Annotated in this window: 55 protein-coding genes (2 of these 55 running past the window's edge); 40 read left to right on the plus strand and 15 right to left on the minus strand. The window is 62.7% G+C overall.

Features of this window, described 5'->3' with window-relative positions; genetic code table 11:
- The 7 genes from rpoB to tuf all read left to right on the plus strand — a co-directional run.
- A protein-coding gene (gene rpoB, locus ACOMDU_RS03700; protein WP_421129098.1) for a DNA-directed RNA polymerase subunit beta crosses the window boundary here: on the plus strand, positions 1–593 show its 3' end. Its footprint begins 3,085 nt before the window's first position; only the last 593 of its 3,678 coding nucleotides appear in the window; its start codon lies beyond the left edge, outside the window; the stop codon is at positions 591–593.
- Positions 594–613: 20 nt separating this feature from the next.
- The gene (rpoC, locus tag ACOMDU_RS03705; RefSeq protein WP_421129099.1) at positions 614–4,396 is read left to right on the plus strand and encodes a DNA-directed RNA polymerase subunit beta'; all 3,783 of its coding nucleotides are present in this window, start codon (positions 614–616) and stop codon (positions 4,394–4,396) included.
- Between the two features lie 237 nt (positions 4,397–4,633).
- Complete coding sequence (locus ACOMDU_RS03710) at positions 4,634–4,879, plus strand: ribosomal L7Ae/L30e/S12e/Gadd45 family protein (RefSeq protein WP_022135055.1); 246 nt, start codon at positions 4,634–4,636, stop codon at positions 4,877–4,879.
- Between the two features lie 88 nt (positions 4,880–4,967).
- Positions 4,968–5,384 (plus strand): 30S ribosomal protein S12, encoded by a 417-nt coding sequence (rpsL, locus tag ACOMDU_RS03715; RefSeq protein ID WP_022135056.1) that lies wholly within the window; start codon positions 4,968–4,970, stop codon positions 5,382–5,384.
- 136 nt (positions 5,385–5,520) lie between these two features.
- Positions 5,521–5,991, plus strand: a complete 471-nt coding sequence (gene rpsG / locus ACOMDU_RS03720) for a 30S ribosomal protein S7 (protein ID WP_421129100.1) — start codon at positions 5,521–5,523, stop codon at positions 5,989–5,991.
- A 30-nt stretch (positions 5,992–6,021) separates the two neighbouring features.
- Positions 6,022–8,130: an elongation factor G gene (gene fusA / locus ACOMDU_RS03725; RefSeq protein WP_421129101.1), complete on the plus strand. Its 2,109-nt coding sequence runs from the start codon at positions 6,022–6,024 to the stop codon at positions 8,128–8,130.
- Positions 8,131–8,238: 108 nt separating this feature from the next.
- A complete protein-coding gene (tuf, locus tag ACOMDU_RS03730; RefSeq protein ID WP_421129102.1) occupies positions 8,239–9,441 on the plus strand; it encodes an elongation factor Tu in 1,203 nt (400 codons plus the stop codon).
- A 126-nt stretch (positions 9,442–9,567) separates the two neighbouring features.
- On the opposite strand, the gene ACOMDU_RS03735 is transcribed toward tuf, so the two are convergent.
- A complete protein-coding gene (locus tag ACOMDU_RS03735) occupies positions 9,568–10,020 on the minus strand; it encodes a DUF4830 domain-containing protein (protein ID WP_421129104.1) in 453 nt (150 codons plus the stop codon).
- Positions 10,021–10,100: 80 nt separating this feature from the next.
- Between ACOMDU_RS03735 and ACOMDU_RS03740 the strand changes: the two genes are divergently transcribed.
- The 17 genes from ACOMDU_RS03740 (at position 10,101) to rnc (ending at position 28,002) form a co-directional block, all read left to right on the plus strand.
- Positions 10,101–10,814 carry a pseudouridine synthase gene (locus ACOMDU_RS03740; protein ID WP_421129105.1) on the plus strand — a complete coding sequence of 238 codons (714 nt, stop codon included), beginning with the start codon at positions 10,101–10,103 and terminating at the stop codon, positions 10,812–10,814.
- 151 nt (positions 10,815–10,965) lie between these two features.
- On the plus strand, positions 10,966–12,060 hold the full coding sequence (locus ACOMDU_RS03745; protein ID WP_022135730.1) for a PucR family transcriptional regulator: 1,095 nt from the start codon (positions 10,966–10,968) through the stop codon (positions 12,058–12,060).
- A gap of 242 nt (positions 12,061–12,302) precedes the next feature.
- On the plus strand, positions 12,303–12,980 hold the full coding sequence (gene ftsE / locus ACOMDU_RS03750) for a cell division ATP-binding protein FtsE (RefSeq protein ID WP_022135731.1): 678 nt from the start codon (positions 12,303–12,305) through the stop codon (positions 12,978–12,980).
- A 1-nt stretch (position 12,981) separates the two neighbouring features.
- On the plus strand, positions 12,982–13,866 hold the full coding sequence (ftsX, locus tag ACOMDU_RS03755) for a permease-like cell division protein FtsX (RefSeq protein ID WP_022135732.1): 885 nt from the start codon (positions 12,982–12,984) through the stop codon (positions 13,864–13,866).
- A gap of 16 nt (positions 13,867–13,882) precedes the next feature.
- A complete protein-coding gene (locus ACOMDU_RS03760) occupies positions 13,883–15,088 on the plus strand; it encodes a murein hydrolase activator EnvC family protein (RefSeq protein ID WP_421129106.1) in 1,206 nt (401 codons plus the stop codon).
- A gap of 80 nt (positions 15,089–15,168) precedes the next feature.
- Positions 15,169–15,873: a hypothetical protein gene (locus tag ACOMDU_RS03765; RefSeq protein ID WP_421129107.1), complete on the plus strand. Its 705-nt coding sequence runs from the start codon at positions 15,169–15,171 to the stop codon at positions 15,871–15,873.
- 57 nt (positions 15,874–15,930) lie between these two features.
- Complete coding sequence (greA, locus tag ACOMDU_RS03770) at positions 15,931–16,407, plus strand: transcription elongation factor GreA (protein ID WP_022135735.1); 477 nt, start codon at positions 15,931–15,933, stop codon at positions 16,405–16,407.
- Between the two features lie 45 nt (positions 16,408–16,452).
- Positions 16,453–17,967, plus strand: a complete 1,515-nt coding sequence (gene lysS, locus ACOMDU_RS03775) for a lysine--tRNA ligase (protein WP_421129108.1) — start codon at positions 16,453–16,455, stop codon at positions 17,965–17,967.
- A gap of 145 nt (positions 17,968–18,112) precedes the next feature.
- Positions 18,113–18,769, plus strand: a complete 657-nt coding sequence (locus ACOMDU_RS03780) for an acyltransferase (protein ID WP_421129109.1) — start codon at positions 18,113–18,115, stop codon at positions 18,767–18,769.
- Positions 18,770–18,784: 15 nt separating this feature from the next.
- On the plus strand, positions 18,785–20,170 hold the full coding sequence (gene glmM / locus ACOMDU_RS03785) for a phosphoglucosamine mutase (RefSeq protein WP_022135738.1): 1,386 nt from the start codon (positions 18,785–18,787) through the stop codon (positions 20,168–20,170).
- Positions 20,171–20,274: 104 nt separating this feature from the next.
- On the plus strand, positions 20,275–21,048 hold the full coding sequence (locus tag ACOMDU_RS03790; RefSeq protein WP_421129110.1) for a TrmH family RNA methyltransferase: 774 nt from the start codon (positions 20,275–20,277) through the stop codon (positions 21,046–21,048).
- A 1-nt stretch (position 21,049) separates the two neighbouring features.
- On the plus strand, positions 21,050–22,270 hold the full coding sequence (gene dprA / locus ACOMDU_RS03795; protein WP_421129112.1) for a DNA-processing protein DprA: 1,221 nt from the start codon (positions 21,050–21,052) through the stop codon (positions 22,268–22,270).
- 8 nt (positions 22,271–22,278) lie between these two features.
- Entirely contained in the window at positions 22,279–24,600 is a 2,322-nt protein-coding gene (gene topA / locus ACOMDU_RS03800) for a type I DNA topoisomerase (RefSeq protein ID WP_421129114.1), read from the plus strand.
- On the plus strand, positions 24,601–25,914 hold the full coding sequence (gene trmFO, locus ACOMDU_RS03805) for a methylenetetrahydrofolate--tRNA-(uracil(54)-C(5))-methyltransferase (FADH(2)-oxidizing) TrmFO (protein ID WP_421129115.1): 1,314 nt from the start codon (positions 24,601–24,603) through the stop codon (positions 25,912–25,914).
- A complete protein-coding gene (gene plsX, locus ACOMDU_RS03810) occupies positions 25,911–26,933 on the plus strand; it encodes a phosphate acyltransferase PlsX (protein ID WP_421129117.1) in 1,023 nt (340 codons plus the stop codon). Before trmFO ends, plsX begins: the two co-directional genes overlap by 4 nt.
- Before the next feature lie 86 nt (positions 26,934–27,019).
- Entirely contained in the window at positions 27,020–27,259 is a 240-nt protein-coding gene (gene acpP / locus ACOMDU_RS03815) for an acyl carrier protein (RefSeq protein ID WP_421129278.1), read from the plus strand.
- Between the two features lie 59 nt (positions 27,260–27,318).
- Positions 27,319–28,002 (plus strand): ribonuclease III, encoded by a 684-nt coding sequence (gene rnc / locus ACOMDU_RS03820; RefSeq protein WP_421129118.1) that lies wholly within the window; start codon positions 27,319–27,321, stop codon positions 28,000–28,002.
- 42 nt (positions 28,003–28,044) lie between these two features.
- Here rnc and ACOMDU_RS03825 read toward each other — a convergent pair whose 3' ends face one another.
- Genes ACOMDU_RS03825 through ACOMDU_RS03865 form a run of 9 tightly spaced genes read right to left on the minus strand, consistent with a single transcriptional unit; the run spans position 28,045 to position 36,515 of the window.
- Positions 28,045–28,695, minus strand: a complete 651-nt coding sequence (locus ACOMDU_RS03825; protein WP_421129119.1) for a V-type ATP synthase subunit D — start codon at positions 28,693–28,695, stop codon at positions 28,045–28,047.
- A gap of 5 nt (positions 28,696–28,700) precedes the next feature.
- Positions 28,701–30,077, minus strand: a complete 1,377-nt coding sequence (locus ACOMDU_RS03830) for a V-type ATP synthase subunit B (protein ID WP_421129120.1) — start codon at positions 30,075–30,077, stop codon at positions 28,701–28,703.
- The gene (locus tag ACOMDU_RS03835; protein WP_421129121.1) at positions 30,074–31,846 is read right to left on the minus strand and encodes a V-type ATP synthase subunit A; all 1,773 of its coding nucleotides are present in this window, start codon (positions 31,844–31,846) and stop codon (positions 30,074–30,076) included. The genes ACOMDU_RS03830 and ACOMDU_RS03835 overlap by 4 nt, the downstream gene beginning before the upstream one ends.
- 13 nt (positions 31,847–31,859) lie before the next feature.
- The gene (locus tag ACOMDU_RS03840; RefSeq protein WP_421129280.1) at positions 31,860–32,168 is read right to left on the minus strand and encodes a V-type ATP synthase subunit F; all 309 of its coding nucleotides are present in this window, start codon (positions 32,166–32,168) and stop codon (positions 31,860–31,862) included.
- Positions 32,161–33,144: a V-type ATPase subunit gene (locus ACOMDU_RS03845; protein ID WP_421129122.1), complete on the minus strand. Its 984-nt coding sequence runs from the start codon at positions 33,142–33,144 to the stop codon at positions 32,161–32,163. Before ACOMDU_RS03845 ends, ACOMDU_RS03840 begins: the two co-directional genes overlap by 8 nt.
- Positions 33,145–33,158: 14 nt before the next feature.
- Entirely contained in the window at positions 33,159–33,743 is a 585-nt protein-coding gene (locus ACOMDU_RS03850; protein ID WP_421129123.1) for a V-type ATP synthase subunit E, read from the minus strand.
- A 13-nt stretch (positions 33,744–33,756) separates the two neighbouring features.
- Entirely contained in the window at positions 33,757–34,248 is a 492-nt protein-coding gene (locus ACOMDU_RS03855; protein WP_022135753.1) for a V-type ATP synthase subunit K, read from the minus strand.
- Positions 34,242–36,191, minus strand: a complete 1,950-nt coding sequence (locus ACOMDU_RS03860) for a V-type ATP synthase subunit I (protein ID WP_421129124.1) — start codon at positions 36,189–36,191, stop codon at positions 34,242–34,244. Before ACOMDU_RS03860 ends, ACOMDU_RS03855 begins: the two co-directional genes overlap by 7 nt.
- On the minus strand, positions 36,192–36,515 hold the full coding sequence (locus ACOMDU_RS03865) for a V-type ATPase subunit subunit G family protein (RefSeq protein WP_022135755.1): 324 nt from the start codon (positions 36,513–36,515) through the stop codon (positions 36,192–36,194). It lies immediately after the preceding gene.
- A gap of 315 nt (positions 36,516–36,830) precedes the next feature.
- Between ACOMDU_RS03865 and ACOMDU_RS03870 the strand changes: the two genes are divergently transcribed.
- Together ACOMDU_RS03870 and ACOMDU_RS03875 are read left to right on the plus strand one after the other, a co-directional pair.
- The gene (locus tag ACOMDU_RS03870) at positions 36,831–37,664 is read left to right on the plus strand and encodes an undecaprenyl-diphosphate phosphatase (RefSeq protein WP_421129126.1); all 834 of its coding nucleotides are present in this window, start codon (positions 36,831–36,833) and stop codon (positions 37,662–37,664) included.
- Between the two features lie 12 nt (positions 37,665–37,676).
- A complete protein-coding gene (locus tag ACOMDU_RS03875) occupies positions 37,677–40,214 on the plus strand; it encodes a DNA translocase FtsK (RefSeq protein ID WP_421129127.1) in 2,538 nt (845 codons plus the stop codon).
- A 40-nt stretch (positions 40,215–40,254) separates the two neighbouring features.
- Here the strand turns inward: ACOMDU_RS03875 and ACOMDU_RS03880 are convergent, their stop codons facing one another.
- A complete protein-coding gene (locus ACOMDU_RS03880; RefSeq protein ID WP_421129128.1) occupies positions 40,255–41,109 on the minus strand; it encodes a CARDB domain-containing protein in 855 nt (284 codons plus the stop codon).
- A 165-nt stretch (positions 41,110–41,274) separates the two neighbouring features.
- Between ACOMDU_RS03880 and ACOMDU_RS03885 the strand changes: the two genes are divergently transcribed.
- Positions 41,275–41,586, plus strand: a complete 312-nt coding sequence (locus ACOMDU_RS03885) for a hypothetical protein (protein ID WP_022135022.1) — start codon at positions 41,275–41,277, stop codon at positions 41,584–41,586.
- Positions 41,587–41,628: 42 nt separating this feature from the next.
- On the opposite strand, the gene ACOMDU_RS03890 is transcribed toward ACOMDU_RS03885, so the two are convergent.
- Entirely contained in the window at positions 41,629–43,392 is a 1,764-nt protein-coding gene (locus ACOMDU_RS03890) for an aminopeptidase P family protein (RefSeq protein WP_421129129.1), read from the minus strand.
- 479 nt (positions 43,393–43,871) lie between these two features.
- On the opposite strand from ACOMDU_RS03890, the gene ACOMDU_RS03895 reads away from it, so the two are divergent.
- The 10 genes from ACOMDU_RS03895 (at position 43,872) to ACOMDU_RS03940 (ending at position 52,519) form a co-directional block, all read left to right on the plus strand.
- Entirely contained in the window at positions 43,872–44,417 is a 546-nt protein-coding gene (locus tag ACOMDU_RS03895) for a DUF6512 family protein (RefSeq protein ID WP_421129130.1), read from the plus strand.
- 148 nt (positions 44,418–44,565) lie between these two features.
- The gene (locus ACOMDU_RS03900) at positions 44,566–45,669 is read left to right on the plus strand and encodes a PfkB family carbohydrate kinase (protein ID WP_421129131.1); all 1,104 of its coding nucleotides are present in this window, start codon (positions 44,566–44,568) and stop codon (positions 45,667–45,669) included.
- Between the two features lie 32 nt (positions 45,670–45,701).
- Positions 45,702–46,622, plus strand: coding sequence for a pseudouridine-5'-phosphate glycosidase (locus tag ACOMDU_RS03905; protein WP_421129132.1), 921 nt, complete (start codon positions 45,702–45,704; stop codon positions 46,620–46,622).
- The gene (locus ACOMDU_RS03910; RefSeq protein ID WP_421129133.1) at positions 46,619–46,951 is read left to right on the plus strand and encodes a DUF1294 domain-containing protein; all 333 of its coding nucleotides are present in this window, start codon (positions 46,619–46,621) and stop codon (positions 46,949–46,951) included. Before ACOMDU_RS03905 ends, ACOMDU_RS03910 begins: the two co-directional genes overlap by 4 nt.
- A 12-nt stretch (positions 46,952–46,963) precedes the next feature.
- Positions 46,964–47,485, plus strand: coding sequence for a GNAT family N-acetyltransferase (locus tag ACOMDU_RS03915; RefSeq protein WP_421129134.1), 522 nt, complete (start codon positions 46,964–46,966; stop codon positions 47,483–47,485).
- Between the two features lie 25 nt (positions 47,486–47,510).
- Positions 47,511–47,819, plus strand: coding sequence for a thioredoxin (gene trxA / locus ACOMDU_RS03920; RefSeq protein WP_022135763.1), 309 nt, complete (start codon positions 47,511–47,513; stop codon positions 47,817–47,819).
- A gap of 119 nt (positions 47,820–47,938) precedes the next feature.
- A complete protein-coding gene (locus ACOMDU_RS03925; protein WP_421129135.1) occupies positions 47,939–49,084 on the plus strand; it encodes a homoserine dehydrogenase in 1,146 nt (381 codons plus the stop codon).
- A gap of 64 nt (positions 49,085–49,148) precedes the next feature.
- On the plus strand, positions 49,149–50,171 hold the full coding sequence (locus ACOMDU_RS03930) for an alpha-hydroxy-acid oxidizing protein (protein WP_421129136.1): 1,023 nt from the start codon (positions 49,149–49,151) through the stop codon (positions 50,169–50,171).
- A gap of 16 nt (positions 50,172–50,187) precedes the next feature.
- Positions 50,188–50,805: a flavodoxin family protein gene (locus ACOMDU_RS03935; RefSeq protein ID WP_421129137.1), complete on the plus strand. Its 618-nt coding sequence runs from the start codon at positions 50,188–50,190 to the stop codon at positions 50,803–50,805.
- A 793-nt stretch (positions 50,806–51,598) separates the two neighbouring features.
- Positions 51,599–52,519: a carbon-nitrogen hydrolase family protein gene (locus ACOMDU_RS03940; RefSeq protein ID WP_022135767.1), complete on the plus strand. Its 921-nt coding sequence runs from the start codon at positions 51,599–51,601 to the stop codon at positions 52,517–52,519.
- Positions 52,520–52,556: 37 nt separating this feature from the next.
- Here ACOMDU_RS03940 and ACOMDU_RS03945 read toward each other — a convergent pair whose 3' ends face one another.
- The gene (locus tag ACOMDU_RS03945) at positions 52,557–53,378 is read right to left on the minus strand and encodes a purine-nucleoside phosphorylase (RefSeq protein ID WP_022135768.1); all 822 of its coding nucleotides are present in this window, start codon (positions 53,376–53,378) and stop codon (positions 52,557–52,559) included.
- 283 nt (positions 53,379–53,661) lie between these two features.
- Between ACOMDU_RS03945 and ACOMDU_RS03950 the strand changes: the two genes are divergently transcribed.
- Together ACOMDU_RS03950 and ACOMDU_RS03955 are read left to right on the plus strand one after the other, a co-directional pair.
- Entirely contained in the window at positions 53,662–54,102 is a 441-nt protein-coding gene (locus ACOMDU_RS03950; protein ID WP_421129138.1) for an Hsp20/alpha crystallin family protein, read from the plus strand.
- Positions 54,103–54,233: 131 nt separating this feature from the next.
- Positions 54,234–54,458 carry a Lar family restriction alleviation protein gene (locus ACOMDU_RS03955; protein WP_022135770.1) on the plus strand — a complete coding sequence of 75 codons (225 nt, stop codon included), beginning with the start codon at positions 54,234–54,236 and terminating at the stop codon, positions 54,456–54,458.
- A 53-nt stretch (positions 54,459–54,511) separates the two neighbouring features.
- Here the strand turns inward: ACOMDU_RS03955 and ACOMDU_RS03960 are convergent, their stop codons facing one another.
- Entirely contained in the window at positions 54,512–54,841 is a 330-nt protein-coding gene (locus ACOMDU_RS03960; protein WP_421129139.1) for a hypothetical protein, read from the minus strand.
- Positions 54,842–54,866: 25 nt separating this feature from the next.
- On the opposite strand from ACOMDU_RS03960, the gene ACOMDU_RS03965 reads away from it, so the two are divergent.
- Positions 54,867–56,249 (plus strand): tripartite tricarboxylate transporter permease, encoded by a 1,383-nt coding sequence (locus tag ACOMDU_RS03965; RefSeq protein WP_421129140.1) that lies wholly within the window; start codon positions 54,867–54,869, stop codon positions 56,247–56,249.
- A gap of 154 nt (positions 56,250–56,403) precedes the next feature.
- On the opposite strand, the gene ACOMDU_RS03970 is transcribed toward ACOMDU_RS03965, so the two are convergent.
- A protein-coding gene (locus ACOMDU_RS03970; RefSeq protein WP_421129141.1) for a nucleotide-binding domain containing protein crosses the window boundary here: on the minus strand, positions 56,404–57,296 show its 3' portion. 148 nt of this gene lie beyond the right edge of the window; 893 of the gene's 1,041 nt are visible here — the last part of the coding sequence; its start codon lies off the right edge, out of view; its stop codon occupies positions 56,404–56,406.

The raw sequence follows: 57,296 nt of genomic DNA on the forward strand, positions 1-57,296 counted from the left end.
GCAAGAGCTGGCTGTACGACGGCCGTACCGGCGAGCGCTTTGACAACAAGGTCACCGTGGGCTATGTCTACTTCCTGAAGCTGCACCACCTGGTGGATGATAAGATCCACGCCCGTTCCACCGGCCCCTACTCCCTGGTCACCCAGCAGCCTCTGGGCGGCAAGGCGCAGTTCGGCGGCCAGCGCTTCGGCGAGATGGAAGTCTGGGCGCTGGAGGCCTACGGCGCCAGCTACACCCTGCAGGAGATCCTGACCGTCAAGTCCGACGATGTGACCGGACGTGTCCGCACCTACGAGTCCATCGTCAAGGGCCACAACGTGCCCACGCCCGGTGTGCCGGAGTCCTTCAAGGTGCTGGTCAAGGAGCTGCAGTCCCTGTGCCTGGATATCCAGGTGCTGGATGCCGACGGCAACCAGATCGAGCTGAAGGAGGACGAGGACGCCCTGGATACCTTCAACCTGGCCCGTATGGATGCCGACAACGAAAGACAGAACCGCTACGCCGACGAGGATGAGCTGGCGGATGCGGGCTTCGACTACGTCGCCGACGAGGAAGTGGACGCTTCCTATGACGACGAAGGCGACGAGTTTTAAGGAAAGGGAGGAGCTGAATTATGAGTTACGCAACCTTTGATGCCATCAAGATCGGCATTGCTTCTCCGGAAATGATCCGCGAGTGGTCCTACGGCGAGGTAAAGAAGCCCGAGACCATCAACTACCGTACTCTGAAGCCCGAGCGCGACGGCCTGTTCTGTGAGCGCATTTTCGGGCCGACGAAGGACTGGGAGTGCCACTGCGGTAAGTATAAGAAGATCCGCTATAAGGGCAAGATCTGCGACCGCTGCGGCGTGGAAGTCACCCGTGCCAAGGTCCGCCGCGAGCGTATGGGCCACATTGAGCTGGCTACCCCCGTCAGTCACATCTGGTACTTCAAGGGTATCCCCTCCCGCATGGGCCTGCTGCTGGACATCAGCCCCCGTATCCTGGAGAAGGTGCTGTACTTCGCCGCCTATATCGTCACCGATCCCGGCGAGACGCCTCTGGCCCAGAACCAGATCCTCTCCGAGAAGGAATACCGCGATATGCGCGAGAAGTACGAGGACGACTTCCGCGCCGGCATGGGCGCCGAGGCCGTGAAGGAGCTGCTGCAGCAGATCGACCTGGAGCAGCTGAGCGAGCAGCTGCACACCGAGCTGAAGACCACCTCCGGCCAGAAAAAGGCCCGCATCGTCAAGCGCCTTGAGGTGGTGGACGCCTTCCGCCTGTCCGGCAACAAGCCGGAGTGGATGGTCATCGATGTGCTGCCCGTCATCCCCCCGGAGATCCGTCCCATGGTGCAGCTGGACGGCGGCCGCTTCGCCACCAGCGACCTGAACGACCTGTACCGCCGGGTCATCAACCGCAACAACCGCCTGAAGCGCCTGATGGAGCTGAAGGCCCCCGATATCATCGTCCGCAACGAGAAGCGTATGCTTCAGGAGGCAGTGGACGCCCTGATCGACAACGGCCGCCGCGGCCGCCCTGTCACCGGCGCCAACAACCGCGCCCTCAAGTCCCTGAGCGATATGCTCAAGGGCAAGCAGGGCCGTTTCCGCCAGAACCTGCTGGGCAAGCGCGTGGACTACTCCGGCCGAAGCGTTATCGTGGTCGGTCCCGAGCTGAAGATCTACCAGTGCGGCGTGCCCAAGGAGATGGCTGTGGAGCTGTTCCGCCCCTTCATTATGAAGAAGCTGGTGGAGGATGGCAGCGCCAACAACATCAAGTCCGCCAAGAAGATGGTGGACAAGGGCCGCACCGAGGTGTGGGACGCGCTGGACGAGATCATCAAGGACCACCCCGTCATGCTGAACCGTGCGCCTACGCTGCACCGCCTGGGCATTCAGGCCTTTGAGCCGGTGCTGGTGGAGGGCCGCGCCCTGAAGCTGCATCCCCTGAACTGCACGGCCTTCAACGCCGACTTCGACGGCGACCAGATGGCTATCCACGTTCCCCTGTCCGCCGAAGCACAGGCCGAGGCGCGTCTGCTGATGCTGTCCGCCAACAACCTGCTGCGTCCCCAGGACGGCGGCCCCGTCACCGTGCCTACGCAGGATATGGTGCTGGGCTCCTACTACCTGACCTTCGAGCGCTTCGAAAACGGCTGCTGCCAGATGACCAATGACGAGTACTGGCCCGAGGGCGTGGACTTCGCCCTGGCCGGCAAGACCTACGATGAGCTTACCGAAGAGGAGAAAGCCTCCGTCCACATGAACATCTACCGCGATGAGGACGAGGCGCTGATGGCCTACAACGAGCACATCATCGGTATCCACCAGCCCATCTGGGTCCGCGTGACCAAGGAGCTGAACGGTGTGAAGGTCAGTCATGTGGTCCGCGCCACCGCCGGCCGCATCATCTTCAACCGCAACATCCCCCAGGACCTGGGCTTTGTCAAGCGCTTCAACGAGGACGGTACACCCTCCGACAAGTTCTTTGACTACGAGATCACCGAGACCTGCGGCAAGAAGCTGCTGGGCAAGATCGTCGACAAGACCATCAAGCAGTATGGCTTCACCATCGCTGCCGAGGTGCTGGACAACATCAAGGCCACCGGCTACAAGTACTCTACCCGCGGCTCCATCACCATCTCCATCGCGGATATGACGGTGCCCAAGGCCAAGTACGAGCTGATCGACGAGACCGAAAAGCGCGTGGTGGAGATCGAGGATCAGTACAACATGGGCTTCATCACCGACGAGGAGCGCTACAAGCTGGTGGTCCGCGAGTGGGAAAAGACCACCGCCGACGTTACTGACGCCCTGACCGCCAACATGAACAAGTACAACCCCATCTTCATGATGGCGGACTCCGGCGCCCGTGGTTCCATGAAGCAGATCCGTCAGCTGACCGGTATGCGCGGCCTGATGGCCAACACCGCCGGTAAGACTATCGAGATCCCCATCAAGGCCAACTTCCGTGAGGGCCTGTCCGTGCTGGAGTACTTCACCTCCAGCCGAGGCGCCCGTAAGGGCCTGGCCGATACGGCCCTCCGTACCGCCGACTCCGGCTATCTGACCCGCCGCATGGTGGATGTCTGCCAGGATGTCATCATCCGCGAGGCCGACTGCGGTGTGGAAAAGGGCATCGTGGTGTCTGAGATCAGCGAGGGCGGTCAGGTCATCGAGAAGTTCTCCGAGCGCATCAAGGGCCGCTTCCCGGTCCGCGATATCCTCAAGCCCGGCACCGACGAGGTACTCATCTCCAAGGATCACATGATGACCGAGGACGACGCCGCGCTGATGGAGTCCTTCGATATCCACTCCGCCGAGATCCGCACCGTGCTCACCTGCCGTGCCCACAGCGGTATCTGCGCCAAGTGCTACGGTATGAACCTGGCCACCAGCAAGCCCGTCGGCCCCGGCGAGGCGGTCGGCATCATTGCCGCCCAGTCCATCGGCGAGCCCGGTACCCAGCTGACCATGCGTACCTTCCACACCGGCGGCGTGGCCGGCGGCGACATCACCCAGGGTCTTCCCCGAGTGGAGGAGCTGTTCGAGGCCCGCAAGCCCAAGAAGATGGCCACCATCGCCGAGATCGGCGGCAAGGTCCGCTTCGAGGAGGCTACCAAGGGCAGCCTGCTGAATATCATCATCACCGCCGATGACGGCGATACCCGCACCTACGCGGTGCCCCACACCGGCCTGCTGGTGCAGGACGGCGAGGTCATCGAGAAGGGCCGTCAGCTGCAGGACGGCGCACTGAACCCCCACGACGTGCTGCGTATCCGCGGCGCCTCCGCGGTCCACAACTACCTGATCCAGGAGGTCCTGAAGGTCTACCGTCAGCAGGGCGTGGATATCAACGATAAGCACATCGAGGTCATCGTGCGCCAGATGATGCGTAAGGTCCGCGTGGAGGATGCCAACGACGCCGAGGGGCTGCTCTCCGGCGCTATGGCCGACGTGATGGAGGTGGAGGACGCCAACGCAGCGGTCCGCGCCCGTATCGCCGCCGGCGAGAAGCGTGAGGACGGCGAGGAGCTGCAGGAGGCCACCTACACCCAGCTGCTGATGGGTATCACCAAGGCCTCTCTGGCAACAGACTCCTTCCTGTCCGCCGCCTCGTTCCAGGAGACCACCAAGGTCCTGACCGAGGCCGCCATCAAGGGCAAGGTGGACCACCTGGTCGGCCTGAAGGAGAACGTCATCATCGGCAAGCTTATCCCCGCCGGCGCCGGCCTGACCGCTTACCGCCAGCTGGCGGAGGAGATGGTCCCCGAGACCGAGGCCGAGAAGAAGGACGAGGCCGAGGCCATGCACACGGAGGTCCCCGCACCTGTGGAGGCGCCGGCGGACATGGACGAGACGGAGCTCCCTGAGAGCGACGGTCCCGAGACGGACACCGGCGACGCGCTGTAAGCCGAAACCGAACATCTGAAAGAGGAGGCCCTCCGGCCTCCTCTTTTCACCGGACGCCGGAAGCGCATCCGGGGTAGCTTTTCGTGATATCTTCCGAAATTATCCGTGGAATTTCAGTGGAATTCACAAACTTTCCCGCGAAACACACTTGACGCTTCCGCGCAGCTATGCTATAATTTCAAATTGCGCGGGAATTGCCCGCGGGATTTGTTATGCGACGACAGGAGGAGAGCGCCTGTGCCCGGAGAACTGACCGCCAAGGGAAAAGTCGTGGGCTTGAAGCAGACCCGTCGTGCCCTTGTCCAGGGTGCTGCCGCCCACGTCTATCTGGCCTGTGACGCCGATCCCCGGCTCACCGATCCCCTGCGCGCCCTGTGCGCGGAAAAGGCCATCCCCTGTGACAGCAGCATGACGCTGCGGCAGCTGGGTACTGCCTGCGGTATCGCCGTGCCTGCCGCCGCTGTGGCCGTCCTGAACGGCTGAATAACGTTCCATCCGGAATAGATACCCTCTGTTCCGTGGAAAAATAAAGGGACATACGTCCCACAAATCTTACGAAAGGAGAAACCAAATGCCTACTTTTAACCAGCTGGTCAAGCAGGGCCGGAAGAAGAGCACCTACAAGTCCAATTCTCCCGCTATGCAGAAGGGCCTGAATACGCTGAAGAACAAGGAGACCGACCTGAGCTCTCCCCAGAAGCGTGGCGTCTGCACCGCCGTCAGAACTGCGACCCCCAAGAAGCCCAACTCCGCGCTCCGTAAGATCGCCCGTGTGCGTCTGACCAACGGCTACGAAGTCACCGCCTACATCCCCGGCGTGGGTCACTCCCTGCAGGAGCACTCCGTCGTGATGATCCGCGGCGGCCGTGTCAAGGACCTGCCCGGCGTCCGTTACCACATCATCCGTGGTACGCTGGATACCCAGGGTGTGTCCGGCCGTATGCAGGCCCGTTCCAAGTACGGCGCAAAGCGCCCCAAGAGCAAGTAAAACTTGCAGCATGAGCTTTGCCGAAAAGGTTTCTTATATACTATATATAAAAATACCTCTTTGGCAGGCCGTACAACAGCCTTCGCAAGCTGTTGAGTACCTGTGAAATCATATTTTTATGAAGGAGGGAAGCATAGTGCCCAGAAGAGGTAATGTTCCCAAGAGAGAGATCTTGCCCGATCCTATGTACAACTCCGTGCTGGTGACCAAGCTGGTCAACAGCATCATGTTGGACGGTAAAAAGGGCGTCGCCCAGAAGGTCGTTTACGGTGCCTTTGACATCATCAAGGACAAGACCGAGAAGGATCCTCTGGAAGTGTTCACCCAGGCGATGGAAAACATCATGCCCAGCCTGGAAGTCAAGGCCCGCCGTGTGGGCGGTGCCACCTATCAGGTCCCCATGGAGGTTCGTCCCGCCCGTCGTCAGACCCTGGGTCTGCGCTGGCTGACCAACTACTCCCGCGCCCGCGGTGAGCGTACCATGGCCGAGCGCCTGGCCGGCGAGATCATGGACGCCGCCAACAACACCGGCTCTGCCGTGAAGAAGCGCGAGGACACCCACAAGATGGCGGAGTCCAACAAGGCTTTCGCCCACTTCCGCTGGTAATCATACCAACGACACAAAAAGGAGAACGGTATGCCGAGAAAGGTTACACTGGAAAACACAAGAAATATCGGCATCATGGCACACATCGATGCAGGCAAGACCACGACCACAGAGCGTATTCTGTACTACACGGGCGTGAACTACAAGCTGGGTGAGACGCACGAGGGTACCGCTACCATGGACTGGATGGAGCAGGAGCAGGAGCGTGGTATCACCATCACCTCCGCCGCGACCACCTGCTACTGGAAGGGCTCCAAGGATCAGTTCCCCCAGACGCGTATCAACATCATTGACACCCCGGGCCACGTGGACTTCACTGTTGAGGTGGAACGTTCTCTGCGTGTGCTGGACGGGTCTGTCACCGTCATGTGTGCCAAGGGCGGTGTGGAACCCCAGTCCGAGACTGTGTGGCGTCAGGCCGATCACTACCATGTCCCCCGGATGATCTACGTCAACAAGATGGACATCACCGGCGCGGATTTCTATCACGTGCTGGACATGGTGCACGACCGGCTGAAGGCCAACGCCGTCCCCATCCAGCTGCCCATCGGGAAGGAGGATACCTTCAAGGGTATCATCGACCTGGTGGAGATGGATGCCGATATCTATTACGATCAGTTGGGCAAGGATATGCGCGTGGAGCCTATCCCCGAGGATATGGTCGACCTTGCCAACGAGTACCGCGAGAAGCTGCTGGATGCGGTCTCCATGTTCGATGATGAGATCATGGAGCTGTATCTGGAGGGGAAGGAGATCCCCACCGCCAAGATCCGTGCCGCCATCCGCCAGGCCACCTGTGCCGTGGAGATGGTGCCCGTGGTTTGCGGCTCCAGCTATCGCAACAAGGGCGTACAGAAGCTGCTGGACGCCATCGTGGATTATATGCCCGCTCCCACCGATGTCCCCGCCATCAAGGGTGTCAACCCCAAGACCGACGAGGAAGAGGAGCGCAAGTCCTCCGATGACGAGCCGTTTGCAGCCCTGGCGTTCAAGATCATGACCGACCCCTATGTGGGCCGCCTGAGCTTCTTCCGTGTCTACTCCGGCACGCTGACCACCGGTTCCTCGGTCCTCAATGCCACCAAGGGCAAGCGAGAGCGTATGGGCCGCATCCTGCAGATGCACGCCAACCACCGCGAGGATATCGAGTCCGTCTACTCCGGTGATATTGCCGCCGTGGTGGGTCTGAAGAATACCACCACCGGCGATACCCTGTGTGATGAGAAGCATCCCATCATCCTGGAGTCCATGGAGTTCCCGGAGCCTGTGATCCGCGTGGCCATCGAGCCGAAGACCAAGGCCGGTCAGGAGAAGATGAGCGTCGCTCTGGCCAAGCTGGCCGAGGAGGACCCCACCTTCCGCACCTACACCGACGAGGAGACGGGCCAGACCATCATCGCCGGTATGGGCGAGCTGCATCTGGAGATCATCGTGGACCGCCTGCTGCGCGAGTTCAAGGTGGAGGCCAATGTGGGCGCGCCCCAGGTGGCGTACAAGGAGACCATCCGCAAGGCTGTGGATCAGGATACCAAGTATGCCCGCCAGTCCGGCGGTAAGGGCCAGTACGGTCATGTGAAGATCCACGTGGAGCCCAACGAGTCCGGTAAGGGCTACGAGTTTGTCAACGCCGTGGTGGGCGGCGCCATCCCCAAGGAGTATATCCCCGCTATCGATGCCGGTATCCAGGGCGCCATGCTCTCCGGTACCGTGGCCGGCTATCCCGTGGTGGATGTCAAGGTCACCCTGTTCGACGGTTCCTATCACGAGGTGGACTCCTCCGAGATGGCGTTCAAGATCGCCGGTTCCATGGCCTTCAAAGAGGCTATGCGTAAGGCGGATCCCACGCTGCTGGAGCCCATTATGAAGGTCTGTGTCATCGTCCCCGACGAGTACATGGGCGATGTGATCGGCGACCTGAATGCCCGGCGCGGACAGATCCAGGGCTATGAGATGCGTTCCGGCGCACAGCAGATCGACGCGTTCGTGCCGCTGGCCGAGATGTTCGGCTATGCCACCGACCTGCGTTCCCGCACCCAGGGCCGTGGTCAGTACACCATGGAGCCCAGCCACTATATCGAGCTGCCCAAGGGCCTGCAGGAGAAGCTGATCGCCAAGCGCACCGGCCGGGAAAATTTCTAAAACCGTATTTTACGATTGATTTTCCCACCAAAATACTGTAAAATGGCAGTGTTAGATTGTAACGCTGCCCCACACACGATACAAAAATGTTAAGGAGGATCATTTCAAATGGCTAAGCAGAAATTTGAGAGAACTAAGCCCCACGTTAACATCGGCACCATCGGTCACATCGACCATGGTAAGACCACCCTGACCGCGGCCATCACCAAGTATCTGGCTCTGCAGGGCGGTGCTGAGTACACCGATTACGCTTCCATCGATAAGGCTCCCGAAGAGCGCGAGCGTGGTATTACCATCAACACCGCTCACGTGGAGTATGAGACCGCCAAGCGTCACTATGCGCACGTTGACTGCCCGGGCCACGCCGACTATATCAAGAACATGATCACCGGTGCTGCCCAGATGGACGGCGCTATCCTGGTCATCGCCGCCTCCGACGGCCCCATGGCTCAGACTCGTGAGCACCTGCTGCTGGCCCGTCAGGTGAACGTGCCCTCCGTGCTGGTCTTCCTGAACAAGTGCGACCAGGTCGACGATGAGGAGCTGCTGGAGCTGGTGGAGATGGAAGTCCGCGAGCTGCTGGACTTCTACGGCTTCCCTGGCGACGAGACCCCCATCATCCGCGGCAGCGCTCTGAACGCTCTGGTTTCCGAGTCCACCGATCCCAACGCTCCCGAGTATGCCTGCATCAAGGAGCTGATGGACGCTGTTGACGAGTGGATCCCCACCCCCGACCGCAAGGAGGATATGCCCTTCCTGATGCCCGTCGAGGACGTGTTCACCATCTCCGGCCGTGGTACCGTGGCTACCGGCCGTGTGGAGCGTGGTAAGCTGAACCTGAACGAGAAGGTCGAGATCGTCGGTCTGTCCGATGAGAAGCGCGAGACCACCGTTACCGGTATCGAGATGTTCCACAAGCTGCTGGATTACGCTGAGGCCGGCGATAACATCGGCGCCCTGCTGCGTGGTGTTGCCAAGACCGAGATCGAGCGCGGCCAGGTCCTGTCCAAGCCCGGTTCCATTCATCCCCACACCAAGTTCGTTGGCCAGGTCTACGTTCTGACCAAGGACGAGGGCGGCCGTCACACCCCCTTCTTCAACAACTATCGTCCCCAGTTCTACTTCCGTACCACCGACGTGACCGGCGTCATCACCCTGCCCGAGGGCACCGAGATGTGCATGCCCGGCGATAACGTCGACATGAAGGTCGAGCTGATCACCCCCATCGCTATCGAGAACGGTCTGCGTTTCGCTATCCGTGAGGGTGGCCGTACCGTGGGTTCCGGCGTCGTCATCGAGATCGACGAGTAATCTGACCCCACAGGGACAAAGCCAATTAAAAAGAGGAAGCCGTAAGGCTTCCTCTTTTTTGCCAATGTTCGAAAACAATTTGTATAATTCTGACGAGATATGTCAAAATATATTCTGATTTGCGATCTATACCGCGGGATATGTCAGTCCGTGCTGGAAGCCGCCCTTCCCGGTGGCCACAACGTCCCCGCCGATAAGCGTATCACCGCACAGGTACAGGTTAGCCTGCACGCCCCCGTCCATTCCGGGATAGTTGGTGATGCGGAATGTGTAGCGCCGTATCGGCTGTCCCGCAAAGTCTGCAAAGGGGAGGCCCTGTTCGGTCTGCATGGCGGCGTAGTCGCCCCAGGTGTCGCCCAGGCTCTGGGGAAGCTGCAGGTCCAGCGTCTCGATCGGATCAGGCTCCACCTGCCAGCCCAACTGCTGTAAATAGTCCGCCATTTCTGCGGTGTCGGCAAGTGTAATGGTATTTTCCTTGTCAGAGAAGCACCCGGCTAACACCACGGTTACGGCAGCGATCACCATAAATGACACCGCCATAACGGCAATGCGCCGTTTGGATATATGTAATATCATCATATTCATCACCTCATAATTACCTATTTTCAATCTGATGAGAATATGCTATCATAGGGTAAAAATCCGAAAGGAGGCGGCCTATGGAGCGTCTCGACAAGCTGCTGGCGGGCACTGGGAAGTGGTCCCGCCGGGAGGTGAAAGCGTTGGTACGGCAGGGCCTGGTGCGTGTTGACGGCCGGCTGGCCGCCTCCGCCGAGGACAAGCTGGACCCGGCCGCGGCCATCATCACCGTGGCCGGCGAGACCATCTCCCTCTGCCGCTTTACCTATGTTATGCTGCATAAGCCCGCCGGCGTCCTCACCGCCACCGAGGACAGAAAGCAGCCCACGGTCCTGGACCTTCTGCCGCCGGAGCTGCGCCGCATTGGTCTTGCCCCGGTGGGCCGGCTGGACAAGGACACGGAGGGCTTGCTGCTGCTGACCAACGACGGCGAGCTGGCCCACCGGCTGCTGAGCCCTAAATACCACGTGGACAAACGCTACCTCGCCCGGGTGGACGGTGAACTGTCAGCGGCAGATACGGAGGCATTTGCCCGCGGGATGACGCTGGGGGACGGGCTGGAATGCCTGCCCGCCGGGCTGGAGGTTCTGCCTGACCGCGTGTGTATCGTGACGCTGCGGGAGGGGAAATTCCACCAAGTCAAGCGGATGCTGGCAGCCCGCGGCGCGCCGGTGCTGTATCTGAAGCGGCTGTCCATGGGGCCTCTGACATTGGATGACTCCTTGGCTGCCGGAGCGTACCGTTTGCTGCGCGCGGAGGAGATATTAGCGTTATACCGTGCATGTGGTCTGTGATTTTTTTGACATAACCGCAAAAAACGCAACAAGTTTTTTGTGGAAAAGAGAAAAAAACGCTTGCAAAATCGTGATTATGACGATATAATAGGAGCAACGACTGAGCAGATTGCACAAAGTACCGTCGCGGGATTTGCGGGAGGATCACGTTATGTCCGGCAGAATTTTTCAGAACTCTGTACTCCAATTCAAAGAGACCACCGACCGTACCATCGGCGTGATCGATGCCGAGGGCACCGTTATCGCTTGCAGTGAGCTGACGGCCATTGGCAAGCGATGGAGCAAATATGTGGAACCTATCGTTTCGGCGGACGGCACCTGCGTGGCGCTGGAGGGCAAGTGCTTCAAGGCGTTGCCCAGCTGGGGCAACACCTTTGACTATGCCGTGTTCGCCACCGGCGATGACAGCATGAGCCGCACGGTGTGCTCTATGGCCGCCGTGGCGCTGAACGCCGCCAAAAACTACTATGAGGAGAAGCACGACAAGGGCTCCTTCATCAAGAACATCATTTCCGATAACATCCTCATCAGTGACATCTATATGCGGGCCAAGGAGCTGCACGTGGATGCCGAGGTGGCCCGCGGCGTGTTCGTGGTGCGCCCGGTGGACGATCGGCTGGACACCGTGCCCGTGGATGTGGTGCAGGGCTTGTTCCCTGACCGGCAGAACGACTTTGTACTGAGCGTAGGTGAGCACGACGTGGCGCTGATCCACCAGATGGGGGAGGATGCCACCGCCAAGGATATGGAGGAGGTGGCTCTCCGCATCGAGGAGGCCCTGCGCGCCGATGGAGAGAGCCGCGTGTTCGTGGGCATCGGCACCCTGGCCCTGCATCTGCGTGACCTGGCCAAGAGCTACAAAGAGGCCCAGATCGCCATCGAGGTCGGCAAGGTGTTCGATACGGAGCGCTACGTCATCAACTACGAAAATCTGGGTATTGGCCGGCTGATCTATCAGCTGCCCACCACCCTGTGCGAGATGTTCCTGCAGGAGGTGTTCAAGAAGAACCCCATCGATGCACTGGACCAAGAGACGCTGTTCACCATCTACAAGTTCTTTGAGAACAACCTGAACGTATCCGAGACGGCGCGTAAGCTGTTTGTCCACCGGAACACGCTGGTCTATCGTCTGGAGAAGATCAAGAAGCTGACCGGCCTGGATCTGCGGGAGTTCGATGACGCCATCACCTTCAAGGTCGCCCTGATGGTCAAGAAGTATCTGACCAGCCGCGGCATCGACGCATAAGTACATATACAGAAAAAAGAGCGCCCTGTGGGGCGCTCTTTTTGCGCGATGCCGCAGAAACTTCCTTTTTTAGGAACTTTTGGGGTGGGAGGACCGTCTAAAGAACAAGCAATGCGCGGCGGGGCAAATTCAAAATATTTTCATATCTTTCCTGTTGCCATTTTGTAACTATTTATATATAATGGTATTTGTGGTCGTATTTGGCCACAATATGTTGCATTTTGACGGACAGGAGCGTTGCTATGATTCGTTTAATAGACGCTGAGAAGGTATACGACAACGGGACGCGCGCGTTAAAGGGCGTTTCCTTTACCGTGGACGACGGAGAATTCGTCTTTCTGGTGGGGCCCTCCGGCTCCGGTAAGTCCACCATCATCAAGCTGATGACCGGTGAGGTGGTGCCCACCGCCGGCCGCGTGATGGTCAACGGCTTTTCCATGAGCCGCATCGCTGAAAAACAGATCCCCTATATGCGCCGGACGATCGGCGTGATCTTCCAGGACTTCCGCCTGATCGGCAATAAGACCGTGCGGGACAACCTGGCGCTGGCCATGCGGGCGGTGGGGGCGTCTCCGCGAGAGCTGAAGAACCGCATTCCCTATGTGCTGGAGCTGGTGGGGCTGGCGGACAAGGAGAACAGCTATCCCGACCAGCTCTCCGGCGGTGAGCAGCAGCGTGTGGCCATTGCCCGGGCGCTGGTGAATAACCCCAGCACCATCGTGGCGGACGAGCCCACCGGCAACCTGGATCCGGGCCGGTCGCTGGAGATCATGACGCTGCTGGAGCGCATCAACGCCCTGGGAACCACGGTGATCGTGGTGACCCACGAGAGGGGCCTGGTCAACCACTTCAACAAGCGGATCATCCTGCTGAACGACGGGCAGGTCATCGGCGACGGCCTGGGCAGCTACGAGGTGTGATATGAAGCACGATTTTAAATTTTTCGTCAAAGAAGGCGCGGGCAATATGTTCTCCCACGGGTTCATGTCCTTCGCCGCCATCGGCGTTACCGTGGCGTGCCTGCTCATTATGGGCACATTCACGCTGGTGGCCTACAATGCCAACGAAAACCTGGCGGACCTACAGCAGGAGAACGCCATCGTGGCCTTCGTGGACGAGACGCTGGAGGAGAGCGAGGCCCGGGCCCTGCAAACACAGATCGAGAGCACGGAGAACGTGGCTGATTGTACCTTCGTCTCACGGACGGAGGCCCGGGACGCCTACGTGGAGAAGTACGATGACGGCGGTGTGTACGGCGACCTGGACGCCACGGTGTTCCGCCATCGGTTTGTGATACACGTCACGGATCCGAACCGAATCATGGAGACAAAGACCGCAGTGGACAATATCCCCGGCATTGACAAGGCCCGCGCTGACGAGGCTGTGGCCAACGGCTTTACCACAGTCCGCAACGTGGCCGGCGTCATCTCTGTCGCGCTGATCGCCATACTGCTGCTGGTGTCGGTGTTCATCATCAGCAACACCATCAAGCTGACGACATTCGACCGGCGGGACGAGATCGCCATCATGAAGATGGTGGGTGCCACCAACGGGTTCATCCGCTGGCCCTTTGTGTATGAGGGACTGCTGCTGGGCCTGTTCAGCGCGGTGATCGCCTTTGGCCTGCAATGGGGGCTGTATGCCGCCGTGGCGCAGGGCATCGCTAACTCCGACAGCCTGCAGATACTGAACGTGGTGCCGTTTACGAGAATATGGCAGTTCGTGGCCCTGGTGTTCCTGGGCACGGGTATTCTGGTGGGTGTGGGCGGCAGCCTGACCGCCATACGCCGGTTCCTCCGGGTGTAAAGAAAGGAGCGCTTGCATGAAGAAACCGAAACGTATTCTGTGCGCCGTGCTGGCACTGCTGATGCTGCTGGGTGCGGCCGCCGCCGTGTCCGTCCGACCGGCTTATGCGACCAAGACCGAGGCTGAGCTGGAGGAGGAGCAGCGCAAGGCGGCACAGGTGGCCGCATTGGAACAGAAAAAGAAGGAGCAGCAGGAAAAGCTGAAGGAACTGGAGAAGCAGATCGCTGAGGCCAAGGCCAAGAAGAACGACGTGATGGCCACCAAGAATTTGCTGGACCAGCGGAACCAGCTGCTGCTGGAGCAGATCGACGATACCCAGAACCAGATCGACGACGCCGCGGCGCAGATCGCCCGGTATGAGCTGCTGGAGGAGGAGCAGTACACACTGTTCTGCCAGCAGGTCCGTGAGGAGGAGGAGCGAGGCAGCCTGAGCTATCTGTCGGTGCTGTTCAAGGCCACCAGCATGGCCGACCTGCTGAACCGCATGGAGTTCGTCAACGAGGTGGCGGAGTACAACAAGAGAATTATCTCCGCCCTGCAGGAGACGCGGGAGAACATCAAGGCCGAGAAGGTGGAGATGGAGGCCAAGGAGACCCAGCTGAGTGAGCAGCAGGACGAGCTGCAGGGCAAGCTGGACGAGACCACCAAGCTGATGAACGAGTATGCCGCCGACCAGAAAGCGTTGGAGCAGCTGCATGACGCGGAGGCAAAGGCGGCTGATGAGATCGACGCGCAGCTCGAGCAGCTGATCGCCGACTCCGACGTGGTGCCCAGCAACGAGGGCTTTATCTGGCCCGTCAGCACCAGTAAAAAGATCAGCTCGCCCGTCGGCTCCCGCGTGGCCCCCGGCGGTTTCGGCAGCACCAACCACAAGGGTGTGGATATCTGCAACGTGTCCTATACCAGCAGCGTATATGCCGTCAAGAGCGGTAAGGTGATCCTCACCAATACCAGCGGTTGGGGCGGCGGTTACGGCAACTATGTGGTCATTGACCACGGCGGCGGCCTGACCACCCTGTACGCCCATTTGAGCGTGGTGAAGGTGTCACAGGGCCAGACTGTCTCGCAGGGTACCGTGATCGGCGTCACCGGCAACACCGGCGCCTCCACCGGCCCGCATCTGCATTATGAGGTCCGCACCACCACCGTGGTCAACGGTGTGAGCAAGATCGTGTACCAGAACCCGCTGAACTATCTGGCGGGCTACATCAAAGCCTGGTAAATAATGACATATTGAAAATGCTGTTCCATAGAATGGAACAGCATTTTTTTTGCATACCGCCGGGGGAGAAGGGAAACCGCATGATCGTTTACATGACGCAGGGCCAAAAGACAGTGCTTTCCCGCATAACGGTGGAGGGTCTGCCACTCCATTATCTTTCTGTGGGGAGGGACTATTTCGCCCGCCGCCGCGCGCTGCGCTGCCTGCGTCAGATGTATGACTCCGGTGTCCGCCGCTGTATCTGCGCCGATGTTTACCTCCTTTCGCTGGCGAAGCAGGCAGACATAACATCATACCCCGTTCTGCCGCTGCGCCTCGCCCTGCTGGGCAGTCTGCTGGATATTCTCTGCCCCGGCGGTCTGCAAAACGCCGCCGCGGTGCTGCGCTGCGGCCCCGGCGGAGAGGAGACGGCCCGGGCGGCGCTGACGGTGCTGGCCCGGCGGGCGCGGTATGTGCAGCTGGACATGGAGGACCCTGCGGCGCTGGCGGCGGAGCTGCTGTACCGCTGGGGGATCGCCGCCGGAGACGGGGGCCGGCGGGCGGCGCTGACGGTGGTGTGCGGCGATGTACGGGAAGATACGGAGGGCCCGGCGATATATCTGACGGAGGACTGCGGGGCGCGGCAGACGCCGGTATGGACATCGCCCCGGGCGGCGGCGCTGGCGGTGCCGGTGACGGAGCCTCTGGCCGCGGTGCTGACGGCGGCCGGAAAATGGCAGATATCCGACATTCATATCACAGACTTGCTTGACATACGCACGGAAAGTCACTATAATGCAACGTGACATATTGTTTATAGCCCTAAAAGGGTATCCTTATGGATAGAAAGGGAAGTGTGCAGCATGGCAAAGGAATTCAAAATGAGCCAGGCTCGGTATGACGAGCTGAAACAGGAACTGGATTACAGCAAGACCACCCGTGCCGACGAGGTGGCGGAGCTGATCAAGGAGGCCCGCGGCTTTGGCGACCTCAGCGAGAACAGCGAATATGACGAGGCGAAAAACGAGCAGGGCAAGCTCTACTCCCGCATTGCCGAGCTGGAGGACATTCTGCTCCATGCCGTGATCGTGGATGAGTCCGAGATGGACTCCGACAAGATATCCATCGGCTGTACCGTCACCGTTACCAATCTGGATATGCGAAAGCAGCTGCCCGCCTATAAGATCGTCGGCTCTCAGGAGGCCGACGTGATGAGCCGCGCCATCAGCGAGGACTCACCCTTTGGCAAGGCGCTGATGGGCCGCAAGGCGGGCGATGAAGTGACCGTGGAGGCGCCCAAGGGCGTGATCCACTACCGTATCGACAGTATTGAAAGATAAATACCGCCGGCAACGGCGGTACGGATAGACGAAGGAGGCTGCATTATGGCAGACGAGACCAACCGCAACGTGAACGAACAGCCCCAGGCCCAGGACATGGGCGAGCTGCTGCGCATCCGCCGCGACAAGCTGAAGGTGCTGCAGGACGAGGGACGCGATCCCTTTACCATCACCAGGTTTGATGTGACCCACCACACACAGGATATCAAGGATAACTTTGACGCCATGGAGGGGCAGGCTGTGTCCGTGGCAGGCCGCCTGATGAGCAAGCGCGGTATGGGCAAGGTGTCTTTCTGCGACCTGCAGGACAAGACCGGCCGTATCCAGATCTACGCCCGTAAGGACGAGATGGACGAGGACAACTATAACCACTTTAAGAAGTACGATATCGGCGACATCGTGGGCGTCAAGGGCGAGGTGTTCCGCACCCAGCGGGGCGAGATGTCCGTCCGTGCACACGACATCACGCTGCTGAGCAAGTCCCTGCGGCCCCTGCCGGAAAAGTTCCACGGCCTGACCGACAAGGAGATCCGCTACCGCCAGCGGTATGTGGATCTGATCATGAACCCGGAGAGCAAGCGGAATTTCGAGATCCGCAGCCAGTTCGTGGCGTTCCTGCGCCGCTATCTGGACGGTCTGGGCTTTATGGAGGTGGAGACGCCCGTCCTCAGCCCCATCGCCGGCGGCGCCAACGCCCGGCCCTTTATCACCCACCACAACGCGCAGGATATCGATATGTATATGCGTATCGCCACCGAGCTGCACCTGAAGCGGCTGATCGTGGGCGGCCTGGAGCGTGTGTACGAGGTGGGCCGTATCTTCCGCAACGAGGGCATGGACACCAAGCACAACCCCGAGTTCACTACCTGTGAGCTGTACCAGGCGTACACGAACCTGGACGGCATGATGGATATCCTGGAGGGCATCCTCACCGGTGCCGCCAAGGAGATCCTGGGTACCTACCATGTGCAGTGGCTGGGTCACGACATCGACCTGACCCCCTCCTGGCAGCGCGTCACCATGGCCGACGCGGTGAAGAACGTCACCGGCGCGGACTTCATGGCCTGCATCGGCGATGCCGACAAGGGCGTGGAGCTGGCCAAGAGCGTGGGCGTGGACATGGACGGCGTGGCCCATACCTGGGGCAACGCCCTGTATGAGACCTTTGACCAGAAGGTGGAGGAGACGCTGATCCAGCCTACCTTTATCACCATGTACCCCGTGGAGGTCAGCCCGCTGGCCAAGCGCAGCCCCGAGCAGCCCGCCCTCACCGAGCGGTACGAGATGTTCATCTGCGGCTGCGAGATGGGCAACGCCTTCTCCGAGCTGAACGACCCCATCGACCAGTACGAGCGCTTCAAGGCGCAGGCCGCTAAGCGCGCCAACGGCGACGAGGAGGCCGACATGATGGACGAGGACTTCGTCATGGCGCTGGAGTACGGTATGCCGCCCACCGGCGGCCTGGGCTTCGGCATCGACCGCTGCGCCATGATGCTCTGCGGCACCGACTCCATCCGCGACGTGATCCTGTTCCCCACAATGAAGCCGCTGGACAACTGAAATGGCTGAAAACGCCCCTGCGCCAAAAGCGGCGTGGGGGTGTTTTTTCTGTCCCCCACTTGCCAAATGCCGCACCGGATAGTATACTTAGCACATAACATCCCGTCGCGGTGCGTACAGTAGCACAGGCGCGAAGGAGGAGACTATGTACACCATCAACGACCTTTATGATCTGACACATACACTGGCGGGGGACTACCTGGCCCGCTTTACCTATCCCTGGGAGGCGCTCTCCGACCTGGCGGACTGCATCCGTGCGCTGGGTGCACAGCTGGATAGCGAATATCTGCCCTTTGGCCCGGAGGTGTGGGTGCACCGGACGGCGCACGTCGCGCCCACGGCGTCCATCACCGGGCCGTGCATCATCGGCCCGGAGGCGGAGGTGCGCCACTGCGCCTTTATCCGGGGCAGCGCGCTGGTGGGCGCCCATTGCGTGGTGGGCAACTCCGTGGAGCTGAAGAATGTCATCCTGTTCGACAACGTGCAGACGCCCCACTACAACTATGTGGGCGACAGCATTCTGGGCTACAAATCCCACATGGGCGCCGGTTCCATCACCTCCAATGTGAAGTCCGATAAGACCCATGTGGTGGTCACGGACGGCGCGGAGCGCATCGACACCGGACGCAAGAAGGTGGGCGCCATGTTGGGCGACGGCGTGGAGGTGGGCTGCAACAGTGTGCTGAACCCCGGCAGCGTCATCGGACGGGGCAGCCGGGTATATCCGCTGTCCTCGGTGCGGGGCACCGTGCCGGCGGCGAGCATCTACAAGCGCAGCGGCGACATTGCCGCCCAGCGCTGACAGGGAGGAAGAAAAATGGGTAAATATTTCGGCACGGACGGCTTCCGGGGCGAGGCCAATGTGACCCTGACGGCGGACCACGCCTATCAGGTGGGCCGCTTTTTGGGCTGGTACTGCGGTGAATGCAAGCGCCGCGGCGGCGACAGCGAGCCGGCAAAGGTGGTCATCGGTAAGGATACCCGCCGCAGCAGCTATATGTTTGAGTATGCCCTGGCCTCCGGACTGGTGGCCTCCGGCGCGGACGCCTATCTGCTGCACGTGACCACCACGCCCTCTGTGTCCTATGTGGCGCGGACGGAGGGCTTCGACTGCGGCATTATGATCTCCGCCAGCCACAATCCGTTCTATGACAACGGCATCAAGCTGATCGGGCGGTCCGGCGAGAAAATGGACGAGGACACCATCGCCCTGATCGAGGACTACCTGGACGGGAAGCTCAGCGTGTTCGGCCAGACCTGGGAGACGCTTCCCCTGGCGCAGCGGGACCATATCGGCCGCACGGTGGACTGGTCCGCGGGGCGTAACCGCTACGTGGGCTACCTCATCTCCCTGGGGATGTTCTCCTTCAAGGGGAAAAAGGTGGGGCTGGACTGTGCCAATGGCAGCGCCTGGATGATCGCCAGAAGCGTTTTTGACGCACTGGGTGCCACGACCTACGTCATGGGCGATGAGCCAGACGGCTTCAATATCAACAACGGCGTGGGCTCCACTCATATCGAGGCCCTGCAGCGCTTCGTGGTGGAGAAAGGCCTGGACGTGGGCTTTGCCTACGACGGCGACGCGGATCGGTGCCTGGCGGTGGACGAAAAGGGCCAGATCATCACCGGTGACCATATCCTGTATATCTGCGGCCGCCATATGAAGGAGCTGGGCGAGCTGCCCCACAACACAGTGGTGACCACGGTCATGTCCAACTTCGGACTGTACCGGGCCTTTGACCGGCTGGGGATCCGCTATGCCAAAACCGCTGTGGGCGACAAGTACGTATACGAGTATATGAGCAAAAACGGCTGCGCCCTGGGCGGCGAGCAGTCGGGGCATATCATCTTCTCCAAGTACGCCTCCACCGGCGACGGCATTTTGACCAGCCTGAAGCTGATGGAAGTCATGCTGGAGCGCAAGCAGCCCATGAGCAAGCTCACCGAGGGACTGACCATCTATCCCCAGGTGCTGGAGAATGTGCGGGTGCACGACAAGGCTGCCGCCCGTCAGGACCCGGCCGTGCAGAAGGCTGTGGACGACGTGGCCCGCCGTCTGGGCGATACGGGCCGTATTCTGGTGCGTGAATCCGGTACGGAGCCGGTGCTCCGCGTAATGGTGGAGGCGCCGGAGGATGCTATCTGCCGGGAGTGTGTGGCACAGGTGGCGGAGATCATCCGGGCGCAGGGACACGCGGTTTGAGTACGCAATAAGGGAACGCCGTACCGCGTTCCCTTATTTTTTGTTGACATTCGCAGAGGATACCTATATTATAAGGAATATTCTGAGAGGGGAGGGGCACCGTTATGACAGAGCGCATTACCAGCCGGCGCAATCCGCTGCTGGAACAGGTCCGCAGGCTGGATACGGCGGCGCTCCGGCGGAAGGCCGGGGTGTTTTTGTGCGACAGCCCCAAGCTGGTGGGCGAGGCGGTGCAGCACGGCGTGTCCGTGCAGTGTGTCATCGCCGCGGATGGTGTGGCCTTCCCGGAGGGACTGCCGGAGAATGTGCGGCGGGTGACGGTGCCGGCGGACGTGATGGCGTCTATTTCGCCCATGCCCACGCCCCAGGGAATGCTGGCCCTGTGTGCCCTGCCGGATATGGCGGCGCCTGCGCGCCTGTCGCCGGGCCGCTATGTGGTGCTGGACGGTGTGCAGGACCCGGGCAACGTGGGGGCGGTGCTGCGGACGGCGGACGCCTTCGGCTGCACTGGTGCGCTGCTGCTGCCGGGCTGCGCCGATCCCTATGGGCCAAAGACGCTGCGCGCCGCCATGGGCGCGGTGTTCCGCCTGCCGCTGTACGCGGTGGGGCTGGAGGCCCTGCCGGGCTTGTTGGCAGACGCAGGGCTGCCGCTGTACGGCACGGCCCTGCGCCACGACACGGTGGACGTGCGGCAGCGGGATCTGCGCCGCTGCGCGCTGGTCATTGGCAGCGAAGGCCGGGGCGTCAGCGCGGAGGTGCTGGCGCTGTGCCGCGAGACGCTGCGTATCCCCATGTCGCCCCACTGTGAGTCGCTGAACGCCGCGGCCGCGGCGGCGGTGCTGCTGTGGGAGGCCTATCGCGCGGAGGAGGGGAACTGAGATGGCGGCTTTGAAGTATTGGGTGTGGCTGACCACACTGCCGGGTCTGGGGGAACGGGCGAAATTGCAGCTGCTGGCGCATTTCGGCTCGCCGGAGGAGATCTATTTTGCCCCGGAGGGCGAGCTGCTGCTGGCAGAGGGCATTACGAAACTACAGGCCGCCCTGTTGGCGGACAAATCGCTGGACCGGGCGGAGAAGGTGCTGGAGGACTGCGCCAGAGACGGCCAGTTCCTGCTGACCATGGACGACGCGGGATACCCCGCGCGGCTGCGGAACATCTACGACCCGCCCCTGCTGCTGTATGGCAAGGGCAGCCTTCCCCTGTTCGATGATGAGGTGGCCGTCACGGTGGTGGGCACCCGGGACTGCACGCCCTACGGTGTGCGTGCGGCATCACAGCTGGGCTATGAGCTGGCCAGACAGGGGGCGCTGCTGGTGTCCGGCATGGCCAAGGGCATCGACGGCGAGGCGCTGAAGGGCGCCCTGCGCGCCGGCGGCTTTACCGCCGCGGTGCTGGGCGGCGGCGCGGACGTGGTGTATCCGGCGGCCAACCGCCGGCTGTATGAGGACATCGCCGCCACCGGCGTCATCCTGTCGGAGTACCCGCCCGGGACGGAGCCCAGGGGCGACCACTTCCCGGTGCGGAACCGATTGCTCAGTGCGCTGAGTCTTGCCACCGTGGTGGTGGAGGCCCCTGAGAAAAGCGGCGCGCTCATCACCGCCGCCACGGCACTGGAGCAGGGCCGCGAGGTCTTTGCCGTGCCGGGCCCCTTCGACGCGCCCAAGAGCCGGGGCTGCAACGCGCTGATACGCGAGGGCGCGGGCCTGGTGTGCGAGGCCTGGGACGTGCTGAGCTTTTATGAGAGCCGCTTCCCCCATAAGCTGCGGCCTCTGCGGGCCACGATCCCGCCTCTGCCCAAGGGCGCGGAGCCGGAGAGCGGCGCGCCTGCCGTTCCGGTGCAGGAGACGCCCGCGCCCACCACGCCGGTACTGCCGGTGCTGGATATTTCACAGGACACCGCCGGACTCACCGACGATCAGATCGCGGTGCTGTCCGTTCTGCAAGCGGATATACCCACCCTTACCGATGACGCGGCACTGCTGGCCGAACTGCCGGTGCGCCGTGTGCTGTCGGCGCTGACGGTGCTGGAGATCGACGGCTACGTCTGCCGTCAGGGAGCGCGGAGCTTCCTGCGGACGGTGGAACTCAAAAAGGAGTAAGTAACAATATGGCAGCAAAGAAGAACCTGGTCATCGTGGAGTCCCCGGCCAAGGCCAAGACCATCGGCAAATATCTGGGGCCGGACTATGTGGTCAAGGCCAGCATGGGTCACCTGCGTGACCTGCCCAAGAGCACCCTGGGCGTGGACGTGGAGGGTGACTTTACCCCCAACTACCGGCCCATCAAGGGCAAAGAGGATATCATCAAGGACCTGAAGACCACGGCGGACAAGAGCAAGACCGTGTACCTGGCCACCGACCCGGACCGCGAGGGCGAGGCCATCAGCTGGCATCTGCAGCACCTGCTGGACCTGCCGGATGACAAGGCCCGGCGCGTGACGTTCAACGAGATCACCAAGAAGGTGGTGCAGGAGTCCATCCAGCACCCCCGCGCCATCGACCAGGACCTGGTGGACGCCCAGCAGGCCCGCCGTGTGCTGGACCGCATCGTGGGCTATCAGCTCTCCCCTCTGCTGTGGAAGAAGATCCGCCGCGGCCTGTCCGCCGGCCGTGTGCAGTCGGTGGCGATCCGGCTGGTGGCCCAGCGTGAGCAGGAGATCGCGGCCTTCGTGCCCCAGGAGTACTGGACGTTGGACGTACACCTGCAAAACCACGCCGCCGCGTCCTTTACCGCCCACTACTACGGTGTGGACGGCAAGAAATACGAGCCTAAGGACGAGGCGGATACCCAGCGCATCGTGGAGGAGCTGAAAAAAGAGGCCTTCGCGGTCAAGACCGTGAAGCGTACCGACAAGCAGCGCAGCCCCACGCCGCCCTTTACCACCTCCAGCTTACAGCAGGAGGCCTCCCGCAAGCTGAATATGACGCCCCGTCGGACCATGGCCATTGCCCAGCAGCTGTATGAGGGCGTGGACATCACCGGCGAGGGCACCGTGGGTCTGATCACCTATATGCGTACCGACTCGCTGCGTATCTCCGACGAGGCTCAGGCCCAGGCCCGCGAGCTGATACAGTCCCGCTACGGCGCGGCGTATTGCCCTGCCGTACCCCGGAAGTACAAGACCAAGGCCGGGGCCCAGGACGCCCACGAGGCCATCCGTCCCTCCGACCCGGCGCTGACGCCGGAGCAGGTGAAGGGCGACCTGACGCCGGAGCAGTACCGCCTCTACCGACTGATCTGGAGCCGCTTCCTGGCCAGCCAGATGGCCAACGCCGTGTATGACAGCATCTCCGTGGAGATCGCCGCCGGTGCCCATGCCCTGCGGTGCTCCGCCAGCAACCTGAAATTCGCCGGCTATACCGCTGTATATGAGGAGAGCCGGGACGACGACAAGGAGGAGAAGGACTCTCCCCTGCCGCCGCTGGAGGAGGGCGAGCAGGTGACGGCGGTGGGCTTTGCGCCCCTGCAGCATTTCACCCAGCCCCCGGCCCGCTATACCGATGCCACCCTTATCCGCACCATGGAGGAGAACGGCATCGGCCGCCCCTCCACCTATGCGCCCACCGTGTCCACTATTCTGGACCGCGAGTACGTCATCAAGGAGGGCAAGTACCTGCGCCTGACACCGTTGGGCGGCGTGGTCAACGACCTGATGTGCCAGCGGTTCCCGGACATCGTGGATGTAAAGTTCACCGCCCGTATGGAGCAGAAGCTGGACGATGTGGAGGCCGGCCAGGTCAAGTGGAAGGACCTGATCCGCCAGTTCTACGTGCCGTTCCATGAGAACCTGGAAAAGGTCGAGAAGGACATGGAGGGCGTGTACCTGAAGGTCCCTGATGAGGTGACCGAGGAGAAGTGCGACCTGTGCGGCCGCAACATGGTGGTCAAGTCCGGTCGGTTCGGCCGGTTCCTGGCCTGCCCCGGCTACCCGGAGTGTAAGTTCACCAAGCCTCTGGTGGTGGAAATGCCCGGCCGCTGCCCCAAGTGCGGCGGACGCATCCTGAAAAAGACCAGCCGCAACGGCTACACCTACTACGGCTGCGATAAGTTCCCTACCTGCGATTTTATGACCTGGGACGTGCCGGTAAAGGACGACTGCCCTGTGTGCGGCAAGACCATGTTCAAGAAGGCCGGCAAGGGCTTCAACAAGCCCTTCTGCGCCAATCCCGAGTGCCCGAACTTCCTGCCGGAGGACAAGCGCGGCTATCGCCGCCGCAAGACCGATGACGCCGCGGCGTCTGCCGAGGACAGTGCGCCGGCCGCGGAGGAAAAGCCTGCGGCGCAGCCCGAGACGAAAAAGTCCGCTGCGAAAAAGACCACGGCGGCCAAGAAGCAGGCTGCTGCCAAGAAGACCACAGCGGCCAAGAAGCCTGCCGCGGCCAAGAAGACGACCACAAAAAAGACTACGACCAAGAAAGCGGAAGAATAAATGGAAAGCGTAACTGTGATCGGCGCGGGCCTGGCCGGGTCCGAATGTGCCTGGCAGCTGGCCCAGCGGGGCATCCCCGTGGTGCTGCGGGAGATGAAGCCGGAGAAGAAGACCCCCGCCCATGTGACCGGCTATTTTGCGGAGCTGTGCTGCTCCAATTCCCTGCGGGGCGCGGGGCTGGAGAACGCCGTGGGCCTGCTGAAGGAGGAACTGCGGCGGCTGGACAGTCTGATCCTCCGCTGCGCGGACGCCACGGCGGTGCCCGCCGGCGGCGCGCTGGCGGTGGACCGCGAGGGCTTTGCCCGCATGGTCACCGAGTCCGTGCTGGGCCACCCCAATATCACCATGGTCCCCGGCGAGGTGACCGCTATACCGGAGGGGAATGTGGTCATCGCCAGCGGCCCGCTGACCTCTGACGCGCTGGCGGATGCCATTGCGGAAAAGCTGGGCGGCGGCCATACGCTGAACTTCTTTGACGCGGCGGCCCCGCTGGTGACCTTCGACAGCGTGGACATGGACAGCGCGTATTTCGCCTCCCGCTACGATAAGGGCACCCCGGACTACATCAACTGCCCCATGACCAAAGAGGAATATCAGGCCTTCTGGGTGGAGTTGGTGAAGGCGGAGGAGGCCGAGGTCCACGGCTTTGAGGACAGCGGCGTGTTCGAGGGCTGTATGCCGGTGGAGGTCATGGCCCGCCGGGGCGAGGACACCCTGCGCTTCGGCCCTCTGAAGCCCCGGGGCCTGGTGGACCCTAAGACCGGCCGTGAGCCCTACGCCGTGGTGCAGCTGCGGCGTGACAACGCTGACGGCACCATCTACAATCTGGTGGGCTTTCAGACCCACCTGAAATGGGGCGAGCAGAAGCGGGTGTTCTCCATGATCCCCGCCCTGCACGACGCCCAGTACCTGCGCTACGGCGTCATGCACCGCAACACCTATCTGGACTCGCCCCGGCTGCTGGACCGCTACTACCGGCTGAAAAGCGATCCCCGTATCGCCTTCGCCGGTCAGATGACCGGCGTGGAGGGCTATGTGGAGTCCTGCGCCAGCGGTTTTCTGGCGGGTATAGAGTTGGCCCGGCGGCTGAAGGGACAGGCGCCCCTCGACCTTCCCCGAGAGACGGCCATCGGCGCCCTGGGCCTGTATGTCAGTAACGAGAGCGTGGCGGACTTTCAGCCCATGAACGTGAACTTCGGCATTATCCCGCCGCTGGACCACCGGGTCAAGGGTAAGCGCAACAAAAATGCCGAGCTGAGCCAGCGGTCGCTGGCCATTCTGGATACCATCAAAGAGGAGGTGCTCTCTCTGTGAAGATCATCATCGACGCCATGGGCGGCGACAACGCCCCGCTGGAGATCGTCAGGGGTGCGCTCAGCGCCCACAGCCGCTTTGGCTGTGACATCGTCCTCGCCGGAGACGAGGCGGCCATCCGGGCCGCGGCGGCCCGGTGCGGCGCGGCAACGCTGCCGCAGGGTGTGACCCTCCGCCCCACCACGGAGACGGTGGATATGTGCGACGACCCTGCCACGGTGTTCCGCCGGAAGAAGGATACCTCCATGGGCGCGGCGTTGACCATGCTGCGCGATGGAGAGGGCGACGCCGTGGTGTCCGCCGGCTCCACCGGTGCGCTGCTGACCGGTGCGACGCTGATCACCAAGCGTATCCATGGCATCCGCCGTGCGGCTATGGCGCCGGTCATCCCCACCACCACCGGCAGCGCCGTGCTTATCGACTGCGGCGCCAACGCCGAGTGTACCCCGGAGTATCTGCTCCAGTTCGCCTATCTGGGCAATTTCTATGCCCAGCGGGTGCTGGGGGTGGCGACGCCCCGCGTGGGCCTGCTGAATATCGGCGCGGAGGACAGCAAGGGCACCGACCTGCAAAAGCAGGCCCTGGCGCTGCTGCGCGCGGCGGACGCCCGGGGCGATCTGCACTTCATCGGCAATATCGAGGCCAAGGACGCCATCAAGGGCGGCTGTGACGTGATCGTTACCGACGGCTTTTCCGGCAACGTGATGCTCAAGTCCATTGAGGGCGTGGGCTCCTTCGCAGGCAGCGCCCTGAAGGGGATGTTCAAAAAGAACCTGCTGACGAAGCTTGCCGCCCTGCTGGTCATGCCGGGGCTGAACGCCTTTAAAGCGCGGCTGGACCCCAACAAGGTGGGCGGCACGGCCTTTATCGGCATCTCCAGGCCGGTCATCAAGGCCCACGGCGGCTCCAACGCCGAGGCCATCGAGAACGCGGTGGGGCAGGCCATTCAGGTGGCCGAAAGCGGTATTACCGGGGCCATCGCGGCGCACATAGACAAAATGCAGCTTCCCACCGTATAAATTTACCAAAAAGGTATTGACACTGTCACACGATTGCCGTATTATTTTCGGAGATAACAAGCAAAGAAGGAGGAATACCCTTGACTATGGAAGAGATCTTCAAGACGATGCAGGATCTGATCGCCGAGCAGTTCGCTATCGATGCCGACGAGATCAGCATGGACAGCTCTTTCGTGGACGACCTGGGTGCCGATTCTGTGGATCTGGTGGAATTGGTCATGGCGATGGAAGAGGAGTTTGACATCGGCGAGATCGACGAAGAAGACCTGGCCGGCCTCAAGACCGTCGGCGACTGCGTCCGCTATCTCAACAGCAAGCTGGGCTGATCCGACTATAACGACAGAAAATACGGCCCGGCAGGGCCGTATTTTTTCAGGAGGTTCCTATGGAAGAACTGGAAAGAAAGCTGGGCTACACCTTCCGCGACCCGGAGCTGCTCCGTGCCGCCCTGTACCACAGTTCCTACGCCAACGAGCACCGCAGCGAGGGCATACGCAGCAACGAGCGCTTGGAATTCCTGGGCGACGCCGTGTTGGGCTTTGTGTCCGCCGAGCACCTGTTCAAGAAGCACCCGGAGCTGCCGGAGGGCGACCTGACCCGCATCCGCGCCGCCCTGGTGTGTGAGGAGAGCCTGCACGAGGTGGCCCAGTCCCTGGACCTGGGCAGTCACCTGCTGCTGGGCAAGGGCGAGGAGCAGGGCGGCGGCCGCTGCCGGCCCTCCATACTGGCCGACGCCACCGAGTCGGTATTTGCCGCCGTGTATCTGGACGGCGGGATGGACGCCGCCAGTGACCTCATCCACCGCGTCCTGCTGGACAAGGAGCGTGAGGAGGTGGTGGAGGAGCGCCGCCGGGACTATAAGACGGAGCTGCAGGAGCTGGTCCAGCGCAGAAGCGGCCAGGTGCTGCACTATGAGCTGACGGGGACCTCCGGCCCCGACCATGCTAAGCAGTTCACCTTCCGGGTGACGCTGAACGGCAGAGAGCTTGGCCAGGGCACCGGCCGCAGTAAGAAGGAGGCGGAGCAGTCCGCCGCCCGCAGCGCCCTGGCACAGTGGAACGAGCAATAAGCAAAAATCAAAACCTCCGGCTTAGCCGGAGGTTTTGATTCATTACGGCTGGTAGTGGTGCGCGTCCTGCAATACCATCTCCTTGACCTTCATCAGCCGTGTGGTGTTGCCGCGCTCGTTCTCGTCCAGCTTCATGGTGATATAGCGGATGTTCTGCTCCGTCTCCGGGATCATCACATACTCCAGCGCGTTGACCCGCCGGCGGGTCTTTTCGATATCCTGGGCCAGCAGCTGCATGGTCTTTTCCACCTGCGCCAGCTCCAGCATATCGGCGAATACCGCCTGCATCTTCTCCAGCGCCGCGTCCAGCTCGCCGCTGGTCTGGGCGAAGCCGTAGGGCAGCAGCGCGTCGTCGCCGCTGTCGGTCTGGAAGGTGAACACCGGCACGTTGACGCTCATAACATTCCGAGTGGATACCTCCAGCGACACGCTGCGCCGCGGGCAGGACAGGGCCTCCTCCAGCACCTCCGGTCCCATCAGGGCGGCGGCCACGGTGAAGGCGGCGTTGGCCTCCTTCAGCCCCTGCTCCACCTTGGCGCGGAGCGCGCGGTTGCGCCGCACCACGTCCATAAACTGCTTCATCAGCTCGTCCCGCTTGTCCTTCAGCAGCTTGTGGCCCCGGCGTGCGGTCTTCAGCCGGCCCTTCAGCCGGGTCAGCTCCATCCGGGTGGGATTGACAGTCTTTCCCGCCATGGCGCTCACTCCTTCACCGGCAGATACTTGTTCAGCATCTCCGGCTTGATGCGCTTCAGCTCACTGCGGGGCAGCATACGCAGCAGCTCCCAGCCCAGGTCCAGTGTCTGCTCTATAGTGCGGTTCTCGTCGAACCCCTGCGAGACGTAGCGCTTCTCGAACTCGTCGGCGAACTTGGCGTACAGCAGGTCCGTGGGACTCAGGGCAGCCTCGCCCAGAATGGTCATCAGCTCCTTGGCCTCCTTACCGCTGGCGTAGGCGGCGAACAGCTGGTTCATGGTGGGCGCGTGATCCTCCCGGGTCTTGCCGGCGCCCACGCCCTTGTCCTTCAGACGGGACAGAGAGGGCAGCACGTCCACCGGCGGCAGGATGTTCTTGCGGTACAGGTCGCGGCTCAGAATGATCTGCCCCTCGGTGATGTAGCCGGTCAGGTCGGGGATGGGGTGGGTCTTGTCGTCCTCCGGCATGGTCAGGATGGGGATCATGGTGATGGAGCCCTTGCACCCCAGCTTGCGGCCGGCGCGCTCGTACATACTGGCCAGGTCGGTGTACAGATAGCCGGGATAGCCGCGGCGTCCGGGGACCTCCTTCTTGGCGGCGGAGACCTCACGCAGCGCCTCGGCGTAGTTGGTGATATCCGTCAGGATCACCAGCACGTGCATATCCTTCTCAAAGGCCAGATACTCCGCGGCGGTCAGCGCCATACGGGGTGTGGCGATACGCTCCACGGCGGGGTCGTTGGCCAGGTTGGTGAACAGCACCGTGCGCTCGATGGCGCCGGTGCGCTGGAACTCCCGCACAAAGAACTCCGATTCCTCAAAGGTGATGCCGATAGCGGCGAACACCACGGCGAAGTTGGAGCTGTCGTCCAGCACCCTGGCCTGTCGGGCGATCTGCGCCGCCAGATTGGCGTGGGGCAGACCGGAGCAGGAGAAGATGGGCAGCTTCTGGCCGCGGACCAGCGTGTTCAGTCCGTCGATGGTGCTGATGCCGGTCTGAATGAACTCGTTGGGATAGTCACGGGCCGCCGGGTTCATGGGCAGGCCGTTGATGTCCCGGTATTCCTCCGCCAGCAGGGCGGGGCCGCCGTCGATGGGCTCGCCCATGCCGTTGAACACGCGCCCCAGCATATCGGCGGATACGCCCAGCTGCAAGGGGTGGCCCAGGAAGCGGATGGTGGCATCCCGCAGGTTGATGCCGGCGGAGGAGTCGAACAGCTGGACCACGGCGCGGTCGCCGTTGACCTCCAGCACCTTGCAGCGGCGGACCTCGCCGCTGTGCAGCTGGATCTCCGCCAGCTCGTCATAGGTGACGCCCTCCACATGGTCCACCACCATCAGGGGACCGGACACCTCGTGGATGGTACGGTATTCCTTCATCATTCCTCTTCACCAGCCTTTCGGATCAGCTCGGCGATCTCGCGCTCCATATCAGCGCGGACGGCGGCGTAGTTGGCGGCGTATTCCTCTGCGGCGGCGTACTTGGCCCAGCCCAGCTTCTCCCGGGCGGGGATGGCGTACAGCGCGGATGGGGCCACGGCCTTGTCCACAGCGCCGCGGCACAGGGACTCGTAGTGCAGGATCAGCCTCAGCAGCTGCATCTGCCGGTCAAAGCTGGAGTAGGAGTCCACGTCCATAAAGGCATTCTGCTGCAGGAAGTCCTCCCGCAGCATCCGGGCGATCTCCAACGTCAGCTGGTCGTTGGCGGACAGGGAATCCTTGCCCACCAGCTGGACGATCTCGTTCAGCTCATTCTCCTCCTGCAAAAGGTGCATGGCGCGGTTGCGGTTCCGGATGAAGTCCTCGCCCATGTTCTCGTTGAACCAGGGCGTCACCGCGTCCAGATACAGGGAGTAGGAGTTCAGCCAGTTGATGGCCGGGAAGTGGCGGCGATAGGCCAGCGAGGCGTCCAGCGACCAGAAGACCTTGACGATACGCATGGTGGCCTGTGCCACCGGCTCACTCAGGTCGCCGCCGGGAGGCGACACCGCGCCCACGGCGGTCAGGGAGCCGGTGCGCTCGTCGCTGGCCAGGCACTGCACCACGCCGGCGCGCTCATAGAACTGCGCCAGACGGGAGGCCAGATAGGCGGGATATCCCTCCTCGCCGGGCATCTCCTCCAACCGGCCGGACATCTCGCGCAGGGCCTCGGCCCAGCGGGAGGTAGAGTCGGCGATGACGGCCACATCGTAGCCCATGTCGCGGAAATACTCCGCGATGGTGATGCCGGTGTAGACCGATGCCTCACGGGCGGCCACAGGCATATCCGAGGTGTTGGCGATCAGCACCGTACGCTTCATCAGGCTCTCGCCGGTGCGGGGGTCGGTCAGCTCCGGAAACTCCCGCAGTACGTCGGTCATCTCGTTGCCGCGCTCGCCGCAGCCGATATAGACCACGATGTCCACGTCGGCCCACTTGGCCAGCTGGTGCTGCACCACGGTCTTGCCGGAGCCGAAGGGCCCGGGCACGGCGGCGGTGCCGCCCTTGGCGATGGGGAACATGGTGTCGATGACACGCTGGCCGGACTGCAAAGGCTTTACCGGCGGGAATTTCTTTTTATAGGGGCGGCCCACGCGGACGGGCCACTTCTGCACCATGGTCAGCTCACGCACCTCACCGTTGGCCAGCTTCACCCGGGCGATGGGCTGGGTGATGTTATACTGTCCGGCCTCGGCCAGCCACGCCACCGTGCCCTCGGCGCCCTTGGGAACCATGATCTTGTGCAGCACGGACTCCGTCTCCGGCACGGTGCCCAGAATGTCGCCCACAGCCACGGTGTCGCCCACAGCGGCGGTGGGGGTAAAGTTCCACAGCCTGTCGCGGTCCAGCGGCGGCACCTGAATGCCGCGGGTGATGTTGCTGCCCACCCGGCGGACGATCTCCTCCAGCGGACGCTGGATGCCGTCATAGATATTCTCGATCAGGCCGGGGCCCAGCTCTACGCTCAGAGGTGCGCCGGTGGTGACCACATCGGCGCCGGGGCCCAGACCGGACGTCTCCTCATACACCTGTATGGAGGCCCGGTCGCCGGTCATATTCAGGATCTCTCCGATCAGCTGCTGGGGACCTACGCGCACCACGTCCGCCATGTTGGCGTCCGCCATGCCGTCCGCCACCACCAGCGGGCCGGAGACTTTGATGATCTTACCCATTCTCTTGCTCCTTTCAGGAAATGTCCGCGCCCACGGCGCGTTCCACCGCGTCGTGCAGGGCGGCCCCGGCGATGCCCAGCGAACCGGTCTTGCCGGGGATGAGTATAACGGCGGGCAGGGGTGCGTCTTTATACCGGGCGATCTCGGCGGTCAGCTGCTGCGCCAGCTGCTCGGTGATATAGATGACGGCGTAGTCCTCCTGCGCCAGGCGGTGCAGCGTTCTGCGCCCCGTGTCGGTATCCTCGGTGGGGAACACGTCCAGCCCCAGCGCACGGAAGCCCAGCACGCTGTCCCGGTCCCCAATAACGGCGATCTTATACATATTGCTCACGCAGCCTTTCCCGGAGCGCCTCCGCCGGCACACCGGCCATCCGGCCGGACAGCACGGTACGCACCGCCGTCCACTCCGCTTCCTTTGCTGCCAGATAGCCCAGCGCCACCTCTACGCCGAAGGGTACCCGGCGTGCCGCGCCGGCGGCGCGGAGCACCGCGTCGTCGCAGGCCTTTTCAAAGGCGGTCAGGCTGCCGCCCTTGGCGGCCTCGTCTCCCAGCTCCGCCTCCCGGGCGAAAGCCGTGCCCCGCCACAGCGCGGCAGCGCCGCTGCCGCTTCCGGCGCGGATCGCCTCCGGCGTCACGCTGCCGCCGGGGAACAGCACCTCCCGCAGGAAGCCGGCGTCCAGCCCCAGCCGCTGGGTGCGGATGAGTGAGCGCAGGTTCGCCGCGTCGATCATGGCGCGGACATAGTCCTGCAAATAGGGTATGTGGCTGTCCGCCGCCAGCTTTTCCAGCCGCGCGAAGTAGGCCCGATCCAGGATGCAGTCACTGCTGCGGGCGCTGCCCGTCTCGGCCAGCACCCGCTGGGCCTCATCGGCCGCGGCAGCCATGTCGGCGGGCAGAAAGTCCCAGCCGCCGTTTTCAGCGTGCTTTTTCCGCATCGTCTCTGCCGGTACGGTCCCGGCGTCGATCAGCAGACGCTCCGCATCCTGCGGTGCTTTCAGCAGCGTTTTGATGTTGTGGTAGTCGTATTTCAGCCGGAACACGTCCAGCACCTCCGCCTCCGGCATAAAGCGGGAAACGTCGGCGAACACCGCCTCGCGCTGCGCGCTCAGCGCCGCCTGCAGGGACGGCTCATCGTGTACGGGCGCGTAGCCCCACTCGCTCAGCAGCTGGGCGCACGCCTCGACGGAGGGTGCCGTCAGCAGCTGCTCCAGCCGCTGTGCCGTCAGCAGCCGGCGCTCCATGGCGCGTATGCGGGCGGACAGGAACAGATAGTCCGTGTCCTTTCTCCGTTTTGTCAAAGGGACGCCCCCTTTCAGTCAAACAGCACGGCGGCCACGGCGGAGGAGTCCTCCTGCCGTGCCCGGCGCAGCAGCTCGGCAAAGCCGCAGTTGATCTCCATGCGGCCCCGCTGCAGTACCACGCCGCCGCCCGTCTCCCGGGTGTCGGCAGCCAGGGTGAAGCCCGCGCCGGGCTTTTTGCCGTTGGCGGCGTCCACCACCGCCTGACCCACCGTGTCCCGGTCGGCGGCGGAGAACACCAGCGCTTCGCCGCCCTGCCCGTTTTCCGCGGCCAGCGATGCCAGCAGGTCGATATACTCCGGGCGCGGCAGCTTCAGCAGCGCGTCGGCGGCGCGGGCGAAGGCCTCGTCCAGCATCCGCTGCTTCTCCGCCAGCACCCGCTGGCGGCAGGCCAGACGGCTGCCGCCCTCCAGGCGCTCCACCTGCTCGTGCTCCAGCACCTTGCAGCGGGCCTCGCCCTCGCGGAGCAGCTTGTCCGCATCGGCGCGGTACTGGGCCAGAATGGCCTCGGCCTCCGCCGCCGCCTGGGCGGCGATGTCGGCGCACTCGGCCTGTGTGTCGGCCTCCATGCGTGCGATGATCTTGTCGATACCGTTCATAGGCGCACCCGCCTTACTTCATGATGTTCAGGGAGATCATAATGGTCGCCACCAGAGACAGGATGGCGTAGAACTCCACGATGCCGCAGTAGATGATGCCCTTGGTAGCGGCCTCCGGGTGCTTGGCCACGATGTTGATGGACGCGGCGGCCACGCGGCCCTGGAAGATGGCGCTCAGCCAGCCGCCCAGCATGATGGGCAGGCAGGCGGCGAAGAAGGACAGCCCCTGGGTCAGGGAGAGATCCAGCACGCTGCCGCTGAGCAGGCCGGTCTGGCCCAGCACCAGGAACAGCGCCACAAAGCCGTACAGGCCCTGGGTGCCGGGCAGTACCTGCAGGATCAGGCACTTGGTGGACTTATCGGGATCCTCGCTGGTCAATCCGGCGGCGGCCTCACCCACCATACCGGTGCCCTTGGCGGAGCCGATGCAGCACAGGCCGGCGGTCAGCGCCGCGCCCAGGATGGCGAAACCCAGTCCGCCCACAGATTCAAGAAAAGCTAACATGATTTAGTATCCTCCTTAATGATCTCTACGTGTTTGGCCCGGACGCGCAGGGGACGGTAGGCCTTGCCGCCGTCCTTGTAGAAGCGTCCGAAAAATTCCAGAAATTGCAGGCGCATATCGTGGACGTAGCAGCCCAGCAGGTTCAGCGCCAGGTTCAGCATATTGCCGACGAATGCGATGATGATGAAGGTGACCACGTTGCCGGTGGTGGCGCCCAGCATATTGAACACCTGGGCCAGCACTGCGCCGGACAGCATCAGCGCCATCAGCCGGACGTAGGACAGGATATCACTGAAGAAACCCGTCACGCCGTTGTACACCGCCGCCACGAAGCCCGTCACCTTGCCGAAGCCCTTTTTGCCCCGGCCCGCGCCGTATACCAGCATAAGAACGCCCGCGATCAGCACCACCGGCACGCCGGATACACTGCCGATGCCAAGCACCGCAAGACCCGTGCCCGCCAGAATGATCCACCAGGTGATCTCGTCAAACAGGGCATCCATAAAGCAGCCCTTTTTGCATTTTTCCACCACGCTGACGGTCATGCCGGTGAACACCTGCAAGGCGCCCAGGATCAGCGAGCCCACCATGATGGCCATGGTGTCGTCCAGGGGTGAGAACAGCGCCGGCAGGGCAAAGGTGCTCTCCGGGTCAAAGAACTTGAAGAGCTGCGGCAGGAAGTCGCCGAAGAAGCTGCCGGTCATGGCGCCGAAGGCCACGGTGGTCACGCCGCACCAGAAGATCATCTCCATAAAGCTGCGGTCGTCCGGCCGTTTTTTCTTCAGGAACAGCCATGAGCCGAGGAGCATCAGCAGCCCGTAGCCGATGTCCGCCATCATCATGCCGAAAAACAGGATGAAGAACGGTGCCATCACCGGGTTGGGGTCCACGCCGTCGTAGGCCGGCAGGGAGTACTGCTCGGTGATGCAGTTCATGGACCGCGCCACCGCGTTGTCCTCCAGCAGCACCGGCACCTCCGGTATCTGCTCCGTCGTGGGATCGGACAGGGTGTAGTCGCAGTCCGCCGTGTCCAGATACGCCGTCAGCCTTGCCGTCTTTTTCTCCGGCACCCAGCCGTCGAACGCCACGATGCACCCGTCGGTCAGCAGTCTGCGGCGGTTTTCCTCCCGCTGCAGGCGGGAGGCCAGCCGGTCGGCGCACAGATACAGCTCCGGCAGCCGTTCCGCCAGCTCATCCAGCTGCTTTCGCAGGGTCTCCTGCTGCCGCTTGACCTCTGCCAGCCGGTCTGTGTCCCGCCGCCGGTTTTCCTCCGGCGTGCCGGTGCGGCCCTTCAGGGGTGAGGCCGCGAAGCCCCGGCCCCGCAGCAGCTCCAGCACCTGTGCCGTCGCCGCCTTGTGGGTGATGAGCAGTACGCACTGCTGCTGCCGGTCGGCGGAGAGCAGATACAGCTCGCTCTCCGGATATTCGTTTTGTACCTGCCCACACAGTTCGTCCCAGGGGACGAAGGGCGGCAGTACGCCCAGGGTCACGTCGCAGCAGCGTGTCTCCGTCAGCTCCAGGGGCAGGTCCAGACTCAGCCAGGGCCCCAGGGTGATCCGGTCGGTCTCCAGCTGGGCGGCCAGCGCCGTCAGCTGCTGTAATTGTCCCGTTGCCTCGTTGACCTGGCGGGCCAGCGCCAGCCCGTCGGCCAGCCCCGTCTCGCTCAGGTATTCCGCCTCGCCGATGGCGGGGCGGGGCGCCAGCAGCGGCGCTTTCTTGGGCGGCGCAGCCCGCCGCAGGGCATCGATCGCCGTCTGTACCTGCCGCTGGCGGGCCAGGCAGTCCGCCGTCTCGCTGTCGCAGCGCCGCAGGCTCTCCGGCGCATCCGGCGCGTCCGGCTCACTGATCTCCACGCAGCCCATACGCTCCAGCTGCCGCAGCAGCGCGTCGTGGTCCCGCGCCAGCGCCAGCACCTGCAGGCGCTTCATTTTTACAATGGGCATTTACCGCTTCACCACCTTTTCCACGATGGCGCGGACAGCCGTGTCCATGCGCTGCTCCGCCTGCTGCCGTATGGCTGTGCAGGTGCGCTCGGCGTCGCTTCGCAGGGCGGCATCCGCCGCCTGTCCGGCTTCACCGGCCCGCTGCATGGCTTCGTTCTCCAGCACCTTCACGGCGTTCTGCGCCTCGCGCACCAAACCGTCGCCGTCCCGGCGGGCCTGCTCGGCCAGTGCCCGGGCGGCGCGCTGGGCCTCGGCCTTCTGCTCCAGAAGCCGCTGCTCCGCAGCCTGCAGCTGGTCTATTTTTTCACGGTACAGTTTACTCACCGCCTTTCTCTTGATACGAAACAGACAGGGGAAGACCCCGTTTCCGGAAGCCGTCCCCCTTTGAAGTATATTTTTCGCGGAGGAAACTCCCTTCGCCTGCCTCTGATCATACGTATTTTATCATACCACAAAAGCACGGGGGACAACAACAGGCAGAATGGCAAAAATAACCGGTTTCCTTTGTGCAGGGTGACAATAAGATGACAGACAGGTAAGAAATAAGTGGTGGCATTTTTTTGCCCGATGTGGTATACTCTTCCTATATTGGAACAGTATTCCCGTTTTGCGGGAGTGTATAATGACGTGAGGTGTGTCATGACCTATCTGAAAGCAATTCTGTTGGGACTGGTGCAGGGCATAGCGGAATTCCTGCCCATCTCCAGCTCCGGCCATCTGGCCATCGCCCGCAACCTGCTGAATATGGAGGGAGCGGGGAGCATCCCGGAGTTCTTCGACGTGCTGCTCCACCTGGGCACGCTCATTGCTGTGTTCGCCGCCTATTGGAGCGACATCCGCGACATGGTGGTGGAGCTCTTCCGGGGCATCGGCGACCTGGCGCACCGCAGCACCCCCACACCGGTGCCGCCCGCCCGCCGGCTCATCCTGCTGATCATCGTCGGTACGCTGCCGCTGTTTGCGGTGCTGCCCATCCGCAAGACAGTGCAGGGCCTGGGCGACAATATGTATTTCGTGGGCGCGGCGCTGATCTTCACCGGCTTCCTGCTGTTCCTGTGCGACCGGGTGCGCCGGGGCCGCAAGACCGAGCGCAGCGCCACCTGGTTGGACGCCCTGCTGGTGGGCGTGGGGCAGGCGGTGGCCACGCTGCCCGGCGTCTCCCGCTCCGGCATGACCATCACCGCCGGCTGCTTTGTGGGCTATGAGCGGCGGTTCGCCGTGCGCTTTTCCTTCCTGCTGAGCATCCCCGCCGTGCTGGGGGCCAATATCCTCTCCATCAAGGACGCGGTGCAGGCCGGCATCGTCGGCGCGGAGGTGCCCATGTATCTGGTGGGTGTGGCCGTGGCCGCCGTGACGGGCTATCTGTGCATCCGGCTTCTGAAGTATATCGCGGACAAGGGCCGTTTCGGCGCCTTCGCCTACTACTGCTGGGCGGCGGGCGTGCTGACCCTTGTTCTGCAGGGCATCAAGTGAGGTAGATAGACTATGGCATCGACACAAAAGAAAGGAAACAGCCGCAAAAAAACGCCTGCCCCGCCGCCCCCGCCGGCGTATAACGCCGCGGCGCGTATGGCCGGCGGCATCGTCTGCGCCCTGCTGGCGCTGTGCGTGCTGGTGAGCTATTTCAACGTGGACGCCCTCCTCCTGGTGTGGATCGCCAGGGTGCTCAAGGGTGCGCTGGGCTACGGCTATTACCTGACGGCCCCGGTGCTGGCGGCTATTGCCGTCATCCAGCTGGGCCATCGGGGCCGGCCCGTCGTCCTGCGTACCACCTGCGTGGCGCTGCTGCCCCTGCTGGTGGGCGTGCTGTGCCACCTGGCCCTGTGCCGCACGGCCTACACCCTCGGCCTGGACAGCGTCAAGACCCTCTGGGCCGACGGACAGGCCCTCAAGTGCGGCGGTGTGCTCTCCGGCGGTCTGGCCGTGGGCTGCGAGGCCCTGGTCAGCAAGGTGGTATCCATCATCGTGTTCGTGGTGGTGCTGCTGGCCGCCCTGTTGGGTGCCCTGCACCTGACGCCCCAGGAGGCCGCGGCGCGCGTCCGCAGCTATGGCGAGAGCCTGCGCCGTGACGACGAGGACGCGGATGACGAAGCCCTCCCGGAGGGTTTCACCCCCACCGCTGCTCCCGCCCCGGCAAAAAAGCCTGCCAAGGGCCGCAGGCGCCCCAATATCGACATCCCGCTGGACAGCGAGCGTGACGACACGGTCCTTCCGCCCGCCAGCTCCTTCTTCCCCCGCCGCAGTGACGATATCCGCACGCCGGATCAGGTGCTGCGGGGCGGCCCCGCCCCTGCGCCCCAGCCCCTCAGCGACGAACCTGCACCGCCCGCCACTCCGGCGGAGCCCCCCGCCCCGAAAAAGCCCCTCAGCGACAAGCAGAAAAAAGCCCAGCTGCAGCAGGAGGTGGAGAGCGCCGCCCAGGAGGTCAGCGACGCCATCGAGCAGGAGCTGGCCCAGGGGGAGGAGACCTACCGCTACCCGCCCATCACCCTGCTGGAGCAGAACCGCGGCGGCAACTACACCGAGGTGGGCGCCGAGCTGCGGAACAACTCCAAGCGCCTGGCGGACACCCTGCGCTCCTTCGGCGTGGACGCCCGCGCCGGCGAGGTCATCCATGGCCCATCCGTCACCCGCTACGAGTTCACCCTGGACCAGGGCGTCAAGCTCAGTAAGATCACGAACCTCCAGGACGATATCGCCCTGGCGCTGGGTGCCAGCGGCGTCCGCATCGCCCCGGTGCCCAACAAGATATCCGCCGTGGGCATCGAGGTCCCCAACCGCACCGTCACCGCCGTGCGGATCCGCGATGTCATTGAATCCCGTGAGTTCATCGACCATCCCTCCCCGGTGGCCTTTGCCGTGGGCAGGGATATCGGCGGCAGCAACATCGTGGGCAACATCGCCCGTCTGCCCCATGTACTCATCGCCGGCACCACCGGCTCCGGTAAATCCGTCTGCACCAACTCCCTCATCGTCAGCCTGCTCTACAAGTCCACGCCGGACGAGGTCCGTTTTATCATGGTGGACCCCAAGATGGTGGAGCTGGCGCCCTACAACGGTATCCCGCACCTGCTCATCCCCGTGGTCACCGACCCCAAAAAGGCCGCCGGCGCCCTGCAATGGGCGGTGTTCGAGATGATGAAGCGCTACAAGATGTTCTCTGAAAAGGGCGTCAAGGACCTGGCGGGCTATAACGCCCTGTCCGAGACGGACGAGGACGTGAAAAAGCTGCCCACCGTGGTGGTGGTCATTGACGAGCTGGCCGACCTGATGCTGGTGGCGGCCAAGGAGGTGGAGGAGTCCATCTGCCGTGTGGCCCAGATGGGCCGTGCCGCCGGTATGCACCTGGTCATCGCCACCCAGCGTCCCTCGGCGGACGTGATCACCGGTCTGATGAAGGCCAATATCCCCAGCCGCATCGCCTTCGCCGTGGCCAGCTCCATGGAGTCCCGCATCATTCTGGACACCACCGGCGCGGAGAAGCTGGTGGGCAAGGGCGATATGCTCTACTTCCCTCTGGGCGACACCAAGCCCACCCGTGTTCAGGGCTGCTTCATCACCCCGGAGGAGATCGACCGTGTGGTGAAGTTCGTCAAGGACGAGGCCGGCGAGGCCCATTACGACCAGGACGTGATCGAGAAGATCCAGCAGGCGGTGGACGCCAAGGCCGACAAGGGCGGCAAGGTCCCCTCCGGCGACGTGTCCGACGACGGCGACGATGCCGACGAGCTGCTCTCCGCCGCCGTAGAGGTGGTGCTGGAGACGGGTCAGGCCTCCGTGTCCATGCTCCAGCGCCGTCTGAAGCTGGGCTACTCCCGCGCCGCCCGCCTGGTGGACCAGATGGAGGAGCGCGGCTATGTGGGCCCCTTCGAGGGAAGTAAGCCCCGCCAGCTGCTCATCACCCGCGAGAAGTGGCAGGAGCTGCAAATGGCCAAGGGCGCATCTCCGGCGGAGGCGGACAAGCCCGCCGACCGTTACGGCAGCATCCACGACGTGTTCGAGAGCCACGACGCACTTGAATAATACATATCCCCCGGCCGAAGGCCGGGGGATATTTTCTTGCTTACACCGTGCCGGTGACGGTCAGCACCGCCGTGCCGGGGGTGGTGCTGTACGCGCCGGTGGCGGCGTCCTGCGTGAAGGTGGCCGCGGGCACCGTGACCACGCCGGCCACCGTGGCGAATACGCCGGTAGCCGCGTCATAGGTGTACTGGGTGGGGGCGGTCAGCGCCGTGCCGTTCAGCGTCACCGTCAGGTCCGTCAGCCGCGGGTCGAAGGTGTCGGTGATAACGATGGCCGCCGCGGCGTCCGCCGCCGTGTTGCCGGTGTTCTGGATGGTGAAGGTGTACGTCAGGCGGCTGTTCTCCGTCACCGTGGTGGGGGAGAGGGACTTGTTGATGGTCAGTGCCGGCGCCGCCTCCGGCGCCACCGTCTCCGTGGCGGTAACGGGGTTTGCCAGCCCCGCGCCGGTGATGGACGCGCTGTTGGTGACGGTGCCCTCCGCCGTCGGCGGCGCGAAGGCCGTGGGCGCGGCCTCATAGGCGATAACGGCATTGCCGCCCGCCGGCACGGTGATGCCGGTGAACGTCAGCGGCGGCCCGGCGGTGACGGCGGGTGCCGCCTGCAGAACGCCGTTCTGATAGTACCGCACAGACCCGGCGGTGTAGGACAGGGGATACACCGTCCCGGCGTTGAAGGTGTAGCCGCCCAGATCGTCGGTAATGGTCAGCCCCGTCAGCGGTGCGGTGCCGCTGTTGACCAGAGAGAGGATATACGTCACGCGGCCGTCGGTGCCGTAGGTGGGCACCACGGCGGTCTTGGCGGCGGTCAGCGTCTCCGTCAGCTCGCCCACCGTCACGTTGGAGGTGGTGGTCTGGCCGTTGTAGGTCAGCGTTGCCTGGTTGGTGAAAGTTGCCATGATAGGACCTCCTGTGTTTAATTTCGCGGGTCGTGCCCGCAGTCCAGTGTATGCGCCGCGGTCCCCGGCGGTCCGTACTTGCCAAGCGGCGGCCCGTCGGGTATAATAGAAGCAGAAATACGCGGCGGCCCGGTCCGCCCGGATACAGGAGGGTGTGATAGAAGCATGGAACTGAAAAAATTGCCCCATATCGAGATCGAGGTGGCGCCCCTGCCGGGCAAAAAGCTGCCGGCGGCGGTAAATACCCTGCGTAAGCTGGATGTAAAAAAGGTGGGCCTCATCGCCGGCGGTACGGCGGCGGTGCTGACCGTGGTCTCCGTGGCCGGCCGCTACGGTATCTACCGCGGCGCGGTGGCGGCGGAGCTGAAGCGCCAGCTGGCGCCGCTGCACCGCAAGCTGGACCAGCTCCAGGCGGAGAACCGTATGCTCCGTGCCGAGCTGGAGCAGCTGAAAAAAGAAAAGACCGACGAAAACTGAAAAAAAGGAAGCACCCGTCAGGGTGCTTCCTTTTTGCCATTGTCACAGCGCCGCGGTGACCTCCCGCAGCCATTGCCGGACCTCCGTCGGCACCAGCGGGGCGATCTGTGCATACACCCGCCTGTGATAGCCGTTCAGCCAGTCCCGTTCCGATGCCGTCAGCAGCGCCGGGTCCAGGGCGTCCCGGTCGAAGGGCGCCAGTGTCAGCGTCTCAAAGCGCAGAAAGCCCGCCGCCTCCGCCGGCTGCACCAGCAGCAGGTTCTCGTGCCGTATGCCGAAGCGTCCGGCGGCGTAGTATCCCGGCTCATCGGAGATGACCATGCCCGTCTCCAGTGCCGGGTGTGCCAGCCCCTCCGCAATGCGCCAGCGGAAGGAGGGCGGCGCCTCGTGTACGCTGAGCACGCACCCCACGCCGTGCCCGGTGCCGTGGTCATAGTCCAGGCCCTCCCGCCACAGCGGGCCCCGGGCCAGTGCGTCCAGATTTTCCCCCATGACCCCCTGGGGGAATTGTGCCATGGCCAGCTGTATGTGGCCCTGCAGCACCTGTGTGGACCTCCGGCGTTCCTCGTCCGTGATGGGGCCCAGCGCTATGGTACGGGTCACGTCCGTCGTGCCCCGGGCGTAGTGTCCGCCGCTGTCCACCAGCAGCAGGCCCTGCGCCTTCAGCGGCACGTCCGTCTCCGGTGCGGGGGCGTAGTGGACAACGGCGGCGTGGGGGCCATAGGCGGCGATGGTCTCGAAGCTGTCCTCCAGAAAATCCGCCTGTTCCGTCCGATACCGGCGCAGCAGCGCCGCGGCGGACAGCTCGGTGTACGCCTCCGGCCGTGTCTTCATCTCATACAGGAAGCGGCACAGCGCCGCGCCGTCCTGCAAATGCGCCTGCCGGAAGCCCGTCTGTTCGCTCCCGGCCTTCACCGCCTTGCGGCGGGCAGCGGGGCTGGGTGTGTCTGTCCACGCCGTGTGGGCCAGACATTCCGCGATGCGGCTGTTGGCCGTGGCGCTGTCCGCCAGCACCCGCGCGCCCTCCGGCAGCGCCCGCAGCGCGTCGTAGATATCCCCGTAGGGCCGCAGCGCTGCGCCGTCCGCCGCCAGCGCGGCGCGTATCTCCGGCGCGAAGCTCTCTGCCTGGGCATATAGCGCGGCGCTGTCCGTGCCCACCAGCAAAAAGCCCAGGAATACCGGCGTGCATGCCACGTCGCCGCCCCGCAACTCCAGTGCCCAGGCCACGTCCATCAGATCGGTCAGCAGCAGCCATTCCGCCTTCTGCGCCGCCATGTCCTGCCGCAGGGCCGTCAGCTTCTCCCGCCGCGTCACCCCGCTGTCGAAGGCCCATACCGGCGCGGTGGACAGACCGGGCCGGTCCGTCCAAACGCCCGCCGCCGGGTCGAAGCCGCCGTCCAGCCGGATGTGCTTGTCCGCCAGCGCCTTTTCCAGCGTCCGGTGCAGCCGTGTGCTGACGGTCCGGCCGTCAAAGCCCAGGGCTCCGCTCTCCGGCAGCTGCTCCGCCAGGAATTGGGACAGCGTCGGCACGCCCGGCTGGCCGGCGCGCATCAGCTGTATGCCGCTGCCCTCCAGCTGCCGTTCCGCCTGCAAAAAGTATCGCCCGTCCGTCCACAGGTATGCGCCCTCCCGCAGCACCGCCAGCGTTCCCGCTGAGCCGGTGAAGCCGGACAGGAACTCCCGGGCCTTGAAATGCGCCCCTACATACTCCGAGCCGTGAAAGTCGTCGGTGACGACGATGCAGCCCGCCAGTCCGCGCGCCTCCATATTCTGCCGCAGCGCGGCCAGCTTTTCCGTAACGGTCATGGTGCTCACCCTTTCTTACCATCGATTGACAAGAGCAAACACGCCTGACAGCGTGTCTTTCCGGTGCTTTTTGTCCTTTTCGTCTTGGCGGGCGTCAGCCCGCCTGCATCTCAAAAGCCAAAAATCACTCGAAAATACATCGCTGGCAGGTGCATAGCAGTTTTGTCGGAGCAGAAATGTGTCCAGACAAGAAAAGGCCCGCAGGTAATACTTGCCGTATTGCCAAGGGGTTTGACGCAGTATGGGCGCATTTCTGCCCGTCAAAACCGTGTCTGCCCTTGTCAATCGATGGTATGGAACAGTATAGCACACTTCCCGCAGAATTCCACCCCTGTCTGCGCAATTGTGCGCTCCGCCGCCCGAACATTCATATACCGCGTATAAACATATACCAAAGGTGTATATAATGCCGCGTAGAGGTGTATAAAACGTACACGATAGATATGTGAAAGAGAAAGGGAAAGAAAGGGGAATGTTCAATGAGAAAAGAACGGGAACGCCGTACCCTTGAGACGGCGGGAATGCTGTTTACTCTGCTTTTCGGCAACCTGCTGCACTTTGTCTACGACTGGACCGGTCAGGCCGGCTGGGCCGCGTATCTCTCCGCCGTCAACGAATCCACCTGGGAGCACATGAAGCTTTTGGCCGTTCCCTGGCTGGTGTGGACCGTCGTCACGATCGCCGCAAACCGTTGTGCCGCAAGCGCTTTGCCCAGGGCCATCGGCCTGCTCACCGGCCTCGCCGCCATCCCGGCCCTGTTCTATACCTACACCGGTATCCTGGGAAAAAGCGTGGGCGTGGTCAACATCCTGATCTTTCAGGCCGCCGTGCTGCTGGCATATTTTGTCAGTGTCTCCCTGCAAAAGAGCGCCCGCCTCTCGTCCGTTCCTTTCCAGATATTGGGCATTCTGCTCCACCTGCTCGCCGCCCTCGCCTTCCTTTTTTTCACGTCCTCGCCGCCCGCCCTTCCCCTGTTTGTGGACCCCACAAACGGCACCCGCGGCATACCGCCAAAAACGCTGTGATGCCAACGGTTTGCAGCTGAAAGAAGACGGCGTTTCCCTCGTGGAGAAGCGCCGCTTTTTTTGCGGAAATTTGCCTCTTGACAAACGTACAGCTGTTGATATAATAAGCTTGTGATTACAAAAATGCACTTGCTTAGGAGGTGGCTGTGTGACCCGAAGAGAACGGCAGCTGCTGGAGTGGATACGGGAAAACCCGTGTATTTCCCAGCAGGAGCTGGCCGACAAGGCCGGTATTACGCGGTCCAGCGCCGCGGTCCACATTTCCAACCTGATGCGGAAGGGCTACATTGCCGGCCGCGGCTATCTGCTGCGTGAGGCGCCCTACATCGCCGTGGTTGGCGGCGTGAATATGGATATCGGCGCGGTGTCTGACGCGCCGCTGGTGGCCCGGGACTCCAACCCCGGCCGGGTGACCACCTCTCTGGGCGGCGTGGGACGGAACATCGCCCACAACCTCTGCCTGCTGGGTGAGCAGGTGTCCATGATCACGGTACTGGGGCAGGATAGCTTTGCCCAGTCTGTGCGGGAGAACGCGGCGGATATCGGCCTTGACCTGAGCCACAGCGCCACCATTCCCGGCGGCCGGACGGGCACCTATCTGTTTATCGACGGCTGCGACGGCGACATGGCCCTGGCCGTGAACGACATGGCCATCTATGAGCACATCACGCCGGAGTTCCTGCGGCAGCGGCTGGATTATATCAACCATGCCGATCTGGTGGTGGTGGAGACGAACCTGCCGGAGGCGTCTATCCAGTGGCTGTGCAGCCACTGCACCGCGCCTGTCCTGGCCGATCCGGTCAGCACCATCAAGGCGCCGAAGCTGCTGCCGGTGCTGGATAAGCTGACGGCGCTGAAGCCCAACCGTATGGAGGCGGAGCTGCTCAGCGGCGTGACCATCCGCGATGAGGCAGACGTTCAAAAGGCCGCAAAGGCCCTGCTGGACAAGGGCGTTCAGCAGGTGTATATCTCCCTGGGGAGCGATGGCCTGTACGCCGAGGACCAGGCGGGGCGGCACGTGCGCCTGCCCTGTCCGAAGGTGCAGGTGGTGAACGCCACCGGCGGCGGGGACGCCATGGCGGCGGCGCTGGCCGCGTGCATCGCCCACGGGAAACCACTGGCGGAGTGCGCGCGGAAGGCCGCCGGGGCCGGTGCGCTGGCCTGCACGGCGGCGGAGACCATCCACCCCGGCATGAGCTGGGAGAATGTGGACTATATTTTGGACAATACAGGCATGAGCAAAAAAGCGTAAATAGAATTGCATGACATAAGGAGGTACAAGTTATGAACCGTTATCTGGACGTGGCCCCTGAGGTGCAGGAGGCTTTGAAGGCCGGCAAGCCCGTTGTGGCGCTGGAGAGCACCATCATCTCCCACGGTATGCCCTATCCCCAGAATGTGGAGACGGCACTGAACGTGGAGAAGATCATTCGTGACGGCGGTGCGGTGCCCGCCACCATCGCCATCATCGGCGGTCGGCTGAAGGCCGGATTGACCCCCGAGGAGATCGACTATCTGGGCAAGACCGGCGCCGGCGTCACCAAGGCCAGCCGCCGCGACCTGCCCATTCTGGTGGCGGAGGGCCGCGACGGCGCTACCACCGTGACCACCACCATGATGATCGCCGCCATGGCTGGCATCCAGGTGTTCGCCACCGGCGGAATCGGCGGCGTGCACCGCGGAGCCGAGACCACCATGGACATCTCCGCCGATCTGGAAGAGCTGGCCCATACCCCGGTGATGGTGGTGTGCGCCGGCGCCAAGTCCATCCTGGACCTGGGATTGACCCTGGAGTATCTGGAGACGCACGGTGTGCCGGTCATCGGCTATCAGACCGAGGAGCTGCCCGCGTTCTATACCCGCAAGTCCGGCTTTAAGGTGGACTACCGGCTGGACACCCCCAAGCAGCTGGCCGAGGCCTTCCATGTGAAGCGCGAGCTGGGACTGGAGGGCGGTATGCTGGTGACGAATCCCATCCCCGAGCAGTACTCCATGGACGCCGACGTGATCAACAAGGCCATCAACGAGGCGGTGGAGGAGGCCAAGGAGCAGGGCATCCACGGCAAGGCCACCACGCCCTTCCTGCTGGCCAAGATCAAGGACATCACCGGCGGCAGCAGCCTGGATGCCAACATTCAGCTGGTGTATAACAACGCGAAGCTTGCCACGGCCACGGCCTGCGAGCTGGCCAAGCTGGCCAAATGAGCCAGCCGTCGCTGGGCTTTGTCGGCGGCGCGGACGGGCCTGTGACGGTGTTTGCCTCCGGCGGCGGTACGGCGCTGCTTATCTATCTGGCGCTTATCAACCTGACGACGTTCATCATCTATGGTGCGGACAAGCGTCGGGCCAGACAGGGCAAATGGCGGGTGCCGGAAAAGACGCTGTTCCTGCTGCCGCTATTGGGCGGCAGTGTCGGTGCGCTGCTGGGTATGCGGGTGTTTCACCACAAGACGAAGCACTGGTATTTCGTCTGGGGCGTGCCCGCCATACTGCTGGCACAGCTGGCACTGGCGGTCTGGTTACTGACGAGGTAAGGAGGACATACTATGCTGGTACGAAAAGCGGTTCCGGCGGATATCCCCGCTGTGACCGCCATTTACGAGGCGCTTCTGGATCGTGAGGAGCGCGGCGAGCTGTCCACCGGCTGGACCCGGGGCGTATACCCCACGGAGCAGACGGCTCTGGACGCGCTGGCTGCCGGCACACTGTATGTGCTGGAGGACGGGGGACGTGTTGCGGCCGCCGCCAAGCTGGACCAGAACCAGATGGCGCAATACAGCCAGTGTACCTGGCGGCATGACGCGCCGCCGGAGCAGGTGCTGGTGCTGCACACACTGGTGGTGGACCCCACTGTGAAGGGTAAGGGGTACGGTACGGCTTTTGTGGCCTTCTATGAGCAGTTGGCCCGGGAAACGGATCGGCCGTACCTGCGGATCGACACCAACGCCCGCAACACGCCCGCCCGGGCGCTGTACAAAAAGCTGGGCTACACCGAGGCGGGCATCGTGGCTGGGACCTTTAACGGCATCCCGAACGTGCAGCTGGTGTGTCTGGAGAAAAAGGTATAAAACAAAGGACAAGGAGGTGCCGGAGATGGCATTGATCCATGTAAACGAGAGCGACTTCCGGGAGCAGGTCCTGGAAAACAGCGGCACGGTGCTGGTGGATTTCTGGGCCAACTGGTGCGGCCCCTGCCGTATGCTGGGCCCCGTGCTGGAGCAGCTGGCCGCTGACCGGCCGGACGTCACCGTGGCCAAGGTGGATGTGGACGAGAATATGTCCCTGGCCGCGGCCTACGGCGTGGAGAGCATCCCCATGCTGCTGGTGTTCAAGAACGGCCAACTGGTGAACAAGTCCATCGGTTTTGTCTCCCAGCCGGAGATCGAAAAGCTTATCGGATGAAAAAGGCCCGCAGGCCGTTGCCTGCGGGCTTTTTCCGGCTTGACAGGCAGCGCTCCGGCGGGTACAATGGGGCCAAAATGACGCCCGCGCAGGCGGGACGACCCAAGGAGGTAACGACTATGATGCATATCGGTCTGCTGGGCTTTGGCGTGGTAGGCGGCGGCGTGTGGGCGCTGTGCGCGCCGCGCGATGACCTGAATGTGAAGCGTGTGCTGCTCCGCAGTCCCAAAGAGGGCCTGCCGGAGGAGGTGGTCACCTTCAACGCCGATGACATCCTCAATGACCCGGAAATCGACACGGTGGTGGAGGTCATGGGCGGGCTGCACCCGGCCTATGAATATGTCTCCGCCGCGCTGGCGCGGGGCAAGAACGTGGTCACGGCCAACAAGGCACTGATCGCCGCCTATTACACGGAGCTGACGGCACTGGCCCGGGAGAAGGGCGCGGCCCTGCGCTGCACCGCCGCCGTGGGCGGCGGCATACCCTGGCTGACGAATTTGGAGCGCGTGAAGCGGCTGGATACGGTGTGCGCCGTGGGCGGTATTATGAACGGCACCACCAACTTTATCATGGACGCCATGCACAAGGCTCCGGTGGACTTCCCCGCTATTCTGAAGGAGGCCCAGGACCTGGGCTATGCCGAGGCGGATCCCTCCGCCGACATCGACGGCGACGATATCCGCCGCAAGCTGTGCATCTCCGCCAACATCGCCTTCGACGCGGCGCTGGAGGAGACAGCCATCCCCACCTTCGGCATCCGGACGGTGACGGCGGCGGATATTGCGGCCTTCCAGAGCCACGGCTTTGCCTGCAAGCTGCTGGCCCGGGCCGAGAGCACGGAAAACGGCGTGTGCGCCTATGTGGAGCCCACGCTGGTGGACGCCGGCGATCTGGAGGCGGCGGTGCCCGCCAACTTCAATCTCATCACCTATGAGGCCGAGCAGCTGGGCCGCCAGAGCTTCTACGGCCAGGGCGCGGGGCGCTTCCCCACGGCGGAGAACGTGGTGCAGGACTGCCTGACGGTGCTGTCCGGCAAGCGGGGCTTTTACACCGACAGGGCCGTGTCCATGCTCCTGACCAGCGGCGAGGCGCACCCCTACTACGTCCGCACCAGCACGCCGGATGCGTTCCTGCGGGGCCGCACCGCGGAGACGTGGGACAACGGCGCGGTCATCACCGGCGCGGTGGACGTGTACGAAATGCTGGCCTGGGCCAAGGCTCAGCGTGAGAAGGACCCCGGCGTGTTCATCGCCGGTATTCGATAAAAAACGACGCAATGCGACGCAGTTCGACATCCTGCGGCAGTTTTTCACAAGGAGGATACATACCATGACCTATCAGGAGATATTAGCCAACGCGCGGACCTGTATGGGACCCTACTGCAAGTCCTGTCCCGTGTGCAACGGCGTGGCCTGCAAGAACACCGTGCCCGGCCCCGGCGCCAAGGGGATCGGCACCGGCTTCATCCGCAACTATCAGAAGTGGCAGGAGCTGTGCGTCAACATGGACACCATCTGCGAGAACGTGCCCGTGGACACCAGCTATAATTTCTTCGGCAAGCAGGTGGCCCTGCCCGTGTTTGCCGCGCCGGTGGGCGCCATGCAGCTGCACTACGGCGACAAGTACGACGATCTGACCTATAACGACATTCTGGTGTCCGCCTGTGCCGGCGCGGGCATCGCCGCCTTTACCGGCGACGGCACCAATCCCGCCGTGATTCAGGCGGCGGCCGAGGCGCTGAAGAAGAATCACGGCTGCGGCGTGCCCACCATCAAGCCCTGGAATATCGACCTGGTCCGCGAGAAAGCGGAGCTGGTGGGCGCGGCGGACCCCATTGCCGTGGCCATGGACATCGACGCAGCGGGCCTGCCCTTCCTGAAGAACCTGACCCCACCCGCCGGCAGCAAGACTGTGGACGAGCTGAAGGAGATCGTGAAGCTGATGAACGGCAAGCCCTTCATCCTCAAGGGCATCATGACCGTGAACGGCGCGAAGAAGGCGCTGGAGGCCGGCGCCAGCGGCATCGTGGTCAGCAACCACGGCGGCCGCGTGCTGGACCAGTGCCCCGCCACGGCGGAGGTCCTGCCCGCCATCGTCGACGCGGTGGGCGGCAAGATGACGATTCTGGTGGACGGCGGTATCCGCACCGGCATGGACGTGTTCAAGACTCTGGCCCTGGGCGCGGACGCGGTGCTCATCGGCCGCCCCTTCGTGAATATGGTCTACGGCGGCGGCGCCGAGGGCGTGCAGGTCTACGTGGACAAGCTGAAGGCCGAGCTGGCCGATACCATGGCCATGTGCGGTGCCCATAAGCTCAGCGACATCAAGCGCTCCATGATCTTCGGCTATTGAGCCGGGAGGTGAGGATATGAAGGCATTGCTCATCAACGGCAGCCCCCACGAGCACGGCTGCACCTACACCGCCCTGCGTGAGCTGGCCGACACGCTGGAGGTCGAGGGCATCGAGACGGAGATCATCCAGGCGGGAAAGACCCCCCATGCCTGCAACGCCTGCGCCAGCTGCAAAAAGACCCACCGCTGCGTGTACGACGATCTGGTCAACGAGACAGCGCCCAAGCTCGCCGCGGCGGACGCGCTGGTCATCGGCTCGCCGGTGTACTACGCCTCCCCCGCCGGCGGGGCCATCTCGTTTATGGACCGGCTGTTTTTCAGCACGCCCCACATCGACAAGACCATGAAGGTGGGCGCGTCGGTGGTGTCCTGCCGCCGGGGCGGCAACACAGCCACCTTCGACGCGCTGAACAAGTACTTCACCATCTGCGGTATGCCCGTGGCCAGCAGCCAGTACTGGAACATGGTCTACGGCAACACGCCGGAGGAGGTCCGCCAGGACAAGGAGGGCCTGCAGACCATGCGGACCCTGGGCCGCAACATGGCCTTTCTGATGAAGTCCATCGCCCTGGGCAAGGCGCAGCTGGGCCTGCCGGAGAAGGAGCCGGTGCAGCAGACAAATTTCCATCATTAAGGAATTGGGCGACCCCCGCGGCGTCAGCCGCGGGGGTCGGTGTATATAAGCGGCAATGGGCCGTCGCTGCGTTTTCGTCGAATGTCGTTGACAAGTGGCGCTTTCTGGTGGTATACTACCACTGTTAAGTGAATAGGGTCCGGTGAAGTCGTGCGGCTGCCCGCTGCAAAGGCCAGGTCTGGTCAGGCGGCAGCCTAAAAGGAAATGGGTCAAAACCCACCGCGAACGGCACTGTGAGCGCAAGGATGCACCGAAACAGCGAGAGCTGTGTGACGAAAGTCAGCCATTGGGCGTGAGCCTGAGAAGGTAGGCGGCAGACGGGGAGCGAGAGCTCCGCGGCGCGAGGCAGAAGAATTGCACGTCGGAGGACCAGGCACAGCGGGCGTTTTCTCCGTGTGGCACCACAGGAAGGACCACGCTGTTTTTGCGATGCAGAAACGGCGTTTTTTCTTACCAAAACGCACCGCCTATCCCTGCAGAGGGATGGGCATTTCTGTTGCGGTCAAGTCGGGGCGGCGTCAGCCGTCTGCTTTCCATAGGGCGGGAGGGGTTTGCCGACCCCTTCCGCCCGTCTCTTTTCATGGCGAACAGAGAGAACTGGGCGTATGATGCACAGACGGAAACGATCCTGGCTTCCAGTGCGGTGCGTGCTGTTGGCGGCACGCACCGCCTGCACATGGAGGCGGAATTCGCCCCGCTGTACGACAGCTGCTGCATCTTGCGCCGAAACCTGTTGCGTTCCGGCGTGTCCGTCTGGTATAATCATGGTATCATTCTGCAAGGAGGTCGACCCATGCGAGATCTGAAGAACACCTGCCGCGTGGCGGTGGTGCAGGCCACCCCTGTGATGTTCCGCAAGGACAAATGTCTTGAGAAGGCCCTGCGGCTCATCGACGAGGCCGCCGGCGAGGGCGCGGAGCTCATTGTCTTTCCGGAGCTGTTCATCCCCGGCTACCCCTACGGCATGACCTTCGGCTTCACCGTGGGCAGCCGCAAGGCCGTGGGCCGCGAGGACTGGAAGATGTACTACGACAACTCCCTGCTGGCCGACGGGCCGGAGATGCGTAAGCTCCTCCGCCGCGCCAGGGAGCTGGGTGTCTATATCAGTATGGGCTATTCCGAGCGCGACGCCGTCACCGGTACGCTGTATAACGCTAACATGATGATCTCCCCGGAGGGCGAGGCCCTGAACCACCGCAAGCTCAAGCCAACCGGCAGCGAGCGCGTGGTCTGGGGCGATGCAGACCGGGATTACTTCCCTGTGATGGACACGCCCTGGGGCCCCATGGGCAATCTCATCTGCTGGGAGAGTTATATGCCCCTGGCCCGGGTGGCGCTGTACCAGAAGGGGATATCCCTGTACATCTCCCCCAATACCAACGACAATCCGGAGTGGCAGGACACCATCCGCCACATCGCCATCGAGGGTCACTGCTACTTTATCAACGCCGATCTGGTCTTCCGCCGCAGCGACTATCCCCAGACCGTCAGCGGCACCGCCGAGATCGCGGCCCTGCCGGACATCGCCTGCCGGGGCGGCAGCTGCGTCATCGACCCCTTCGGCCACGAGGCCTCCGTCACCGTCTGGGACAAGGAGGACATCATCTACGCCGACCTGGATATGCAGAAGGTCCCCGCCAGCCGTATGGAGCTGGACTGCGTGGGCCACTACGCCCGTCCCGACGTGCTGGAGCTGCGCGTCAACGAGAAATAAAAAGAAAACGCCCTCCCGCCGGGAGGGCGTTTTTGCGTTACAGCTCTCGCACGACGCGCTCTACCAGCGCGCAGAGCTTCTGGCTGCTCTCGTTGGCGATACGCAGCACCTCCTGATGGGAGTGCTTCTCCCTGGCGATGCCGGTGGCCATGTTGGTGATGCAGGCGATGCCCAGCACCGCCATGCCCAGATAGTTGGCGGCGATGACCTCCGGTACGGTGGACATACCGATGGCGTCAGCGCCCAGGTGCTCATAGGCCCGTATCTCCGCTGCCGTCTCATAGCACGGACCGGGGAAGATAGCGTACACACCCTCCTTGCACGCGAAGCCCAGCGCCCCGGCGGCCTGATGGGCCTTCTCCCGCAGGCGGTGGGGATAGGCCTCTGTCATATCCGGGAAGCGGGGGCCGAAGCGCTCGTCGTTGGGACCGATGAGGGAGTTGGCGCCCAGCATATTGATGTGGTCCGACAGCAGCATCAGGTCCCCGGGGACAAACGTCCGGTTGATGCCGCCGCAGGCGTTGGTGACGATCAGGGTCTTTACCCCCAGCAGTGCCAGCACATACACCGGATAGGTGACCTCCTTCATGCTGAAGCCCTCGTAGTAGTGAAACCGCCCCTGAAGCGCCGCCGCCACCTGACTGCCCAGCCGCCCGATGACCAGATTGCCCGCGTGGCCCGCCACGGTGGAGCAGGGGAAGTGGGGGATATCCCCGTAGGGGATGACGGTCTTGTCCGTCATGGCGTCCACCAGACCACCCAGCCCGCTGCCCAGAATGATGCCCACTGTGGGTGTCTGGGGGATGTGCGCCCGGATGTATGCGGCGGAGGCGCTGACCTTATCGTAAAACTGTTCCATAAACTGTCCTCCTGCATGGGATGTTGTGCCTATTGTATCACGGCGGACGGCACTGCGCCAGAGAAATCGCATATTTTGTGAACAAATATCGTGACTTCTGTGAACATTAGCACTCTCCTATTGACAGTGCTAAAATCGGCGTTATAATAAAGCCGAACCTTGAGGGAGGGAAACGGAAGCGAACCTCCGAGGGGCGATGAAATGTATACAAATCAGTGGTGACAGCCATGTGCCGGCGGCGTGAGCCGTAGCGCGTGGAGAGCTTCGAATGGAGGAATGACATATGTTGCCCAGCATTTTTGGTGAGAATTTGTTTGATGATTTCTTTGGCGATCCCTTCGGCATGATGCCCCGCGGCCGTGACCCGCTGTACGGCAAGCACGCCAGGAACCTGATGCGTACCGATGTCCGCGAGACGGAGGATACCTATGAGCTGGACGTGGATCTGCCGGGCTTCAAGAAGGATGAGGTCACGCTGGAGCTGAAGGACGGCGTGCTGACCATTCAGGCGGTCAAGGGCCTGGACAAGGACGAGACGGATAAGAAGGGCAAGTACATCCGTCAGGAGCGTTACGCCGGCGCGTGCAGCCGCAGCTTCTATGTGGGCGATGCGGTGGAGCCGGAGGACGTCAGCGCCAGGTTTGAGGATGGCATCCTGACCATCTCCGTGCCCAAGAATGTGAAGAAGCAGCTGCCCAAGAACAGCGCCATCTCCATTCAGTAACAGGAGCGAAACGCCCCGGCGCCGAAAGGCGCCGGGGCGTTTTTGCATGGCAGGGGAGGGGGGATATTTTTCTTGCCTTTCCCCGCTATATGCGCTATACTGAGCCCAACCTGACCCATAGGAGGATGTACATGGACCCGATTTTTGATATTGAATTGCAGGACTGCCCCATCTGCCGCGGCGTGGGTGCCATGCAGGATGAGCAGGGCTGGTCCGTCTCCGTGGCCTGCATGGACTGCGGGGCCGAGACGGCGCACGCCGAGTACCGCACGCCCGAGGAACGTCTGGAGTCCGCGCGCCGCGTGGCGCTGCTGTGGAACATGGGCAAGGTCGTGCATACCGGCGCCAGCGATTGAACGGCTGCACATGACATGAAAGGGCCGCCCCGAACGGGGCGGCCCTTTTCCGCTTATTGTGCTACCGGAGCGTCCAGCCAGTAGATGACGTAGCATTCCTGCATCTCTCCCATATAGAAGAAAATGTTTTCGCCCATCTCAATGTGCTCACCGAAGGTCAGATCCGGCACGAACAGACGGCCGCTGGTGCGCTTTGGCCCCTTGATGGTGAAGCCCTCCGCTGTGGGGTGCCGCCGCAGCTCGTTGGCGGCGTCCGCCAGACCGGGGAAGTGCAGCGTCCGTTCCAGCTCTGCCAGCTGTGTCTCTCCGTTGATATAGACCAGGTGATTTTCGTCCTTGAACCAGTTGATATGCATGGTGGTGTCCTCCTTGCGGTCATCCATATCAGTGTATCATATTTGGCGCGGCTTGTCACCCCCTATCGCCTCCGCATACCCGGCGCAGAAAAATCCCGCGGTATGGTCCTGCATTCTGGCCGGTGCGCTGGCGCTGCTGTCTGTGGCACTGATCATCGAAACGGCGCTAAAAAAAGAACCCGGTGAGGAAAAGAAGGCTATCGATTGGAAAAGCCCCGGAATGATCCATGTGTACATCATGTTGGGAATTGTTGTGAGCTTTGTGGTGTTGATGAAGATCGTCGGTATGCTGCTGGCGCTGCTCATTATGATCCCTGCGATCGAATATCTGATGGGCTGCCGCAGCAAGGTCATGCTGATCGCGCTGGCCTTTTTCGGCATTAGCATCATCACTAGTGTGTCCGGAAAATCCGTGATCAAGGGTCTGATGGGCGGTATTCTGGGCCTGCTGTTTGCTACCGTGGGTGTGGATAACTTTACCGGCACGTACCGCTTTACCTTTGGCGGCTCCTTCCTCAAGGGCGGTCTGGCTATGATCCCCATCTTGATCGGCGTGTTTGCTTTCGCACAGGTGCTCAAGACCATTGAGGAGAAATACAACGAGCAGCCGCTGCATGAGCGCGTTAAAATCGAACGGGTCTTTCCCCGCAAAGATGATTTGAAGACCATCGCTCCCACGGTGGTCCGGTCCTCCATTCTGGGTACCTTCATCGGTGCTGTACCCGGAACCGGCGGCGATATTGCCTCCTGGGTGGGCTATAACATGGCCAAGCGCTTCTCCAAGCATCCCGAAAAGTTCGGCCACGGCTCCCCCGAGGGTATCGCAGGTTCCGAGGCCGCCAACAACGCTATCGCCGGCGGCGCGTTCGTGCCCCTGCTGGCTCTGGGTATCCCCGGCGATGCCGGTACCGCGGTCATGATGGGTGCGCTGACGATGCAGGGTATCGTCTTCGGGCCGTCCCTGTTCACCGAGGAACCCGGCAAGGCTTACATCGTGTTCATTGCTCTGTTTGTTGCCAATATCCTGATGGGTATTTGCGGTTTCTCGATGATTCGTGTTTTCGGCAAGGTCATCGATGTACCCAACAAATATCTGGTGCCTGTCATCATGACATTCTGCATTACAGGCACCTTCGCATTGAACCACTATCTGGAGGAAGTTTTCCTGATGCTCATCATGGGTGTGATCGGCTTTGTCCTGATCAAGCTGGACTTTGTTATGCCACCTATCATTCTGGGCCTGGTCCTCGGATCCCTGGCAGAGAAAAATGCCCGCCGCAGTATTGACCTGCTGGGGTCCTCCGAGACGATTTGGCAGCACCCCATTGCCATTATCTTCATCGTGCTGGCCATTGCGTCTCTGGTGTCCCCCGCAATCAGCGCGGCAATCAAGAAGCGCAAGGCCGCCAAGGCTGCGGCTGCTGAGGAGAACTGAAGACAAACGGCGCAGCTTTCCTGTTCCGTTTATGCCAGCAGGCCCGGGACGGTCATCCGTCCCGGGCCTGCCGCAGCAAAAGAACGGATGCCTTTCTGTAGACATCCGTTCTTTCTTTTGCTTTGCTTAGTTTTCGTATATTGTGGGCGGCACATCACTTTTTGAGCAATGTCTGTACCACCTGGCACAGAGTACCCTCTGTGCCCACATTACCGGGGAAGATGATATAGGGCGTGTGCGGGAAGGTGCTCTCCTCGCCGGTCTCCCAAACGGGAACGCCGGGGGCGATCTGACCACGGACCCGCGCACAGTGTACCCGCAGCGCCTTTACGCCCACATCGCTGGAGGTAATGCCGCCCTTGGCCAGCACAAAGGCAGGCCGCACTGTCAGGTCGGCAACCAGTGATGTGAGCGCATCCGAGATCTTCACACTGATCGCCAGATTTTTTTCCCGCTGGTCATCCTCAGAGCGCAGGACCATACGGCTGGTGTATACCGCCACGGTCGTGCCGTCTGCCAACAGTGTGTTGGTACGGTCCAGAATACGCCGGCGCTCTGCCGCCAACGCGGCATCGTCAAATACGGTGTTCACATCAAAACAGATGTATTCGATCTCCGGGCAGCCCTTTTGCAGTGTCTCCAGCTGCATTGTGGTTTTGCGGACATGGGAGCCGACGACAATGATGCCGCCGTTCCGCTGGTCGGCGCACATAAGATCCTCCCGCTGCAGCAGAGGCTGATCGCTCACCGCGCCCAGGATTTTGACCACGGCTGCCGAGCCGCGGAACATAAATACCTTACCCCGGGCTGCCGCGCGCAGATAGGCGGTAACGAACACCGCTACATCGTCATAGCATACGGCGTTGACCACCACTTTGTTGAAGCCGGAAACGCCCATCAGCTTTTCGCAGACGGCGTCATAGTCGCGGCGGCGCAGCTCGTCAAGCGAGATGGATACCACCTGCTCCGCAGGGTAGGCGCCGCCGGTTTTTTCCTGGCACCATTCCGTCAGGTCGGAGGCGCGATAGGCGAAAGTGGTGTCCCGGG

The sequence above is a fragment of the Vescimonas sanitatis genome (assembly GCF_049060325.1).
GTDB classification, from domain to species: Bacteria; Bacillota; Clostridia; order Oscillospirales; family Oscillospiraceae; genus Vescimonas; species Vescimonas sanitatis.

Bases quoted from the DNA above. Each gene is read 5' to 3' on its own strand.
- rpoC (WP_421129099.1), top strand. From the start codon at position 614: ATGAGTTACGCAACCTTTGATGCCATCAAGATCGGCATTGCTTCTCCG.
- rpsL (WP_022135056.1), top strand. From the start codon at position 4,968: ATGCCTACTTTTAACCAGCTGGTCAAGCAGGGCCGGAAGAAGAGCACC.
- fusA (WP_421129101.1), top strand. From the start codon at position 6,022: ATGCCGAGAAAGGTTACACTGGAAAACACAAGAAATATCGGCATCATG.
- tuf (WP_421129102.1), top strand. From the start codon at position 8,239: ATGGCTAAGCAGAAATTTGAGAGAACTAAGCCCCACGTTAACATCGGC.
- ACOMDU_RS03735 (WP_421129104.1), bottom strand. From the start codon at position 10,020: ATGATGATATTACATATATCCAAACGGCGCATTGCCGTTATGGCGGTG.
- ACOMDU_RS03740 (WP_421129105.1), top strand. From the start codon at position 10,101: ATGGAGCGTCTCGACAAGCTGCTGGCGGGCACTGGGAAGTGGTCCCGC.
- ACOMDU_RS03745 (WP_022135730.1), top strand. From the start codon at position 10,966: ATGTCCGGCAGAATTTTTCAGAACTCTGTACTCCAATTCAAAGAGACC.
- ftsE (WP_022135731.1), top strand. From the start codon at position 12,303: ATGATTCGTTTAATAGACGCTGAGAAGGTATACGACAACGGGACGCGC.
- ftsX (WP_022135732.1), top strand. From the start codon at position 12,982: ATGAAGCACGATTTTAAATTTTTCGTCAAAGAAGGCGCGGGCAATATG.
- ACOMDU_RS03760 (WP_421129106.1), top strand. From the start codon at position 13,883: ATGAAGAAACCGAAACGTATTCTGTGCGCCGTGCTGGCACTGCTGATG.
- ACOMDU_RS03765 (WP_421129107.1), top strand. From the start codon at position 15,169: ATGATCGTTTACATGACGCAGGGCCAAAAGACAGTGCTTTCCCGCATA.
- greA (WP_022135735.1), top strand. From the start codon at position 15,931: ATGGCAAAGGAATTCAAAATGAGCCAGGCTCGGTATGACGAGCTGAAA.
- lysS (WP_421129108.1), top strand. From the start codon at position 16,453: ATGGCAGACGAGACCAACCGCAACGTGAACGAACAGCCCCAGGCCCAG.
- ACOMDU_RS03780 (WP_421129109.1), top strand. From the start codon at position 18,113: ATGTACACCATCAACGACCTTTATGATCTGACACATACACTGGCGGGG.
- glmM (WP_022135738.1), top strand. From the start codon at position 18,785: ATGGGTAAATATTTCGGCACGGACGGCTTCCGGGGCGAGGCCAATGTG.
- ACOMDU_RS03790 (WP_421129110.1), top strand. From the start codon at position 20,275: ATGACAGAGCGCATTACCAGCCGGCGCAATCCGCTGCTGGAACAGGTC.
- dprA (WP_421129112.1), top strand. From the start codon at position 21,050: ATGGCGGCTTTGAAGTATTGGGTGTGGCTGACCACACTGCCGGGTCTG.
- topA (WP_421129114.1), top strand. From the start codon at position 22,279: ATGGCAGCAAAGAAGAACCTGGTCATCGTGGAGTCCCCGGCCAAGGCC.
- trmFO (WP_421129115.1), top strand. From the start codon at position 24,601: ATGGAAAGCGTAACTGTGATCGGCGCGGGCCTGGCCGGGTCCGAATGT.
- acpP (WP_421129278.1), top strand. From the start codon at position 27,020: ATGGAAGAGATCTTCAAGACGATGCAGGATCTGATCGCCGAGCAGTTC.
- rnc (WP_421129118.1), top strand. From the start codon at position 27,319: ATGGAAGAACTGGAAAGAAAGCTGGGCTACACCTTCCGCGACCCGGAG.
- ACOMDU_RS03825 (WP_421129119.1), bottom strand. From the start codon at position 28,695: ATGGCGGGAAAGACTGTCAATCCCACCCGGATGGAGCTGACCCGGCTG.
- ACOMDU_RS03830 (WP_421129120.1), bottom strand. From the start codon at position 30,077: ATGATGAAGGAATACCGTACCATCCACGAGGTGTCCGGTCCCCTGATG.
- ACOMDU_RS03835 (WP_421129121.1), bottom strand. From the start codon at position 31,846: ATGGGTAAGATCATCAAAGTCTCCGGCCCGCTGGTGGTGGCGGACGGC.
- ACOMDU_RS03840 (WP_421129280.1), bottom strand. From the start codon at position 32,168: ATGTATAAGATCGCCGTTATTGGGGACCGGGACAGCGTGCTGGGCTTC.
- ACOMDU_RS03850 (WP_421129123.1), bottom strand. From the start codon at position 33,743: ATGAACGGTATCGACAAGATCATCGCACGCATGGAGGCCGACACACAG.
- ACOMDU_RS03855 (WP_022135753.1), bottom strand. From the start codon at position 34,248: ATGTTAGCTTTTCTTGAATCTGTGGGCGGACTGGGTTTCGCCATCCTG.
- ACOMDU_RS03860 (WP_421129124.1), bottom strand. From the start codon at position 36,191: ATGCCCATTGTAAAAATGAAGCGCCTGCAGGTGCTGGCGCTGGCGCGG.
- ACOMDU_RS03870 (WP_421129126.1), top strand. From the start codon at position 36,831: ATGACCTATCTGAAAGCAATTCTGTTGGGACTGGTGCAGGGCATAGCG.
- ACOMDU_RS03875 (WP_421129127.1), top strand. From the start codon at position 37,677: ATGGCATCGACACAAAAGAAAGGAAACAGCCGCAAAAAAACGCCTGCC.
- ACOMDU_RS03880 (WP_421129128.1), bottom strand. From the start codon at position 41,109: ATGGCAACTTTCACCAACCAGGCAACGCTGACCTACAACGGCCAGACC.
- ACOMDU_RS03885 (WP_022135022.1), top strand. From the start codon at position 41,275: ATGGAACTGAAAAAATTGCCCCATATCGAGATCGAGGTGGCGCCCCTG.
- ACOMDU_RS03890 (WP_421129129.1), bottom strand. From the start codon at position 43,392: ATGACCGTTACGGAAAAGCTGGCCGCGCTGCGGCAGAATATGGAGGCG.
- ACOMDU_RS03895 (WP_421129130.1), top strand. From the start codon at position 43,872: ATGAGAAAAGAACGGGAACGCCGTACCCTTGAGACGGCGGGAATGCTG.
- ACOMDU_RS03905 (WP_421129132.1), top strand. From the start codon at position 45,702: ATGAACCGTTATCTGGACGTGGCCCCTGAGGTGCAGGAGGCTTTGAAG.
- ACOMDU_RS03910 (WP_421129133.1), top strand. From the start codon at position 46,619: ATGAGCCAGCCGTCGCTGGGCTTTGTCGGCGGCGCGGACGGGCCTGTG.
- ACOMDU_RS03915 (WP_421129134.1), top strand. From the start codon at position 46,964: ATGCTGGTACGAAAAGCGGTTCCGGCGGATATCCCCGCTGTGACCGCC.
- trxA (WP_022135763.1), top strand. From the start codon at position 47,511: ATGGCATTGATCCATGTAAACGAGAGCGACTTCCGGGAGCAGGTCCTG.
- ACOMDU_RS03925 (WP_421129135.1), top strand. From the start codon at position 47,939: ATGATGCATATCGGTCTGCTGGGCTTTGGCGTGGTAGGCGGCGGCGTG.
- ACOMDU_RS03930 (WP_421129136.1), top strand. From the start codon at position 49,149: ATGACCTATCAGGAGATATTAGCCAACGCGCGGACCTGTATGGGACCC.
- ACOMDU_RS03935 (WP_421129137.1), top strand. From the start codon at position 50,188: ATGAAGGCATTGCTCATCAACGGCAGCCCCCACGAGCACGGCTGCACC.
- ACOMDU_RS03940 (WP_022135767.1), top strand. From the start codon at position 51,599: ATGCGAGATCTGAAGAACACCTGCCGCGTGGCGGTGGTGCAGGCCACC.
- ACOMDU_RS03945 (WP_022135768.1), bottom strand. From the start codon at position 53,378: ATGGAACAGTTTTACGATAAGGTCAGCGCCTCCGCCGCATACATCCGG.
- ACOMDU_RS03950 (WP_421129138.1), top strand. From the start codon at position 53,662: ATGTTGCCCAGCATTTTTGGTGAGAATTTGTTTGATGATTTCTTTGGC.
- ACOMDU_RS03955 (WP_022135770.1), top strand. From the start codon at position 54,234: ATGGACCCGATTTTTGATATTGAATTGCAGGACTGCCCCATCTGCCGC.
- ACOMDU_RS03960 (WP_421129139.1), bottom strand. From the start codon at position 54,841: ATGGATGACCGCAAGGAGGACACCACCATGCATATCAACTGGTTCAAG.